The organism is Frankia nepalensis, from assembly GCF_016786325.1.
GTDB lineage: Bacteria > Actinomycetota > Actinomycetes > Frankiales > Frankiaceae > Pseudofrankia > Pseudofrankia nepalensis.
This window is the reverse complement of sequence record NZ_JADWYU010000199.1, coordinates 1-57,671: the sequence shown is the minus strand read 5'-3', so window position 1 is coordinate 57,671 and position 57,671 is coordinate 1. Positions and strand designations below refer to the sequence as shown.

Here is a 57,671-nt window from a genome sequence, read left to right as displayed (position 1 = left end):
TGACGTCGCCGGCGGTGAGGCGCAGCGACGACGTCGCCTCGGCGGTGACGATCACCCCGTCCGTCGCGGTGACGACCACCCGCAGGCCGGCGCCGGTGAACATCGCGTCGGCCGCGCTCGCGAAGTCAGGGTCCTGGAGGTAGCGAGTGACCACCTGGTGGTAGTCGTCGTGCCGGGCGGGGGTCTCCCGGGGGCGCGCGGCCCACGCGAGCAGCCGGCCGAGGTCGAGGGCGTCGCCTGCGAGGGTCATCCAGCCAGCTCCGGTTCGAGGTCGCCGGGTTCGTGGGACGCGTCGTCCCGCTGCCAGGGCACGTCGCGCGCCGCGGGCCGGGTCGGCGCGGCGGCGTCGATGTCCGCCGTCACCGTCGCCGGGACGAGCAGCAGGTCGGCCGAGCGGACCTGGCCCGTGTCGAGCGCGGCGCCCGTGTCGACGCCGACCACGACCCGCTCGCCGCTCGTGCGCCCGGCCAGGCGGGTCGTCCACGCCCGGTGCGCCGCGTGCACGACCGCGGCGGCCAGCGCCGACGGGTCGAGCGGCTCGCCGTCGTCGTCCTGGGCCCCGGCCGCGGTCTCCTCGACCCGGGCGAGCAGCTGGGACAGCCGGATCGGCTCCTCCAGCGCGTCGAGCATCGCCGCGACGGTGTCCTCGTAGGGCTCCCACCAGGCCCGCTCGGTGGAGTCGGCGAACTCGGGCTCCTCCACCTCCTCGCCCTGCCCGGGCTGGCGTGGCGGCGCGCAGAGCTCGTCGACGAGCGTCGCCAGCGACGGCCACCAGCGCGCCGCGATCCCGCCCACGGCCGCCAGCAGCCGGGGCGCTACGGCCGCCGCCTGCCCGGTGGGGCGCAGCAGGTACGGATCCAGCAGGTCCGAGCCGATGTTGGCCAGGTGCGCGGCGCCCACCGGGCGGCCGAACCGGTCGTCGAGGGCGTCGCGGAGCCGGCCGCGGGCCCCGATCAGATGCCCGTGCAGCTCGTTGTGCCGATGTCGGCACTCGCGGAGGATCTCCACGAGCTGGTTGGCGGAGGCGAGCCGGACGGAGTCGGTCAGGTCCCCGCGCCGATCGGCGACCGCGTCGAGCAGTTCCGTCTCCGCGGCGAGGCGTTCCGCCACATGGGTCAGCGCCGTGTCGAGGACCGCGGGGACGTCGTCGACCCAGTCATGGGTGTCGGGGTCGATCAGCGTGTCCGCGACGATCCGGCGGACCTTCTCCTGCAGCTGGATGGACCGGTAACGGGCATGGCGCGCGATCGCGACGGCGGACTCGATCGCGCCCCGCGCGATGAGGGCGCGCAACTGTGCCTCATTGGCGACCTGCGCCGCCTCGATCTCCAGGTCGAGCGCGTCGATGAAGATGTTGATGGCCTGTTCCGACGCGCGCAGGTGCTCCCCGCCATCCGGGCTCGCGTGCGCATAGAGCAGCCGGAATCGCTGCGCGAGCCATTTCGGGCCTTCGTCACTGTGCACGAGATAGGGGACGGTCTCGACGTCGGTCGTCACGAGGGAGACGACCACCCGTTCCGCGACCGCCCGCCACTGCGTGGGCGCGGCGTCGGGCACCTGGCGGGCGGCCTGCCCGCCGGCATAGTCCACGGTCTCGTCCCAGGTACGACCGGCCGAGATTCCCATCGCGAGCGCGACCTGGTCGATGACGGCAAGCGCGATGTTGAACAGGTCGTAGCGATGCCAGAAGTCCCCGTCCAGGCTCGACTTGGTCCGTTCGATGTCGGTAAGCACCTGTATCGGCGCCAGGGCGCGCCGCCGCCGGGCAATCGATACGTCATCCGTCGGGATCGCGATGCCCCAGTCGGCGGGCTCACCGGAAGGCGCCCACCCCTCCGCCATCACGTTCCCTTCGCGGCCCGAACAGGTCTGACACAAACATCCAGCTATTTCGCCGTCGTCATCCAGGGAGAACTCCCGGGCTTCCGACCGTGTCCACACAGGGAAGGTCCATCACCGCACGCCGCCCCCGTGACGCCGGATCGGCCCGCCCCCGCTGACAGACAGTATCCGACAGGTCCGGCAACGCCGGCACGGCCGAGGCGTCTCGGCGAGCGGCGGCGCGACCCGCCGCGCTCCGGCGCGCGGGCCGGGGCGCTCCCCCAGTGGTCACCGTGGGTGATGTCGCTACTTCGTTGGCGTCAGGCCGGCCGGGTCGGCCGGGTCGGCCGGGCGGTCGACGCGGGACCGTAACGGAGCAGTCATCTCGATGAAAATAGATCCCATCAATATTTTGCCCGTGGGAGCGGGAGCGCGAGAGCCGAGCAGCCAGGGTCTGGCGGTGATCGATGTCAGCGATATTGAAAGAGGTAATGCCGCTGCGTTGGCGGACGTGGCCGCGCGGGTCGACGCCGCGTGCACGGCGACCGGGTTCTTCGTCGCTGTCGGTCACGGCGTCGACCGGTCGCTGACCGCCGCCGCGCTCGCCGCCGCGAACGATCTCTTCAGGTCCGACGGCGTCACCAAGGACGGTCTGCGCCTTCAGTGTCCGCCCGGTGTGCAGCGCGGCTACTACGGCCTGGGCGCCGAGGCCCAGGCACTCGCCGCCGCGCCCCCGACAAACCCTGCCAGCGGCTCCGGGCCAGCCGATCCGGCCACGGCCGCCGGGCGGGCCGCGCCAGCGGATCCGGCGGCGGATCGGCCCGACCTCTCCGAGACGTTCGCGATCGGGCCGGAGCCGCCCGTCGACGCGGGGCCGTTCACGGCCGGCAACGTCTGGCCGCCCCACCTCCCCGGCTTCCAGCGGACCTGGATCGCCTACCGGCGGGCCATGGAGGCCTTCGCGCACCGGCTGCTCCAGGTCGCCGCGCTGGCCCTGCGTGACGACCCGCGCGCCTTCGACGCCCTGGTGACCCGCCCGATCGGTACCACCCGGGCGAACCACTACCCGGCGCTCGCCGCGCCCCCCGAGGCCGGTCAGCGGCGCGGTGGCGCGCACACCGACTACGGGACGCTGACCGTCCTCGCCGTCGACGGCCACCCCGGGCTGGAGGTCCGGGTCGGCGAGGCCTGGGTCCCGGTCACCTGCCCGCCCGACGGCCTGGTCGTCAACGTGGGCGACCTGCTGGCCGTGCTGAGCGGCGCGCGGTGGCGGTCGGCCTGGCACCGGGTCGCGGTGCCGCCCGGCCGGCCGCCCTACCCGGCCCGGACCAGCATCGCCCACTTCCAGTTCCCGAACCACGACGCCGTGATCGACGGTGTCGATCCGGCCGGCCGACCGGTCTCGATCACCGCCGGCGCCTATCTGACGACGAAACTCGCCCAGCTCGGCCGGGTCGCGCCACGCGCCACGACCGTGCGCCACCGCAACGAGGTGACTGCATGACCGCCGCCCCGAGCACGGCCGCCACCAGCGCGGCCGCCCCGGCTGGGACCGCCGCGGCCGGCGGCACGGCCCCGGCCGTGTCGGCCACCGCCGGGACGTTCACCGCCGGGAAACCCGCCGTACCCGCGCCCCGCTCCCCTACCGGCCCCGGTATCGGGTTCGCCGCCGTCTCCAAGACCTTCGACGCCGGCCGCCGAGGTGCCCTGCGGGCACTCGACCAGGTCAGCTTCGAGGTCGGCGGCGGCGAGTTCGTCTCCCTGCTCGGCCCGTCCGGATGCGGGAAGTCGACGGCGCTGCGGATGGTCGCGGGCCTCGAGGCGCCCACCGGCGGCGAGGTCCGGGTGCTCGGCCGCCCACCGGCCGAGGTGGTGTCCGAGCACCGGCTGGGGATCGCCTTCCAGGACCACGCGCTGCTGCCCTGGCTGGATGTGCGCGGCAACATCGCGCTGCCGTTCCGGGCCGTCGGCCGGCGGGTCGACCGGGACCTCGTCGACGAGCTGATCGAGCTGGTCGGCCTGACGGCCTCGGCCGGGCTGCGCCCGCGCGAGCTGTCCGGCGGGATGCGCCAGCGGGTGTCGATCGCGCGTTCGCTGGTCCTGCGGCCCGACGTCCTGTTGCTGGACGAGCCCTTCGGCGCGCTGGACGCCGTCACCCGCCGCCGGCTCAACCTCGAGCTGCAGCGGATCTGGGCACAGCGACGGATCACCACCCTGATGGTCACGCACGCGGTCGACGAGGCCGTGCTGCTGTCCGACCGGGTCGTGGTGATGAGCGCCCGGCCGGCCCGGGTCGTCGACGTCGTCACCGTGCCCTTCGACCGCCCCCGTGGCCTGGAGCTGCTGACCGACCCTGCCTTCCACGAGCTGGAGGACAGGCTGACCCGCGCCCTGCTCACCACGGCGCCGGGCGCCGCGGCCACCGAGGCCGCCGAGGCCGACGGCCCCGCCGCCACCCGTGCCGGCGCCACCGACGCAGACCTGGAGGAGTCATCGTGACCGACACACGGCCGCGGACCGAGCAGCCACCGTGGGAGCGGTTCGCCGCGACCCTCGAGCCGTGGCTGGTCGAGGTGCCCGCGGGCGGCGCCGTCGCCGGGGAGCCGCTCGGCGAGGAGATCGCCCGGATCTTCGACGAGCTCGGGTTCGTCCTCGTCCGCGGCGCGCTGCGCCCGGCCGAGGTCGACGAACTGGACGACGAGCTGGTCCGGCTGCACCGCGCGCTGATGCGGGGCGAGCTCGACCCGCGCCACGGCGCCGCCGAGCTCGAGCCACCCGGCGAGGTGCTGGTCGACGGCCTGCCGTTCCGCAACTACGTCGTCTACGTCAACCAGGCCTCGGCGCTGGTCGACCGGGTGATCCACGGCTCGCTGATCAGCTCGCTCGCGCCCCGGCTGCTCGGCGGCGAGTCCTTCTTCTACGACTACGACCGGCACGGCGTGATGTACCTCGACGCCCGCGGGGCGTCGCTCTACAAGGGCCTCGTCTGGCACCCGGACTACGAGTCCACGCCGAACCTGCCGATCTGGCCGGCGGTCGCGTTCACCATCAACCTGGACGACACCTCGCCGGAGAACGGCTTCCTGCGGATGCTGGCGGGCAGCCACCGGACCCCGCCCGCCGAGCGCCCGGAGCGGTACCGCAAGGTGCCGGGCGAGGTCGCGGTCTACTGCCAGCGCGGCGACCTGCTGTTCCACCACAGCCATCTGTGGCACGCGGCGAGCCGGCCCAGCAACGACGAGGCGATCCGCCGGCACCTGCGCGGCAAGTGGTGCTCCGGCGCGCCCATCGCCGCCGGTGCCTGGGACGGCCGGTTCGACAACTCGGCGACGCGGGCCAGCGGGCGCTGACATGGCCGTCCTCAACGTCGAGCGGTACGGGGACCCGGACGGGCCGCCGCTGCTGGCGATCCACGGGATCACCGGCCACGCCCGCCGCTGGGAGCGGCTCGCTGGCGAGGGCTGGCCGGCCAGGCGAACCCTCGCCGTCGACCTGCGCGGGCACGGCTTCTCGCCGTGGGAGCCGCCCTGGTCGCTGGACCAGCTCGTCGACGACGTCCTCGACACCCTCGACGCGCTCGGTGCCCCGACCGTCGACCTGGTCGGCCACTCCTACGGCGGCGCGGTCGGGCTTCGGCTGCTCGCCCGCGCGCCCGACCGGCTGCGCCGCCTCGTGCTGCTCGACCCCGGGCTCGCCCGGCCGTCGGCGCTGATGGCCGCCGAGGCCGAGGCGCTGCTGGGCAACGACGGCTGGGCGGACCTCGAGGCCGCGATCGTCGCCCGCAGCGCCGGCTGGCTGAAGTCCTCGCCGGACAGTTCCGCGCTCGCCGGGGCCCTGCGGGTCGGCGCCTCGGCGCCGGGCGACGGCGTGCACCCCGCGATCCGGACGGAGATCGACCACCACCTGTTCGAGGGAGCCGACGGCCGGTACCGGTTCCGGTTCAGCCGGCCGGCGGTCATCGCCGGGTTCGGCGAGCTGTGCCGGCCGGTGCCCGAGATCCCGGTGGCCCGCCCGACGCTGGTCGTCGTCGCCGGGCAGGCCGGCGTCGTCACCCCCGGCGTCCTCGCCCAGCTGCGCCGGCAGCTCGGCGACCAGCTCCTCGTCACGACCCTCGACTGCGGCCACATGGTCGCCTGGGAGCGTTTCGAGGACACCGTGTGCCTGGTCGAGACGTTCCTGACCCGCCCCGGTCCCGTCGGTCCGGCCGGCAGCCCCCGGCCGGCCGCCAGCCCCGATCCGGACCGGCCGTGACCCGGCGCGCCGACGCGCCGGCGTTCGCGCGGCACCGGGCGCCAGCGCCCGCGCCGGCGGCCCGGGCGGGAACGGCGACCTCACCAACGTCAGTGCCAAGGAGCCACCCGTGTTCGACCTTCTGATCGTCGGCGGCACGCTCGTCGACGGCACCGGCTCACCCCGCCGCCTGGCCGACGTCGCGATCACCGACCGGCGGGTGGCGGCCATCGGCGACCTGCGCGGCCAGCCGGCCCACCGGACCATCGACGCGTCCGGCCGGGTCGTCGCGCCCGGGTTCATCGACCTGCACACGCACTACGACGCCCAGGCGTTCTGGGACCCGACGCTCAGCCCGTCGCCGCTGCACGGGGTGACCACGGTCGTCGGCGGCAACTGCGGGTTCACGATCGCCCCGCTGTCGGACGACCCGGCCGACGGCGCCTACCTGACGCGGATGCTCGCCAGGGTCGAGGGCATCCCGCTGGAGACCCTTCAGCTGGGGGTGCCGTTCGACTGGCGCTCGACGTCCGAGTATCTCGACCGGCTCGACGGGACGCTGTCCGTCAACGCGGGGTTCATGGTCGGCCACTCGGCGCTGCGCCGGGTCGTCATGGGTGCCGAGGCGCTGGAGCGCGCCGCGACCGCCGCGGAGATCACCGCGATGTGCGAGCTGCTGGCCGACGGCCTGCGGGCCGGCGCGCTCGGCTTCTCGTCGTCCTGGTCGCGGACCCACAACGACGCCGAGGGCGGCCGGGTCCCCTCCCGGGTGGCGACCCGGGACGAGGTGCTCGCCCTGTGCGCGGTGTGCCGGGACTTCCCCGGCACGTCGCTGGAGTTCATCCCGCACGTCACCGCGTCGTTCGACGAGGAGATCCTCGACCTGATGGCCGCCATGTCGGTGGCCGCGCAGCGCCCGCTGAACTGGAACGTGCTGCCGGTCACCGCGGGCACCGCCGGCGACGCCGCCGCGAAGCTGGCCGCCGGCAGCCACGCCGCGCGGCGCGGCGGCCGGGTCGTCGCGCTGACCGCGCCGATGACGACCGCGCTGCGCCTCAGCTTCCACAGCGGCTTCATGCTCGACGCGATCCCCGGCTGGGCGGACGTGCTCTGGCTCCCGCACGACGAGAAGCTGCGCGCCCTGGCCGACCCGTCGGTGCGGGCGGCGCTGCTCGCCGGCGCGGCCAGCGCCGACAACCCGCTGCCGCACATCACCGACTGGGACCGCAAGGAGATCCTGGAGGTCTTCGACCCGGCGCTGCGCCGCGTCGTCGGGCGCAGCGCGGCCGAGCTCGCCGCCGAGGCGGGCACGACGGCGTTCGACGCGCTGCTCGACGTCGTCGTCGCCGACGACCTGCGGACCACGTTCGGTTCCGTCGTGGAGGAGAGCGAGTCCGACTGGACGGCGCGGGCGCGGGTCTGGCGCGATCCGCGCGCGGTCGTCGGCGCCTCCGACGCCGGCGCCCACCTCGACCTGTTCGCGTCCTTCCAGTACACGACGGTGCTGCTGGCGCAGGGCGTCCGCGAGCACGGCGTGATCTCGCTCGAGGAGGGCGTGGCGATGCTGACCTCCGTGCCGGCCGACCTGTACGGGCTGGTCGGGCGCGGCCGGCTCACGGCCGGGGCCTGGGCCGACATCGTCATCCTGGATCCGGCGACGGTGGGCGCCGGACCGGTCCACACCCGGTTCGACCTGCCCGGCGGGGCGGGCCGGCTGTACGCCGAGGCGACCGGCATCGACCGCGTGCTGGTGGGCGGCGTCGACATCGTCGTCGACGGGGAGTTCACCGCCGCGCGCGCCGGTCACCTCCTGCGGGGCGGCCGCGACACCCGGACGGTGGCGCTTGTCTGAGCACGTCCTGTCCGAGCCGGTTCTGTCCGAGCGCGCGTCGTCCGAGCGCGCGTCGTCCGGCCACCTGGGGGCCGCCGTCGGCGCGATCCGGCGGGGACCGTCCCGGCTCGCGCGCGCCGGCGGGTCGTCCCTGCTGCCCGTGCTCGGCGCGATCGCCTTCGTCGCGTTGTGGGAGTGGACCGGGCGGGCCGGCGTGTTCGGGAAGACCTGGCTTCCGTTGACCACCATCCTGGACGAGTTCAGCCGGCCCGGCCGCGCCGAGCTGATCGGCCGGGCGGCCCGCGCGACGTTCTCCCGGGCCGCGCTCGGCTTCGGCGCCGGCTTCGCGCTGGCGGTCGCGGCGGCGTCGCTGGGCTCGATCCTCCCGCGGGCGCGCAGCGCGATCGGCGGCGCCGCGATCGCGCTGAACTCGATCCCGTGGATCGCGCTCGCGCCGCTTCTCATGATCGTCGTGCCGCGGGACCGGACGCCGGTCGTCATCGCGGGGCTCGCCGTGTTCTTCCCGGTGTTCGTCACGGTCAGCGCGGGGCTGGCCGGCGCCACCCGGGGGCAGGAGGACCTGCTCGGCGCGCTCGGCGCGCCCCGGCGGCGGCACTGGCTGCTGGTCCGGCTGCCGACCGCGACGCCCTCGCTCGTGCTCGCGGTGAAGCTCGCCCTGCCATCGGCGATCATCGGCGCGGTGTTCGGCGAGTGGTTCGGGGCGAGCCGGGGGCTCGGGCTGCTGCTGCTCACCTCGATGCAGAACTACCGGCCGGCGCTGCTGTGGTCGGTCTGCCTGCTCATCGCCGCGGTGACGATGGTCGGGTTCGGCCTGCTCAGCCTGATCGAGCTGGGCGTCGAACGCCGGTTCGCGCTGCGCGCCACCGACACCGTCGCGCTGCCGCCGCGCTCCGGCGCCGGCTGGCGGGGGATCGTCGGCTGGCTCGCGTTCGCCGTCGTCGCGGTGGCCGGCTGGGCGGCCTACGTCCGGGTGAGCGGGGTGAGCCCGCTGCTCGTCCCGGCGCCGGGCAGGGTCTGGAACGAGCTGGCCGACGCCCCGGGCCTGTTCCTGCGCAGCGCGCTCTACACGCTGCGCCTGGGCCTCGGCGGCTGGCTGATCGGGCTCGCGGTCGGCGCGCTGCTCGCGGTCGCGACCTGGTGGTCGGGCCTGCTGCGCGGCCTGCTGACCCCGATGGTGATCGTCGCGCGGACCGCGCCGACGCTGGCGCTGCTGCCGGCGGTCGCGGCGGTGATCGGCTACAACGACTGGAGCATCGTCGCCATCTGCGTGCTGATCACCTTCTTCCCCGCCTTCGCCTACACCCTCAAGGGCCTGCGGATGTCGGCGGACGGCGCGCTCGACCTGCTCGCCACCGTCGGCGCGCCGCGGGCCCGCCGGTTCTTGTTCGTCGTGCTGCCGGCCTCGCTGCGCGACATGGTCGTCGCCATGCGGCTCACCGCCGGGGTCTGCGTGATCGCGGCGGTCGTCGGCGAGTACCTGATCGGTCAGCGCGGGCTCGGCCGGCTGTTCGCGGACGCGATGGGGCGCCAGAACATCGGCCGGGCGTGGGCGGTCGCGCTGTCGATCGTGCTGCTGTCGATGGTGGCCTTCGCCGCCGCCGACCGGATCGGCCGGGCGGTGTCGGCCCGGATGTCCTGACCCGCGCGCCCCCGCTGTCCTGACCCCCGCGCCTCTGCGCACGCCCTCGCGCCCGCTGTCCCACCCACCACCACGCTCCCGGCTTCTCGATCCCCGCGCCGCCCTCCCCACCCCGCGTCGCCCGCCACCTCCTCCTTCCTTCATTCCCGCCGCCCATTCCCCGCCGCCGCGCGCGTCACCGCGCCGGCGTCCCGGGCGCGCGCCGACGCCCGCCGCCGCGCCTCTCCCCAGATATTGATCTGATCAATCTTGCCTGCGAAGGAGTCAGACCATGACCAAGCCAGGGGCGGTCTCGTCCGCCCAGCTGTCCCGCCGCTCGCTGCTGCGCCGGTCCGCCCTGTTCGGCGGCGCCGCGCTGCTCGGACCGGCGGTGTTGAGCGCGTGCGGCGACGACGACGCGGGGGCGACCGCGGCCGCCGCGTCGGGTACCAAGGTCAGCACCGTGTTCTCCTGGGTCAAGAACGTCGAGTGGGCCGGCTTCTGGGTCGGCGACGACCAGGGCTACTACACCGACGAGGGCATCGCGCCGGACTGGATCGGCGGCGGCCCCAACGCGCCGGAGAACGTCCAGGTCCTGGAGGCGGGCAAGGCCGGGATCGGCCTCGCCTCCGACACCTTGAAGATCATCGACGCGGCGGCGCAGGGCGCGGACTTCGTGATGTTCGCGGCGACCCTGCAGGAGTCCCCGGTCGGCTTCGCCTGGCTGGACCCGAACATCAAGAGCATTCACGACCTGGTCGGGAAGACGCTCGGCGGGGACAGCTCCTCGCCCTCGATGATCGACGCCTGTTTCAAGGTGAACGGCATCGCGAACGACTACAACTTCATCCAGATCGGCGCCGACCCGGCGCCGCTGGCCAACGGCCAGGTCGACGCCATCCTCTGCTACACCACGAACCAGGTCAGCGTGCTGGAGGCGCAGGGCCTCACGGTGTTCTCCGCGACGCTCACCGAGTTCGGCGTGCCGCTCTACGCCGACGCGCTCATCGCCAAGCGCAGCTTCCTCGACGCCAACCACGAAGCCGTGGTCCGGTTCCTGCGGGCGACGATCAAGGGACACGAGAAGAACATCCAGGACCCGGAGCTGGGCGCCCGCCTGGCCACCGAGAAGTACGGCGTCGACCTCGCGCTGGACTACGACGGCCAGCTCACCGAGAACCGCAAGCAGATCGAGCTGTGGGTCAGCGACGTGACCCGGAAGAAGGGCGTCCTCTGGATGGACAAGGACTACATCGCCGGTCCGGTGTACGAGGGCATCCGGGCCGCCGGCCGCACCGAGCTGCCCGACGTGAACAAGCTGGTCGACCTTTCGTTCCTGACGGAGGCGTACGACGGGAAGACGACGCTGCTTTCCGCGTGACGACAGCGAGGTCACCGTGGGCCGCGGGCGCTCGTGCCCGGGCCGCCCGGTAACGGATCATGGCGGGTATGTTCGCCGGAGTCGATCCGCCCGGGGCACCGTCGAAGAGGGGTGAGGTGTGGGCGAGTCCAGCAGCGAGCTGAGCGCCCAGGTCGGCGTCGCGATCCGGCGCCGGCGCAAGGCGCTGGAACGGACGATGCAGGACGTGGCGCAGGAGGCGGGTCTCTCGCAGCCGTTCCTGTCCCAGATCGAACGAGGCCTCGCCCTGCCGAGCATGCGGTCGCTCGACCGGATCGCGCACGCGCTCGGCACCAGCGCGGTGTCGCTGCTGTCCAGCGGGCAGACGGGTGGCCACGCCGACGTGGTCCGGGTCACCGAGCGGGTCGGCCTGGTGCAGGACGAGCTCGACCCCGGCTCGAACGCCTCGGCCCTCACCCCCGCGAACCGGCAGCTGCGGGCGATCGAGTTCACCGGCGGCTGGCGGGAGTTCCAGCCGTACTCCGTCCATCACAACGACGAGTTCGTCCTCATCCTGGCCGGTGAGTACGTCGCCGACGTCGACGGGACGCACTACGAGCTCGGCCCCGGCGACGCCGTGTCCTACGCGGGCGGGATACCGCACCGCTACCGGATCGTCGGCGCCGGCCCGCACCGGTTCCTCGCCGCCATCGTCGGCGACGAGTTCGACGTCGTCGCGCGCGGCGACCAGCTGGCGAGCCTGAGCACGCCCGCCTCGCGCGCGATCAACAGATCCTGCGGCGACCTGTCGAACTAGGCAAGGACCGTCGGGCTAGTGCCGGCCCCGCCAAGGTTCGCCCTATGTCGACGTCGGACATGATCGCCGTTTCTGCCCTCTGGGGGTCGTGAACAGGGCCTCATCACAACCCCGTCGGGGCACAATCGGCGATCATGCGGAGCGGGCGGACGTCGGCGGTCACGGCACTGGGGGACCGCCGGGCCAGACAGGGCCCGTCGGGCCCGCGCCGGGCCGCGCGGCCGAGCCTGGCGAGCCGCCGCGTGCCACGGCCCGGCGGACCGCGCGCCGCTGGCGGCGCGGCGCGGGCTCCGGGCGGCCGGAACCTGGCAGCCCCACCGTGCCCGGAAGTCGCGCACGCCGCGACGCGCCGGCGCGGCCAACCATCGTGAGCGGCCAACCATCGTGAACCGAGGTGGCACCATGCACATCCACACCCGTCTCTACACGGACGGCGACTGGCTCGACCCGCTGGGCGACGGCACGATCGACGTCATCTCGCCGTACACCGAGGAGATCGTCGGGCGGGTCCCGGACGGAACACCGGCCGACATCGAGCGAGCGGTCGCGGCCGCCCGCGCCGCGTTCGACACCGGCCCGTGGCCGCGGCTGCCCGTCGCCGACCGCGCGGACCTGCTCGACCGGGCCGCCGACCTGCTGGAGCGGCGCGCCGCCGAGGTGGGCGCGCTCATCATCGCCGAGATGGGCTCGCCGGCCTCGTTCGTCGCGGCCGGCCAGGTGCCCGCGCCGATCGCGTTCCTGCGGGCGGCGGCCGCGCTGGCCAGGGAGTTCCCGTTCGAGGAGTACCTGGGAGGCGACGGCGGACAGACCCTGGTGCTGCAGGAGCCGGTCGGCGTCGTCGCGTGCGTCGTCCCGTCGAACTTCCCGCTTCTGCTCGCCGCGGCGCAGCTCGCGCCGGCGATCGTCGCCGGCTGCTGCGTCGTCCTCAAGCCGGCGCCGGAAAGCCCGCTCGACACCTATGTGCTCGCCGAGATCCTGCGCGAGGTGGGACTGCCTCCCGGCGTCGTCAACATCGTGCCGGGCGGCAGCGTCGCCGGCGCCCACCTGGTACGGCACCCGGACGTCGACAAGGTCGCCTACACCGGCAGTGCCGCCGTCGGCCGGCAGGTCGCCTCCTGGTGCGGCGAGCGGCTGGCCCGGGTGAGCCTGGAGCTGGGCGGCAAGTCGGCCGCGATCATCCTCGACGACGCGCCGCTCGAGCGCACCGTCGCCGATCTGCTGCCGATGGCGTTCCTGAATTCCGGCCAGGCGTGCGTCGCCCAGACCAGGATCCTCGTCTCGCGCCGCCGCCATGACGAGTTCGTGGACGCGTTCGCCGAGGCGATGACGGCGATGACGATCGGGGACCCGGCGGACCTCGGCACCCAGATCGGACCCCTGCTCGCCCGGCGCCAGCGGGACCGGGTCGAGGGCTATCTCGACCTCGGCCGGGACGCGGGCGCGAAGATCGTGGTCGGGGGCGGCCGGCCCGCGTCCCAGCCGCGCGGCTGGTTCGTCGAGCCGACGCTGTTCGTCGACGTCGACAACAGCATGCGGATCGCGCGGGAGGAGATCTTCGGGCCGGTGGTCTGCGTGCTCGACTACGACGATCCCGACGAGGCCGTCGCCATCGCCAACGACTCCGAGTACGGGCTGTCCGGCTCGGTGTGGACGGCGGACGTGGCCGCGGGCGTCGACATCGCCCGCCGGGTGCGGACCGGGATGGTCAGCGTCAACGGCGCGAGCCAGGCGTCCGACGCGCCGTTCGGCGGCTTCAAGAACTCGGGCATCGGCCGCGAGTGCGGCACGGCGGGCCTGCGCCTCTACCTGGAGACCAAGGCCGTCGGCATCCCGGGGTCGGGCTGAACCCGGCCGCGCCCGCCTGACCGGCGCCCGCGGTATCCGGCGAGCCGGCATTCCCCTGCCGGCTCGCCGGTCATTTCCCGGCCGGGGCCGCCGGCGCGACGTGACCGCCTTTCGACCGCGCGGTCTCCGCACACTCCGGTGTCCTAGATGTTTCGGCCCAGCCGCGCACGTTCATAGAACGACTTCTGATCGATATTCGATCTGAAACACGGTCCATGTCAGAATCGTGGCGTGGGAGACATCGACCGGCCGCGCCGGACCGATCGGGAGAGTTCCGCGCCGACCGCGCGGAAAGGACTCGCCGCACCCACACTGTCACTGCGTGGAATAACCAGGGAGTCGAGTTCCGCGTTCCGCTCCATCGTCACGGCGGTCGACGACGCCTGCCGCGACGCGGGATTCTTCTGTGTCGTCGACCACACGGTTCCGGCGGCGTCGACAGCCGCCGCCATCACCGCCTCGGCGCGGTTCTTCGAGCTGCCACAGGAGGTCAAGGAGCGCAGCCGGGCGCGCGCCCACCCGACCCTTCGCCGCGGCTACGTCCGGCTCGGCGGCGAGAGTCAGGCCGCCGCGACGGCCGTCACGCCCAGGTCAACGCCGGGCGCCGCCGGAACGACGCACGCCGCCAGCGGACCGGCAGCGACCGCCGCCAGGGCGGCGTCGACCGGGCCGGGCGCGGGCCGCGGCCCGGCCGCGGCGGGCGGCGCCCGCGTTCCGGATCTCTCCGAGACCTACTGCCTGGCCCCGCACGGCGGACCCGCGAACACGGACAGATGGTCGGCCGCCGACGTGTGGCCGGATCAGGACCTGTGGTGGTTCCGGGCGGCGCTCGAGCCGTTCCGGGCCGCCGTCGACCAGCTGGGCCGGCAGCTGCTGCGGGTGTGCGGAGCCGCCCTGCGCGACGATCCGACCGCGTTCGACGAGATCTTCCGGAGACCGCTCGGCGGGCTGCGGGTAAATCACTACCCATCGTTCGAAGGACCGGTGAAACCGGGCGTCTGGCGAGCAGGTCCGCATACGGACTATGGATTTCTGACACTGGTCGCGGTCGACGGCCAGCCCGGTCTGGAGATCTTCCGGAACGGCGCCTGGCTACCGGTCGACGTGCCAGCCGGCGGATTCGTCGTCAACGTGGGCGACCTGCTCGCGGCCACCAGTGGCGACCGGTGGAACAGCACCTGGCACCGCGTGGTCGCGCCGGCCGGTCCCGGCCGGCAGCCGGCGCGGACCAGCCTCAGCTACTTCCAGTTCCCCGACCACCGCGCTCCGGTCGTGGGCCAGTGCGCGTCGGCTCGCGCGGGCACCCCGGGATGGACGGCGGGCGACTACCTCGCGGCGAAGATCGGGCTGCTGTTCGGCGGCGGAGAGGCCCAGACCGACCAGGCAACGGGCGGCTGACGGAGACGGCCGCCGGCGACGAGGTCCCCCAGCTGGGCCCACCCCGTGCTCGGCACCGTCCACACGCTCGTGGCCAGCGACGAGACGTGCCCCGCCAGGAACGACACGTCCGTGCCAGACCGACGACCCGCGCCCCGCTGAGGGAGAGACCCCCGATCCCAGCGTCGGCGTCAGGTCACAGTCGTGGTCAGCCGATCGGCGGGCCGAGTGCCCGGGAGGCCGTGATCGGTTTGGCGTACTCCTCGCCAAACGAACCAAACAACGACGACGGGAGCAGACCACGCACCCCCACCGACCGCATCGCGCCACGGTCCACCCGAGACAGGAACCGGGGACCATCGCGCCCCGGGCTCAGGTCCGATCCCCGCCCGGCTCCGGGACGCTTTCGGGCCTCCAGGAGACCGAACAGGGAGCGCGATGCCTCTCAACGCATTGGAGCGTGACAGCCGGGTAAGGCCGGCAAATGATCAAAGTCTGGTACGACGTGGAGGTCGCCGATCTCCGCGAGGACAGGCTGGCCGCTGACAGCCAGCGTGCCTGACCATCGCCTCGGTTCTGGTCCGGCACGCTGCCATCCAAGACGACAGCGGGATGTGTCACGCTGTCGTCGTGCAAGCGGGGGACATGGTGCGGGGCATAGCGCGTGGCATAGCGCGGTACACCTGGCCGGCGATTACCGCCGTCAATTCTGGTGACGGCTCGTTGACATGCTGACCGAACAGGAGGTCGCGGAGCTCGCCGAAACGTTCAGCCGTCCGGAAGAGATTCGAGCCCTTCTTGACCAGATCGGGCTGACTCCCGGCCAAGCCCCCGGCGGTCTGGGAGCCCTGAGCGCTCTCATGTACTGGGGCGAGGTGAACAGGGAGCTCGGCAAGGGTCTGCTGCCGAACGGTGCCGACGCCATCCGGCAGGCCGTAAGACGTCGGTATCCACATAACACTGTCTTCGGAGACGGCGGCGCCGGCGCCAGCCGACATCTGACGGTGCCGACCAGCCAGGCCGAGGACGCCGAAGAGGCGGATCGGCCCAGCTCGCCCTACCAGGCCGATCCGAACCCGACCTCGCCGAAGCAGATGAAGCACTGGAGCTGGGAGCATCCGCGCGGTCGCTGGCTGGCGGGGGCCGTGGTGGTCCTGGTGAGCGTCATCGTTCTCGTGACGGTGTTCAACACGAGGGAGGGGCCTGACCCCGGCCCGCGGACGGGCGGGCCGTCCACCGGAGCGCCGTCACCCAGCGGGCCGCCGGTGGGGGGGCCGCCGACCAGCACAACCGGCGGCGAGGGCGGCACAGCGGCGTCGGGAGTCCAGGACTCGATCACCTCGCCCGCGGACGGCGCGGCCGTGGGGCCTTGGATCCAGGCGTCCGGCACCTCGCGAGGCCTCCAGACCGGTCATGGGCTGATGCTGATGATGCTGGTCGTCGACCTGGGTACGTACTACCCCTGGCACCCGCTCGTCGTGGAGCCGGACGGGAGCTGGAAGGGCGTCATCTATGTCGGCGGGGGTGCGAACGACGGGACGTCCCGTGAGCTGAGCCTCGTCGCGCTGACCCCGGCCGGGCTCGCCGCCATCGACGACTACTACCGGCGGCAGGGGGCGTCCGACGCGGTCGTGGGGATCGCGAGCAACCAGATGTCGGCGGACATGCGCGTCGTCGATTCGGTGCGGATAACCCGCGGGCCCGACGCCACGTCCCCGCGGCTGCGACCGGTGAGCGGGCCGACCGGGGACAGGGACCTCGACCACTTCTGCCAGTGGCTGGGCGACCAGAAAGCCTATCCGGCCCAGGGGTACCAGGTCGCCTGGGACACCTGGCGCTGCGAACGCAACGGCGACCCCGCCGTCAACGACGGCGACCCCGCGATCAACATGGTGCAGGCGTGCCAGTGGGCCCACCCGGACCTGCCCATCGCCGACGCGAGGCCGGACGACGAGAACGACGCCCAGAGCTGGAAGTGCTACGCCCTGGAGTGACCCGCCGGGCCTGGAGTGACGCGCCGGGCCGGGACGGGCCTGGGCTGGCCGGCCACCGGCCGCGCCGGCGGGCGTGGCCGGTGGCGGCGACGCCCGGGCGGGTCCGGCCCCGCGCGTGCCCAACGCGCTATCCGTAGCAGCGCCAGCCGTAGGCGCGTCCGCTCGGTGAGGCGGCTCGGACGCTGCCGGCGTAGGCCCAGCCACAGGCGGCGCCGAAGTTGATCGGCTGGTTGTTCGCCTCGTCGGTCCAGCATCTCCAGTTGCCCTCGGCCGGGCCGTCCAGCCCCTGGGTCGGGACCGCGTCGGCGAATCCGAGTGACTGGCAGTAGGCCGAGAGGCTGCGGTCGCCGCTGAACCCGCCGAGGTCGGTGAGCTCCGGCTCCTCGGAAGGCGTCGCCGTCGGCTCGGGCACCGGGGACGGGCCGGTGGTCGGGCTGGGCTCCTGTGTCGAGGTCGGTGCCGTGCTCGGCGCCGTCGTCGGGCTGGCCGACGGCGACGGCGTGGAGACAGGTGAGGGCGGCCCCGCGGGCGGCGACGGCGGCTGGTTCGAGGGCGGTGGGACGGTCCCTGGCTCGGCGCCGGTCGGCGCGGCGGAGGACGGCGCGCCGGAGGGCGGCGCGCCGGAGGGCGGCGGAGGGCCGGTGGCCTCCCCCGTCGTGTCCCCGTTCCCCGGACCCGGCTGGCCCGCCGGCTGCGCCGTCTCGGGCGGGGCCGTGGTGGGGTTCAGCGTCGGCGCGGCCGGGGGTGGCTGGCCGGCGGCCGACGGCGCCGCGCTGATCGGGCTCGACGGGGGAAGACCCGGTAGCGGCGACGCGGATGGGGCGAGCGAGCCCTCCGGCGCCGGGGCCGGGGCCGTCCGCCGAGGCGGCGTCGACGGCGGCGGCGCGGGGGTGGGTGCCACGGCCGAGGCCGCGGGGGTGGAGGTCGGCCCGGTCGATCCGGCCGGGCCGGTGGGCGGGGGCGCGGACGCGGTCAGCGCCGGCGGCGGGGACGCCGACGCGGAGGGGAAGGCCGAGGGCGCCGGCGTCGTCTGCGCGACCGCCACGGGCAGTGCCCGTGGCACGTCGGTCCGGGTCATCGTCGTCGAGTCCGTCCGGGTCACGGCGGCCACCAGTGCCGCGGTCACCACGAGCGGGCAGATCGTGGCCAGCGCGGCGGCCCGCGCCACCCCAGGCCGGCCGCTCACCTCGACCGGCCCCGGCTCCGGCCCCGGTCGCGCGCTGGCGGCGCCGCCGGTGGCGGGGCCTGGTCGCGCGCGCCGGGAATGCTGCGCAGCACGTCGTTCACGACGTCCTCGCTGGTCACCCCGCTTCTGAGCAGCACCGGCGCGAGCTGGAGCCGATGCGCGAGCACCGCGACCGCGACCTTCGTGAGGTCACAGGGCTCGACGACCCTGCGGACATCGGCGGGCGCGACGATCGGCTCCGGGCCGGGGGCCGTCCCGGCCTTCGGGGGCTCGTCGACGCGGCAGGCGGCGGCGACCCGGGCGGCGCGCATCAGGGCCACGGCCGCCCGCGGGCTGGCCCCGCACCGCAGCCAGGGCCCGGGCATCGAGGCGGTGATCCGCTCGCCCCGCCAGCCGTCCGGCAGCTCCGTGCCCTCCGCGAGCTTGCGGGTCTTGTCGACGATCTCGAGCGCGCGGCGGTAGACAAGGTCCGAGGCCGTAACGCCAGCCCGGGCCCAGTCGATCATCTCCAGGACGCGCGGGCCGTCCAGCACGGGCGACAGGTCGTCCGGCCCGGCTCCGGCGGCGTCGTCGCGCAGGATCCGCAGCTCGTCGGCCTCGGCCGGATACCCCATCGACAGCCGCATGAGGAACCGGTCCAGCTGCGCGTCCGGCAGGGGGTAGGTTCCCGCGGCGTCCAGCGGGTTCTGGGTGGCGACGACGAAGAACGGCCCGGACCGTTTCTCGTCCGGCAGGGGGTGGGTCTGGCCGTCGAAGCTGACCTGGCGTTCCTCCATCGCCTCGAGCAGCGCGGCCTGGGTGCGCGGCGAGGCCCGGTTGATCTCGTCGGCGAGGACGACGTTGGTGAACAGCGGCCCCTTGTGGAAGGGGAACCGGTCGGCTGCCGCCGTGGCCGACTGGTCGTACACGGTCATTCCGGTGACGTCCGTCGGCTGCAGGTCGGGAGTGAACTGGATGCGTTTCATGTCGGCGCGCAACGACGCGGCGATGGACCGCGCGAGCAGCGTCTTGCCGACCCCCGGCCGGTCCTCGACCAGCAGGTGCCCGCCGGCGAACAGGCAGATCAGCGCGAGGTCGACGGCGGCGTCCTTCCCGCGGACGACCCGCCTGACGTTCTCGGCGACCAGCGCGACGTCCGCCGCGAACCCCTCGACGTCCATGGTGTGTCCCCCGTCAGTGCTGTGTTGGGTCTCTGGCCGCGCTCGGCGTGGCCGCCTGGCGCGCGGCGGTCGCGAAGTGGCTCCGGTACTGCTCCGCGCGCAGCGCCTGCGCCGCGGTGACATCGGTCAGCCCGGCGTAGAGGATCTGGCCCGCGGCGACGCGCAGCGCGTGCAGCTCGCCGGCGGCCGGCGGGAGGACAGACTCGGCTCGCCGCACGGCGTCGGCGGCGGTCGACGGCGCGTCGACGGCGGACGGCTCGACGGCCGCCAGCGCGTCGAGTGACCCGTACCAGCCGGCCAGCACCCGATCCGCGGGGCTGGGGGCGACGGCCGCCCGTTCCCGTTCCCGCGCGGCCTGGCGTGCCTGCGCCCGCCGCCGCAGAACGCGCCACATCACGATCAGGAACATGGCGAGCAGGACGAGCAGGAACAACGGCACGAGGACGGACAGCACATCACGGGACACCGACAGCGCCGCGCCGACCGCCGGATCCTCGACCCGGACCGGGGGCGTCGCCGTCGGCAGCCGGCCGGGCGCGGGCCCACCGCCGCCGGTCAGCGGCGGCTCCTCGGGGAGGCGGCCTCCGGCCGCTTCGTTGGTCGTTATCTCGGACCGCTCCGACGTGCCGACGAAGAACGGTAGCCATCCCGTCCCGGAGACGTAGATCTCGGCCCACAGCCGGGCGTCCCGGCCCGTGACCGTGTCTCGCCCGCCGGCGCGCGCCCCCTCGTCCTCGTCCCGGTCCCCGGTCGGCGTGAACCCGACGGCGATCCTCGCCGGCAGCCCCGCGGCGCGGGCGGCCAGCACGAACGCGGCCACGGCCTGTCCCTGACTCGCGGTGGCGCCGTCCAGCGCGACGGCGGTCAGCGCGGCGCAGCCATAACGGCCACCGGCAGCCGCCGTGGCCGGCGTGGGCACCGCCACGGCTGGCGTCGCCGCCGCCGGTGCCGCGGTGGCCGGCGCCGGTGCGGCGGGGGCGTCGGGCACCGGGCTCAGCAGGGCGGCGATCCGGTCGCTGAGCCCCAGCGCCCACTCCCTGACGGAGTCGGCGTCGCCCCGGCCGGCGAACGTCGCCCCGGCGGCGCTCACCAGGGACGCCGCGGCCCGCGCGCAACCCGGGGGGATGTACCCCGTGTCCGCGCGCTTCGGGTCACCCCCGGCGGGATGCACCGGGGCCGCGGTGGTTCCCAGCGGCCGGGCGACCTTCGCCGTCACGGTGTAGCCGCCGCCGGGGCCGGGCTCGGCGTCGTCGCGGACGAGCAGGCCCACGTCCGGGTCCATCCAGACTTCCAGGCCGCGGATCTCGGTCGCCTGGTCGAGGGTGGGCAGGAACACGCCGCCGAGGTCGATCAGGTCGACCGCCACCCGCACGGTCGTGTCCCGCCGCGGCGCGAGGCCGGGCGGGTCGACGTGGCGCCCCATCCTGCGGAACGACCCGGCCGGTGCCCATCGGACACCGTCGAAGCTGTCGAGCGTCGCCAGCCGCCACCACCGGCCGCCGGACGGGTCAGCGGTGAACAGCCGGCTGTCGGGGGCGGCGCGCCACTGGTCGTAGGCGCCGAGCACGTCGAAGTTCAGGTCGAGCGGCCGCGGCCGGACGCGGTCCCGGATGTCGTGGGCGTCGCCGAGCGGATCGCGGGCGGCGCCGCCGGCCGTCAGCGCCACGGCGGTCACAGCGGCGACCACCACCAGCGGAAGCGCCCTGCCGACGACGAAGGACGGGAGCCGTGACAGGCCACGGGCCGCTCGCCGCGCGGATGTCCCGGCTGCCGTGGCATCGCCCGCGGCGCTCGACGCGCGCACCCCGTGCCAGCCGCTGTCGGCCCCGGCCGCCCCGGCCGGTCGCGCGCCGGGCTCGCGCCGCGCGACCGCGAGCAGGGCCACGGCCCCCACCACGGCCGCGCCCGACAGAAGGTGCCGGTCGTCGCCGGGTGTCGACAGCGCGAGCGCGAGCACCCACGCCGACAGGGACGGGAGGGCCGGCAGCGGGCCGCGGCCGGTGCGCAGCGCCAGCTCGGCCCCGGTCCAGGCGGCGAGCCAGGCCAGCAGCGCCGGCAGGATCAGCACATAGGTGTGGTCGGGGGCCGGTGGCAGGTACTCCAGCAGGCGGGTCCCCCCGTCGGTCACCCCACTGGGAACAGCCGAGAGCTCGTCGACGACACCGCCGCCGACGCCGGCCCGGCCGATCAGCAGGCCGAGGCCCGTCAGCGCGAAGCCCAGCAGTGACACCAGCGCGGCCGGGCCGACCCCCCAGCGCAGGCGGTGGCAGACGGCGGCCAGCGCCGCGGGGGCCGCGGAACAGACGCCGACGGCCACGATGAGTCCTTGGCCGTCGACCGCCGGCCAGAAGGAGACGACGACGCAGACCCCGACCGACGCGGCGACGACGGCCTGGCAGAACGCCTGCGTCCCCGTCGGCCAGCGTCCCGGCGCGCCGTCGCCCCGCCGCCGCGCGGCGCCGGTATCCCCGCCCGGCGGCGTCCGCGTTGTCTTCACCGGCGCGGCCGCTCTTCGCGCGCGAGCTCGGGCCAGATCAGTTCCAGGCTCTCGGCGTCGGCTATCTCGACTGTCTCGGCGAACCGGCCGCCGGCCGGGACGCTCGGCCCGCCGGCTGCGCGCCGCGTCCAGGGCCGGCGCCGTCCCCCGGGGCCGCCGGTCCGGCGGGCCCGGCCGGGGCCTGTCACCTGGAGCGTGAGCGCGCGCGCGAACTGGCCGGCGTGGGGGCGGTCGTCCGGGAGGGAGCCCGCCCCGTGCGGGCCGGTGACGACGATCAGCGCGCTGCCCCGGGCGTCCGGAGGCACGGCCGCCCCCGGTCGCGGCGCCCGCCGAGCGGCGAGCCGCACCTCGCTGAGCACGTCGCGCGCCGTCCACGGCGTCTCGGGCGTCCCCGGCGCGGGCCACAGCAACTCGCCGTCCGCGTACAGCCGCACCGGGCAGCCGCCGGCCAGGTGCCCGACCACCACCGAGGCGGCGACGTCGACCGCCCGCTCGAACCGGTCCGCGACGGCCTCGCGGGCACCCCGGGTGCCCGCCCACCAACGCCGACTCGACGCCCCGTAGGCGGACGGCGACGTGTCGAGCCCGACGACGCAGGCCGAGACCGCCGGGTCGACGAAGGTCTTGACCATCAGCTTCGTGGTCCGCGCGAGCGACGGCCAGTGAATGCGCCGCGCGTCGTCGCCGGGACGGTACTCGCGCAGCCGGTCGACCGTCACGACGCCGTCCGGCAGCTCGCGCGCGACGGACCCGTCCAGGTGCCGGGCGTCGGGCGGGCCCAGCGGCGCGAGCGCCACCTCGCGTGGCCATACCCGCAGCGCCGTCGGCTCTCCGAGCGTTCTCCTGGTGCGCAGGAGCCCGAGTGGGTCCGCTCGCGACACCTCGACCGGCCCCAGGCGGTGGTAGCCCCGGCGCGGCGCCCGCAGGCTGATGGACCGGGCGGTCAGGTCGCCGCGCGCGAGCCGGGGGGTCGCGATCTCGAGCCGCCTCGTACCCGGGAGTGCCGCGACGACGACCCGGCAGGGGGCCGAGCCGCCGCGCGCGGCGTGCGCGCGCAGCTCCAGTGTCGTCGCCTCGCCTCGGCGGACCACGGCCGGTACGACCGCGAGCGTCACGTCCACGGTGACAGGCCGGGCCACGACGAAGGCGGCGGCGATGATGGCGGCGGCCGCGCCGCCCGCCGCCACCGCGACGAGGGACGGATAACCGAGCAGCGTCCCGACGACCGCCGCCGCCATGACGCAGAAAAGCATGGACGCGCCGGAAGGCGAACAGGCGAGCCGTCTCGCGCGCACTCTTCCCCCGAAAAATCGCCGTCACATGACCGACTTTTCGACTTTTTACCACGCGCCGGCGGCCCACAAGCGGAACAGGTCCCCAACGCGCGGAGAGCACCGCCGTTTTCCGGCCCGGGCGCGCCCAAAACGGCGCGATGCCGCCTTTTCCGGAAATTCCTCTCCGTTTCGCGTCCCGGGTACGCGCCGGCCTCGGCGTCGTGGCGGAGTCGCCGGGCCCGCGCGCCCAGGGGCAGCCGGCCTTCAGGCGGTGACGTGGCCGGGCTGGTAGCGCAGGGCGACCGCCCCCGACTGGAACTCCTGGCGCCCCACGAGCTTCAGCTCGAGCCGCTCGCTCAGGCCGGCGAACAACGTCGGCCCGTGACCCGCCACGACGGGCTGCACGACGAACTCGTACTCATCGATCAATCCCAGGTCCGCCAAGGCCAGCGGGAGGGTCACGCCTCCCACGAACAGGCCCCTGCCGGGCTCCTGCTTGAGCTCCTGAACGGCTTTCCCCAGGTCGCCCCGTACGAGCTCCGCGTTCCAGTCGACCTGGTCGAGCGTGCCCGACACGACGTACTTCCTTGCCCTGTCGATCGTCTCGGCGAAGGGGATCGTCCAGTCAGCCATCCAGTCCGGCCATGTTCCCGTCGCCGGCTTCCGCCACGCCTCCTCCATCATCTCGTAGGTCACCCGGCCGAAGAGGAGGGCATCGGCTCGTTCCAGACCGGCGGCGTGATGGCGATGCAACTCCTCGTCCGGAATGCCCACCCGGTGGTCGCAGCAGCCGTCGAGGGTGATGTTGATCGAGTATCGGAGCGGTCTCACAGGTTGCTCTCCTTGCCGCGGTCGCGGACATCTGGCGGACCATAATCAGACCCACGCCGCCGCCCTTTCTCATCGGTCCCCCCTGTTCGGACCCGCTCAGGGCGCGAGGACCGCGCACCCGTCACGCCGGAGGACCGGCCGCCCTGTCCCGCGAGTGCCGGTCGAGGGCGCCACTGTCGAGGGTGGCGCTGACGAGGCTGTCGCGTCCCCGGGCTTCATGGGCGGTCGCCGCCCTCTGGAGGGCTCGCACGGATTCCCGGGCCTCCTCGTCGTCCGGGCCGGACAGCAGGCCGATCTGGATCCGGTCGACCAGGTCTCCATAGCGGCGGAGGACTTCGGGCGCGAAGTCCTCGGTCTTACCGACGATCGTGAAGGTGCGCAGCACGTCGTCGTCGATCAGGTCGCCCATCGCGTGCCACTGTCCCTGTTTCGACAGCCGGGTGAGCTCGGCTCCCAGGTCTGCCCAGCCGTGGTGTTCCAGGACGGGGCGGTAGGCGGGAGTGGAGGCGTAGAAGGCAAGGGTGTGCCGGACGCTCTTGATGTTCGCCTCGACCTCGGCGTCGTTTCGCCCGAGCGCGCTGAAGATCGGGACGCTGACCTCGATCTCGGACCGGGAGCGCCCGGCCCGCTCGAGGCCGCGGGCGAGGTTGACGAGCGTCACGTCGCGTAGGTAGTCAGGCGTGGTGAAGCCATGGGCGAGATAGCCGTCGGCGACCTCGCCGGCGACGGTGGTCATGACAGGGCCGACGCCGGCAAGAAAGATCTTCGGGGCGCCGTGCGGGCTTGGCCCGTGGTTGAACATCGGGGTCATCAGCGTGTGCTGGTAGAAGTCACCCTCGAAGGTCAGGGGCGAGTCGTTCTGCCAGGAATCCCAGATCGCGCGCAGCGCGGCGACGTACTCGCGCATCCGCGGGGCCGGGCTCGACCAGGGCATCGAGAACCGGCGGGTGATGTGGGCCCGGATCTGGCTGCCGAGGCCGAGCACGAACCGGCCCTCGGACTGGCGGTGCAGGTCCGCGGCCGTCACCGCCACGGTCATCGGGCTGCGCGCGAAGGCGACCGCGATGCCCGTGCCCAACGTGATCCGTTTTGTCGCCGCGGCGGCGTGGGTGAGCGGCAGGAAGGGGTCGTGCGCGACCTCGGCGTGCAGCATGCCGTCGAAGCCGGCTGCTTCGGCCCGGCGGGCGACGTCGACGGCATTCGTCAGATCGCACTGCACGATCGCGTCAATCTTCATACTGATTCCTCTTTCCAACGACACGACCGGAGGGACCGCCTGAATTTTTCGGATCGCCGCCGGGCTCGGCGGGCTCGCCCGCCAGATGACGGCGAAGCACGGCGAAAGCTGCCGCGACGTCCGTGGCGGAGGGGTAGTCCGCGCCCGCGGCCAACCATTTCTCCGTACCCACCCGCGCGGCGCACAGCGCACTCCCGGCCAGGACACGCGCCTGGAAGAGATCGACGTCCGAGCCGGCGAACCGGGGCGCGATCGCCTCGGCGATGGCGGTCTCCCAGTCCAACTGCGTTGCGCTGGAGTGCGCCCGCACCGCGGGCACCTCGGCCCGCAGGCGGGCATCAAGGATCAGGACGTCGCGGTGTCTGCGCCAGCCCTCCTGGATCGCGAGCAGGGCGTTACACAACGCGGTGAACGGCCCCTCCTCCGCCGGGCGGGCCTCTATGGCGGCCAGGATCGCCGTGAGGTGGCCCTGGCGCACGCCGGCGACGAAACAGCTCTCCTTCGAGTCGAAGTAGCGGAAGAACGTCGACCGGCTGATCTCGGCCTGGTCGCAGATGTCCTCGACCCGAACCGCCGCCAGGCCGCGTTCCGTGACGAGACGCAGCGCGACATGGGCGACGTGATCGAAGGTGCGTTCCTTCTTCCGCTCACGAAGCGAACGCTTCGGCCTGTCCACCGCTCCAGGCCCTGGTACGTCGGCTGCCATGCCGGCTCTCCCCTCGCCCCGGGGTCAGGAGTCGCTGTAGCGCGGGGTACGCCGCTGTAGGAACGCGCTGATCTGTTCTTTCTGGTCCTGGCTGTAGGAGGTCAGGACCTGAGTGCGGTTCTCCAGGTCGATACCGGCCTGTAGGCTGCCGACCTCCAGCTGGCTCCAGCTGACCTCCTTGGTCATCCACACCCCCATGGGACTGTTGGCGCAGATCAGCGCGGCCGTCTCCAGCGCCGCGTCCACCACCGCGCCGTCGTCGACGACCCGGCTGACCAGGCCGATGCTCAGCGCCTCGTCCGCCTCGACGAACCGGCCGGTGAGCATCAGCTCATGCGAGCGCCCGGCCCCGATCAACCGGGGAAGCAGCCAGCTCACCCCGATGTCACAGCCCGACAGGCCGACCCGGACGAACGCGGCGTTGAACCTCGCCGACCGCGCGGCGACCCGTACGTCGCTGGCGAGCGCCAGCGCGAAACCTCCACCGGAGGCCGCGCCGTTCACCGCCGCGATCACAGGCTGACGAAGGTTGCGCAGCTTGGGAACCAGGGACGCGATGGCCTGCTGGACCCGCATCGCCGCCTGCGGGCTGGAGCCCGCCCGGCCGGGCCTCGGCGGATCGTGCAGGTCGAGGCCCGCGCAGAAGCCACGGCCGGCCCCGGTCAGCACGACCACCCGGCAGTCGTCGTCCATCGACACCTCGTCGAGCACCGCATGCAGATCCCGAACAAGGTCGCCCGACATCGCGTTGAGGCGTTCCGGCCGGCTGAGCGTCACCAGCCGCACCCCCGGGGCCGGGACCTCAGTCCGTACGGTCCGCTCCGGCTCCGGAGTGCTCCGCAGGTACAGCTCGCTGTTGGCCAGCACCGCCGCCTCCACAATGTTGCACCGATGTACCAACTGACACGTTGTTCCATCTGGCAACATGTGTCAATATCTGGTGCTCGCGGAGGGCGGTAGCGGCGTGCCACCCCCAGAACAGGCGCGTCGCGGCGGGATTCGGGGCCTCGTTGCCGGTGGCGCCGGCCGCAGCCGCGCCCGCGAACCAGCGGGACCGGCCATGGCTCCGGTTCGCGATGGCTCTTCGCCGCGTCCTCTCCCGGCGCGATTTCACGGCCGCCGTCTGGGCAGGGTGCCCGGAGGAAGGGCGCGGACACGTGGGGCGAAGGGAGATTCCGCGATGCAGATCGGTTACAAGCTCATGACCGAGGCGTTCGGACCCAAAGAGATCATCCGGCAGGCCGTGGCCGCCGAGGCGGCGGGCTTCGACTTCGTCGAGCTCAGCGACCACTTCCACCCCTGGCTCGACGACCAGGGGCATTCCGCGTTCACCTGGTCGATGCTGGGCGCGATCGCGCAGAGCACCGACCGCATCGAGCTCGCGACCGGCGTGACCTGCCCGACGATCCGCTACCACCCGGCCGTGATCGCCCAGGCCGCCGCCACCGTCGCGCTGCTCTCCGACGGCCGCTTCACGCTCGGTCTCGGCTCCGGGGAGCGGCTCAACGAGCACGTGGTGGGCCGCGAGTATCCGCCGGTGACGCAGCGGCACGCGATGCTGCGCGAGGCCATCGAGATCATCCGGCTGCTGTGGAGCGGCGGCTACCAGTCCTACGACGGACGCTATCTCCGCCTCGAGGACGCCCGGATCTTCGACCTGCCGCGGACCCCGCCCCAGATCGCGGTCGCCGCGAGCGGAGAACCGTCCGCCCGGCTGGCCGCCGAGTGCGGCGACGCGCTGTTCGCCACCGAGCCCAAGCCGGCGATCGTCGAGCACTACGCCGCCGCCGGCGGGACCGGGCCCTGCTACGCCGAGGTTCCCCTGGCGTACGCCCCCGACGAGGCGACCGCGGCGCGCGCCGTGGTCAACACCACCCGGTGGGCGCTGACCGGCTGGAAGGTGATGAGCGAGCTGCCGAACCCGGTGAACTTCGCCGCGGCGACGACGACCGTGACCGAGCGGGACGTGGCCGAGCAGTTCGCCTGCGGCCCGGACCCGGCCCGCCACCTCGCGGTCGCCGACCGGTTCGTCGACGCGGGATTCGACCGGCTGGCGCTGCTCAACGCCGGCCCCGACCCGGACGAGTTCCTGGACTTCTTCCGCGCCGAACTCGCGGAGCCACTGCGGTCCCGCGCCGCCGCCGCGCCCGTCGGCGCCGGACGCTGACCGGCTGACGATCGCGCCGCGGCGCCAGCGGAGATGACGGGCACGCCAGAAGCGGTATCTCACGAAGAGGTTGAGACGGCGACCGCGCGACCTGCCCTGCCATGCGAGCGGTTCTGGCTGGCCGGCCTCCGGCCAGGTCGTCCACGGGCCGCCTGGCCGTACTCTCGCGAACAGCGGCTCGGCCGGGTCGTCGTCGCCACGTCGATGAGCGGCCCGTACGGCAACTTCGGCCAGGCCAACTACGCCACCGCCAAACTCGGCCTCGCCGGCCTGGTCAACACCCTGGCCATCGAGGGCACCCACGCCGGGATCCTTGCCAACGCCGGGGCCCGATCGCCGCCAGCGCGCAAGGACGCTGGTGAATACGAGCCTGCCCCGCCAAACTGGCATTTCCTCTCGGAGGTCAGATGCCAGTCGGGTAGAACTTAAGGTCGTCAGCGGCGATCGACACCGTCTGGCCGAGAGTTTTGGTCGACGGATCGTCAAGCATCTCAAGCTGCATGACGGCACTGCCGACCTGGAGAATCGTGACGCCGTCCTCATAGACCGCAAGGATCCGCCCTCGGATCATCGTTGGTCCGACAGGACCTCCGAACGCCGTGTCCCCGTCAAAGACGACCTCGGACCAGCGTCGAGGACGCATCAGTTCAAGTTCGACATCGAGAACATCGCCGGCGCGGATCGGAGCCGCGCCTTGCCACCTTCCATGGATCCTCCCAGCCTCAGTCGTGATGTTCAGGTCCGGGTGCGCGTCGTCGGCGTCGTTCAGTGCTACTGCACGCATCACTACGACCCCTTCGGAGACGAAATTCCAACTATGATATTGTCTACATTCCAGACGTTGGCTGCCGAGTCAAAACTCCCTGCCTCCTCGCGGAAATGGGGCCTCGCCGGCGAGTTCCCCATCTCGTGGTTGCAAAACCATACTTCGCAGGCCGTCAGCCAAGACGACCCGATCTGCATTTGGCAGCTCAGTTTGCGAGCGGAGAGACCAAGCCTCGATTCATCACTTGATCACGCCTACCGCCGACGCGGAGTCCGGCTGTCGCCGGACGCAACAGTGAAGGCGCTACTCATTGCGTTATCCGTTTTTCGCGAGCCACGCCACGTCCCCGATGTTGGGATCGCGACCAAGGTCTCGCCATGCGGCCATCACCTTTTCAGCGGCTCCTGTCGCCAGCCACGGCAGAAAGGTACCCGTCTCCTCGTCAAGGTCCCCAAGAGCCACGTCCGCCGCCACCAGATCCCCCAAGATCGAAGCTGCAATCTTCTGCACCTGGTCGTCACCCGCATTTGGCAACGCCCGTCGAATGTGCCACGGAACCTTCCAAATTCCGACGTAGTCATCTTCGAGTTCCCGGCGAATCAGCATCACCACCGATACGGCCACCGTCGTCTCGTCGCTGGCCATGGGTTGTACTTCAACTTCCTGATGTTGAGCTCGGGAATATTTGCGTCAATGGTAGCGGCAGTGTCTGGACTGCGCGACATGACCGTTCGGAGTCGAACGAACCCGCCACCGGGTAGATCTAGTGACGGGTCGCCTCTCGTCAGTAGACGCCAGCGCCCGGGCCTCACCACCGGCCGGGTGGCTGGACGATGCCCGGGCCGCCCGTGTGCGGCGTCGGGATGTAGCCGCGGTAGGGCTCGGGTAGCGCCGCCACGCAGGCCGCGGAGCACGCGTTCACCAGGAGCGGGAGCACGTCGGTACCGACGTCGCCGGAGATCCATACCTGCCGCAGCTCCCGGTCCACCGGCCCGTCACAGACGGAGCAGCTCCGCACCGCGTCCGTGCCCCACACGCCGGGGGCGAGCGCGTTGAAATCCGCGTTCTCAGCGGTCGTCACCGGCCGTAGCTCGGGAAAGGGCGGTCGGAACTTGAAGTTGCCGTAGAGGGCCCGTGTGCTCACCGTGCTGTGGGTGAGCCGCGCGCACCTGGTGAGCTCGTACGGATACCAGTGCAACCGGTGCGAGGTGTAGGGCTCGAAGACCTCGAGGCTGGTCATGGCTCCGATCTCGGGTGGGATGCGTACCAGGTTGGTGCCGTAGAGGACCAGATGCTCGACGGAGGTCAGTTTCGCGATCGTGGGCGGCAGCGTGATGACCTGGCGCCGTTCGGCGCCGCTCAGCTCCACGAATGGCTTGAACACCGTCCGCCGGTCCGCGGCCGCCTCCTCAACCAACGCGAGCAGCCGCAGCCAGCCCGCCGCCTCGGTGTCCTGCTCCTCACCGTGAAACGTGACGGTCGCCGGCCGCGTCTTCATCGAGTAGCCAACACATCGGCACTGGTCCCGGTCCGGGACATCCGACCTGGGCCCGACCGCGTCCGCGAACCGGTTCGAAAACACCCGTGGCTGGACCTCGTCTATCCCCATCGGGGAAGAGTACTGGCGACCAGCTGAGGGACCCCACCAGCCCGCTGGCCCGAAGCGGCGTCCGCCACGAGTACGAACATGCCGCCCGAGCTGCCCGGACGTGCTTTTCGGCAGGCACGACGCTACAGTCGTCATGCCCGTCGACAGCACCTTCGGCAGTTCGAGCACGGGGGAAGGGTTCCGCGTCGTCTCGCTTAGGAGGCAACGGTCGATGGAAGATGGCGTTCGCGCGACATGGACCAGGATTGTCGGATGGCTGGAGGCCGAGGCTCCGCTTTGTCACGCCGCCGTCAGAGGACCGGAGTCTCCAGCTGTGGTCACGGACGCCTTGGCGAATCTGGGTGTCTCGTTCCCCGAGTATGTTTCGGAGTGGTGGTCGCTGCACGACGGCGTCCCTCGCACCCATGGCGTTGAGATCTTCCCTGGGGCATTCTGGCCGCTGGGAATCCGCGAAATGATCGAATCCCGGCAGGGACGCGTGGTCCACGTCGAGGATCCATCGCGACTTGAAATCCAGGCGCGTAGCGAGAGTCTTCCGGCAGGGGACCATGCCTGGTATTTCCCTCGGTCATTCATCCCACTGGCCCAAGATCCCACAGGCTGTGTGCTTTCACTCGACCTTCGCGCCGGGGAGAAGCACGGGTGTCTGAAGGTCTGGGACCGCGATGAAGGCGCGCTGCTGCCTCCGATAGCGCCAGGGCTCGCCCAGTACCTCCAAGAAATCCTTGACCTCCTTGAAGGACGAACCGCGGGTCAGTGGGTCCCGGTATTCGGCGATGGCTGGCTTACCTGGACCTTCGATCCCACGCGACGGCCATAGTTTCGCCGTGGCAGGCGATGTATAGGAATGAAGAAGTTCCAACCAGCTCAGCGGGCTGGAGCAGTGAAAAAACGCGGCCCGCCACGGCCCGCTTTCGCATCCGGTGACACAGCACCTTGTGAGGTCGTGCCGGCCAACCTACGTCGAGCGCTACAACACCGCCCGACCCCACCGCGGCCCCGACCTCGACACCTGCCCGGCGACGCCGGCCGATCCGAGCGGCCCAACCAGCCACGAGCTGTGCCTTCGACCGGTGCGGCATCTCCCCCACAGGTCGGCGTCGGGTCAGGGCCAGTTTCGCTGGATGGCGGTGACCGCGGTGACAGCGCGGGTGATGACCTCGGTCCCGCCGAGGCGCGCGAGGTCGGCGGCGGCCTCGTAGAGGGCGTCGAGCACACGGTCACGCCCCTCGCCGGCCGCGGCCTTCAGGGCCGGACGCCAGAACGGCGCCCAGCGCGGGCCCGCGACGCGGGAGGCCGACGTCGCGAACGCGATGGCCCGCCCTGGTCAGGCCAGGCCGCTCAACGAACCTTGCCGACGGCGGCGCCGGCAGGGCCTCAACCCAGATCCGGTCGCCCGCGCCTACCGGGCGGCGGTGACGGCCCGTCACGCCCGCCGCCGGGAACGGCGCCGGTCCGCGCGGGGCCGCTGTGCCGGCTACGGCCGCGGCGACGCCGGTCAGCAGGCGGGCACGGGCGGCCGTCTCGTCCAGTCCGGCGAGCTCGATCGGGACGGTGTGCGCCAGCAGGCCGGTGACCTCGGTGTCGTCGACCATGGCCGTGAGAAGCCGCCGGCCCCGGCCGGCCAGATCGGCGGAGAACACCGTGCGCCAGATCGCCCCCGTGAGCAGTTCCTCGCCGTACGACGCGGACAGCACCACGAGCGTCCGGTCCGCTTCGCGGACCGCGCGGTCGGCCACCTGGACCTGGTTCGTACCCGGCACGACTTCCCACGCGTCGATCAGGACCTGGTAGCCGGCGTCGAGCAGCACGCTACCGATCCAGGAGCCCCATTCCCGGTCGGCGTGGGTATGCGAAACATAGAAGTCCGCCCGGCCGCCAGCCGCGCCCCCGCCACCTCAGATCACGCAGTCGCGGCGGAGTCGTCCACAACGTGCAATTGTGCGAGGCCAGTGACACCGATCCGGTAAAATACCGAAAGGCCGGCTCCCGCCGACGATACCCACATCACCCGTCGGACCAGTCGTGCTGGCCAAGCCCGCTCGGACTTGGACCCCACCGTCATCGCCCCGCAAGGTCAGGTTGAACGACGCTCCGCGCCGCGGAGCCAGATCCCTACCTTGAAGATCCCGCACGGCGCTGAGCCCAAGCGCCCGGTCCGCCACGGGTGTGCGACTTTCGCGTCGTCACTCGACGACGTGGTTGGCACCGCTCAGCGCTTGCCGACGGCCGTGGGGCGGACGACGAAGATGACTCGGTGGGCGGCGTCCGTCGGGTCGCCGGGGCCGAACGGGCCGTCATAGCGCTTGTTCAGCTCGACGAAGAAGGCTCCCGTGGGGTCCGGGTCGATGCGTTCGACGACGCCGCGCACCTCGACGTACCGGTACGGGTTCTCCGGGTCGACGATCGAGATCGCGACGGCCGGGTTCGCCTTGATGTTCCGGTACTTGCGGCGGAAGTTCGTGTGCGTGAACCGGATGAACTCGCCGTCCCACGCGAACCACATCGGGTTGACCTGCGGGGTGCCATCCTCACGGACCGTCGCCAGGTTCACGATCACAGGCCGCTCCAGCAAGTCGCGCACCTCGTCGGGGACGATCTCGGTCGCGGCTGTCATCCGGCCTCCTGTCGGTCATCTCGCCGCTGGCCAACGCCAGGTCCACGCGCCATATTCCACGACGGATCCGCGGGGGCGGCGGAGGTGAGACCGGCCGCCGAGGCGCATGTCCGCCGTCACGCGTGGCACCGCCTCGAGAAAAGTCGCCACGATCGACTCGATGATCTGGCCAGAGTCTCGCCGACCCCGCGCGGTCCGCGCTTTCGCTGAGGCCCACCGCTGGCCAGAGATCTGGGAAGTCGCAGGTGGGCTGAGCGAAAGGGCCCGCCACCTGATCAGCGGTGGCAGCGAAGCCGCACCACGCCACGGCCAGTCAACGGTCACCAGCCGACGATCGTGTCCCGGTCGAACTACGAGTCCGCTCAGACCCGCGTGGTCCACCGCTCGCCCTCGTCGGCGTGCCCTGGCCGCGAGACACCACCTAGTCAACTGTTTGGTGGATCGATCTTTCCCGTCTTGCCTCCGCGAGGCACAACGAAGATCCGAGAAGTCGGCGCGCGTCGCCTCCACGTCAGGACCGCTGGGGTGCGGAGCAGGCCGATCGTCACGCCGGACCCGGTCGGACCGTCACCCCAGACCCATGAGATCAGCGCGGCAACAGCATCGCCAGGAGCAGTTCAGCCAATAGGAACCCCTCCTCCCGTCAATCCCTCGGCGCCGCCACCGGCGGTCCCGAGCATCAGTAGACACCTGACCAGGTCAACTATATTGACCCACCGTGGCCGGGATCACGCGGCCGGGATCACGCGGCCACGGCCGTCCGGCCCCGCGGCCACGGCACGGGTCGGTCGTGGCGGCCGAACCGATGGCGACGTCGATGGAGATCCGCGGGCCGACGCGGGCGGTCGAGCCATGGCGGTGGGACCCGTCCGAGCAGCAGACAGGTAGGCAGGGAGCAGAGAATGGCCGAGGCGTCCGGGCGCGACAGCACGCCGCGTGCCTGGCCCGCACGAATCCCCGAGTACCGGATCGGACCGGCGGCCCGGCCCGACTTCGTACCAGGCGCCCGGTCCATCAGCTCTGGTCCGCCGCCGGGCCGGAGCAGGGCATGAGCACCGTGGCGCCAGCGCCCTCGGCGGCAGCCTGCCTTCAGCCGAGGCGCCGGTCTTCACCGCGCGTCGAGGACGCCCGTTCCGACTGCCACCGAACAGCCCTCAGCGGCAGGCGGATCGACCACGGTCGTTCGCGTCTCGCCGGCTGACTTTCTCTCAGTCGCGGCCCGCGAGGAGGATCCGCAATGTCAGGCAGCCCCATGTTGGAGGGAAAGGTCGCCATCGTCACGGGGGCGGGTGGCGGGATTGGCAGGGCCTACGCGAAGGGACTCGCCGAGGCCGGCGCCGCGGTGGTCCTGGCCGACATCAACATCGATGGCGCCCAGGCCGCCGCGAAGGAGTTGACCGACGCGGGGCATCAGGTGCTCGCGGTGCGTACGGACGTCTCCGACGAGGAGAGCGCGAACGCGATGGCCGCCACGGCGGCGGAGCAGTTCGGGTCGGTGGACATCCTGGTGAACAATGCGGCGCTGATGGCCGAGATCGTTGGCCAGGGAACGCTTACCACCATGTCGATCGACATGTGGAACCGCACGATGGCCGTGAACCTCACCGGACCGTTGCTGTGCGTCCGCGCGGTCGTGCCCTACATGCGGGAAAGGGGCTATGGAAAGGTGGTCAACCAGTCCTCGGGCGGCGCTTTCATGGGAGCCAACGCCTACGGCATCAGCAAGCTCGGCATCGTGAGCATGACGCTGTCGCTGGCCCGTGAACTGGCGTCGTTCGGCATCCGGGTAAACGCCATCGCGCCGGGCTACGTGAACACCGAGGCCGGAGCGGTCGCCGCGCCGCCGGCGCTTCGAGCGATGATCGAGAAGTCGATCCCGTTCCCGTTCGGTGACCCGGAGGACCTGGTCCCCGGCCTGCTCTACCTGGTCGGCCCCGGCAGCGACTGGGTGACCGGCCACACCCTCAACATCGACGGCGGCTGGATCCCGCGCACCTGACGCAACCATCGCCCGCGCCCCGACGGCCACCGACGCGACCGTCGGCGACCTGGCGTCGGGCGAGCGACGGCAGACCAACAGATGCCAAGAAACGAGGAGATCGTGGCGAACAATCAGCTCCCGCGCTGGATCCTGCACGTGGAGTCAGGCCCTGTGAGCCGCGACCCGGCAATTGTGGCCGAGTTCAACCGCTGGTACAACGAGGTGCACGTCCCTGAGATGGTCGCCTTCGATGGCTACCTCTCGGGTCGCCGGCTCGAGCCGGTCGACGATGACGGACCGTACATCGCGCAGTACGTGATCGAGGGAGACCCGGAAGAAATCCTCGGCCGAGTGAAGGCCGCCTCCGCCGCCGGCGAGTTAAAAATGTCCGAGACCCTGCGGATGAACCCGACCCCGACGATGCGACTCATGCGAGTCTCCTTCGAATACGTCAAGCCAGGGGCGGACAGCTGAGCGGCCCCGGAACCGTTTCGGACCGTCACCTCGCCGTGTCGCGCGACACGGTCACATCGGAGCCGCAGGGGACCGTCATGAACCTTGACGACCTGACGACCCGGTTCCTCGTCAAGAGGACGGCGCCGCACGGCCCGTGATGCCGCCCAGCAGGGCCACCCGTAGGCACCACGGAGGCGAAAAGTTCGCGAAGACGCATGGCGAGAGGAGATGAGGCACCTGTGAGGGGATGGCAACTCGTCGAGTTCGGCAAACCACCGCGGCTGGTCGAGAAGGAGGATCCCGAGCCCGGCCCGGGCGAGGTCGTCCTCGACGTCAAGGGATCAGGGCTGTGCCACTCCGACATCATGGAGATCGAAAGCCACGGCGCCGACTGGCTGCTCGGGACGATCATGGGCCATGAGCTGGCTGGCTTCGTGTCCGCCGTGGGTCCCGACGTCACCGAGTGGAAGATCGGTGACCGGGTGGCCGTCTGCCCATCGAACACGATGCGCTGCCCGGGCTTCCACTACGACGGCGGCTTCGCCACGAAGCACCTGTCGCCGGCGGACGACCTGGTCGCGGTCCCGGACACGGTCAGCTGGGCCCTCGGCGCGATGATGACCGATGCCGGCATGACGTCGTACCACGCGCTCGTGCGCCGCGGCGGGGCGACCGCCGGTATGAAAGTCGGCTTGATCGGCCTCGGTGGCCTCGGCCAGATCGCCGCCCGGGTCGCCGTCGTCCTGGGTGCCGACGTGCACGTCGCCGAGCCGAAGAAGGACGTCTGGCCGCTCGCCGAACGCCTCGGCGTCACGCAGGTCGTCGCCGACGTTGCCGAGTGGGAGAACCAGAACTTCGACCTCATCGTCGACTACGCCGGATTCGGCACGACGACGGCCGGCGCTCTGCGCGCCGTCGGCTTCGACGGAACCGTGGTCCAGGTCGGCCTCGGCGTCAGCGAGGCGATGATCCCGCTCGCCGACATGGTCGGCCGCAAGTCCAGACTGCTCGCCTCCCGCGGCGGCACCAAGGATGACATCGCCGAGCTCTACCAGTTCGTCGCCGCCGGCCGTCTCGACCCCGCCGTCACCGAGATCACGTTCGACGACATCCCCCGCGGCCTCGCCGACCTGGCCGCCAACAAGGTCACCGGCCGCCTCGTCGCCCTCCTCTGAGCACACGCCGACTGTGCTGGCTGTCGTGCGGCTGCACCACCGAGGCATCATTCGATCATGCCTCGGCCACCAGCGCGCACCATGGCATCCGCCCGTGCACCAGCGCCCGCGGTCGCGTTGCGGTCGGGTGCCACGTCGCGTCACCTGGTCGATCGATGGCGGCCGGTGTTGTCGGTGGCGGGGCGGGGAGGTCGTGGTGGTCATGTGAGCGCCGGAGGAGTGAGCTGATGGCCAGCACAGTCACGGCGTCGATCGACGTAGCCGTGCCGGTGCGTACCGCCTACGACCAGTGGACCCAGTTCGGGTCCTTGCCGCGTTTCATGAAGGGGGTGGAGTCCGTCGAGCAGCTCGACGACACCCACCTGCGCTGGCGCATCACGGCGGGCGTTCAGCGTCGTGAGTTCGACGCGGTCATCACCGAGCAGCTGCCGGACGAAAGAGTCGCCTGGAGGAGCACCGAGGGTCCTACCCACGCCGGAGCAGTGACGTTTCACCGGCTCGATGCCGACGAGACCCGGGTAACGATCCAGCTGGACTGGCAGCCCGCAGGCGTCGCCGAGAAGGTCGGTTCGGCCATCGGCGCCGACGAGTGGCGGGTCAAGGCCGATCTGAAGCGGTTCAAGGCATTCATCGAGAACCGCTGAACGGGACTGTCACGCCGCGAAGAGTCACCCTCTGGTGCGGTCGATCTTTCTGGCGTCGACTTGGCGACCGCCGCGGGTCCGACGAGTCCGCGCAGCTCCGGGGCCCGTTGCGTCGCGGCGAGCCAGGGCGGGCGGTGCCGCGGCCGGCCTAGTGCCAGATGGCGTGGGCGAGCCCGGCGAGCGCCGCCTCGAGCCTGCGTGAACGTACCTTCCAGCAGGCACCACGGGCGTTGTCGGCCGGTAGGCGCTGATCGTCGTCCGAGCCGCACTGACGACCGACACTCCCCGCGCCGAGGACCACCAGCCTGGCATCGAGAACATCAAGCGGTGGCCGCTACGAAATCATGATCGAGACGGCGTCCGCCGGGACCTCGGGTACCGAGACGGTGGCGGCGAGGCGACGCTCACACAGACCGACTATCGTAACCCATTGTTATCATGAGTCACTGTTCGTGTCGTCCGGACGGCTTGTCGTCCGCGTCCGTGCCGACCTCGCTCCCGAGGAGGGCAGGTCATGGGGGAACCAAGGCGGGCCAGGTGGCCCGTGGCACCCGACCGGCCCGCACCCGGCCGCGCGGTCGGCCGCGTGGAGGCATCCGGCGGCGATGTCTCCACGGAGGCCTCCGCCGAACAGGCGCGGACGCCTACCTCCAACAAGCTGATCTCGTCGTTGTCACAGGCGCTGGTGAGGTCACGCCGGCTGCTCGCGGCCACCAGCGCCCTGGGCACGGTGCTGACGGTCGACGACGTGGCCGACGTGGCCTTCCGGACGGCCGCCGCGGACGCGGCCGTCACCTTCGCGGGATTTGTCCTCTTCAACGACGACGGGTCGCCCAGCCGCGTCCTGGCCTGGCCCACGCTGAACCAGCCGGTATTCACCGACATATGGGTACGCGCCCGCAATCCCGGCCCGGCGGCGGCCGGCGAGATCCTACGGACCGGGCGGCCGCGCTTCGACCCGACCAGAACCACCTACCTCACCGACTATCCAGACCGCCGCGAGGTCTTCGCCGCGATCGGCATCGACGCGACGGCGACGTTGCCACTGATCGTGTCCGGTCGCATCATCGGCGTCCTGTCACTCGGCTGGTCCACGCCGCGGCCCTTCGACGAGGGGGAACGCGCCTACCTGCGCACCCTGGCCAGCGTCTACGCCCAGGCGGTCGAACGGGCCACGCTGCACGAACGGCAACGCTCCATCGTGGAAACCCTGCAACGCGCGATCCTGCCGCGCACTCTGCCCGACCTGCCCGGGATGGACATCGTCGCCCGGTATCTGCCAGCCGGCCCCGACGCGGACATCGGCGGCGACTGGTATGACGCCGCCGTGCGCCACGACGGCACCCTCACCCTGGTCATCGGCGACGTCGGCGGCCACGGCCTGCCCGCCGTCTCCGCCATGGCCGAGTTGCGGCACGCCGCCCGCGCCTACGCCCTCGAGGGGCGCAGCCCGGCCGCCATCACCACGCAGCTTTCCGCCAACCTCCTCACCGCGCAGGACGACACCCTCGCCACCGCGATCGTCGCCACACTCGCCTCGAGCACCCGGCGACTTACCTGGTCATGCGCCGGCCACCCACCGCCGCTGCTGCTCACCGAGACCGACGCCCGCTACCTCGACGACGTGCACGGCCCGATGCTCGGCGTCGAACCCGGGCACAGATACGGCCAGAGAACCATCACCCTGCCGCCCGCCAGCCGCCTCCTGTTCTACAGCGACGGGCTCGTGGAACGCCGCGACGTCTCGCTCACCGACCGGCTCGAAACCCTCGCCGCGGCCGCGGCCACGGGCCTGACAGCCAGCACCGGCGGCCTCGACGAGCTCTGCGACCGGCTTGTCACCGACGTGGCCGGCTCCGCGGCGCGCGAGGACGACCTCTGCCTGCTCGCCATTCGCAGCCCCTGAACCTGCCATCTCCTTGCCCGGGAAAGCCGAGCCGGCCCGGCTGTTTCAGCCGCCGACCTGGGCGAGGCCGGCCACAGCCTGGATTGCCACCGCGCGGCCCCGGTCAACCTGCGATCGATCCAGTCCGATCTGGTGGCTCGGGATGGCTGGCCCGGCGGCGCCCCGCCCGCATGATGCGAACATGTCCGCCACTGCGTCCGAAGCTCCGGCCTCGCGCACGGTGCGTCCGGACGACCCGCCGGCCGGCCGAGCGGTGCTGCCCGTCCTGCTGTCCGGCGTCGGCATGGTGGTGCTCGACGTCTTCATCGTCAACGCCGCGATTCCCGCGATCGAGCGCGAGTTCCACGCCCAGCCGAGCGGCCTCGAATGGCTCGTCACCGGGTACAGCCTCGCGTTCGCGGCCGCGATGATCACCTTTGGCCGGCTCGGCGACTGCGTCGGGCGGCGCCGGGTGTTCGCGTGGGGCCTCGCGCTGTTCACCGCGGCGTCGGTCCTGTGCGGCGTGGCGGCCGACATGACGACGCTGATCGCCGCCCGGGTCGGGCAGGGGCTGGCCGCGGCGGCGCTGGTCCCGCAGGTGACGGCGATCATCAACCTGGCCTACGAGGGCGCCGCGCGCGCCCGCGCCTACACCGCCTATGCCCTGACGCTCGGCGGCGGCGCGGTCGCCGGGCAGATCGTCGGCGGCGGCCTGATAGCCGCCGACCCGGCCGGTCTCGGCTGGCGGACCTGCTTTCTGGTCAACGTGCCGATCGGGCTCGCCGCGCTCGCCCTCACCCGGCGCCGGGTGCCGGCCGGACGGGTCCGGGGCGCGCCGCCTCGCCTGGACCTCGCCGGCGCCGCGGTGGTGACCGTCGCGCTCGTCGCCGTCGTGCTGCCGCTCGTCGAGGGCCCGCACGACGGCTGGCCGCCGTGGACGTGGGGATGCCTGGCCGGCGCGGCCGGGCTGTTCGCGGTCCTCGCGTGGACGCAGCGGCGGGCCGCGGCCCGCGGCGGGAACCCGATCCTGCCGCCCGCGCTGTTCGCCGAGCGCGCCTTCGTCGCCGGGCTGGTCAACGTCGTGACGTTCTACGCGAGCGTCGCGTCGTGGTTCTTCGTCCTGGCGCTGTACCTGCAGGACGGCCGGCACCTGAGCCCGCTTCGCGCCGGCCTCGTCTTCAGCGCCCTCGGCGGGGGTTTCCTCGTGACCTCCCTGGCCGCGAGCCGGCTGTCGGCCCGCCTCGGGCGCCAGGGGCTGGCGCTCGGTGCCGGGCTGCGCGTGCTGGGCCTGATGATGTTGTGGGTGGTCGTCCGCGAGCACGGGACCAGCGGCGACCTGCGCTGGGTCGCGGTGGCGCTGGTCCTCGACGGCGCCGGTCAGGGCCTCGTGACCGGCCCGCTGATCTCCTCGGTCCTGCTCGGGGTGCGACCGGAGATCGCCGGCGCCGGGTCCGGCGTGCTCGCGGCCGCGCAACAGGTCGGGAACTCCGTCGGCGCGGCGGTGCTGGGCGCCGTGTTCTTCGCGGTTCGCCAGGGGGGCGGGTCGGTGGCGGACGCCTTCGAGGCCAGCCTGCTCGTCCTCGCGGCGATCAGCCTGCTCGTCGCCGGCCTGGCCCAGCTGCTCCCCCGTGACTCCGGCTCGCGGCGAAGTACGCGGCAGGCCGCCGGATGAGCTCCGTGACGGAGCACGCGGGGTTCCGTGGCAGAAGCCAACTTCTCTCCATGTCCATTTCACCCGCGGTTGTGCCGCCCTGCCTACAGTTGGGCCGGGAGGTGTCATGGAGACCAAGCTCGAACTCCGACATCTGGTCTACTTCCTGGCACTGGCGGAGGAGCAACATTTCGGACGCGCCGCCGCCAAGTTGTTCATCGGACAGCCCTCGCTGAGTCAGCAGCTGCAGCGCCTCGAACGCCAGCTCGGCGTGGCGCTGTTCACCCGGACCTCGCACGAGGTACGGCTGACCCAGGCCGGGCAGGCATTCCGGGTCGAGGCCGAGCAGGTGCTGGAACACGCCCAGCGGGCCGTGGAGACAGCGCGCGAGGCCGCGGCCGGCCGGCTCGGAACGATCAATATCGGTTTCAACTTCGCCGCCGGGCAGCAGGTTCTCCGGCCGACCCTGCGGCGTCTGCGGGCCGACTGCCCAGAGCTGTCGACGACCCTGTGGGAGGGCCTGAGCGGTCAGCACCTGTCGTCCTTGTCGGAAGGCAAGATCGACGTGGCGCTCGTCTTCTCCGGCGTTCCCCCCAGGCCGTTACTGTCCCAGCGGGTGTCGACCGCCGCGCTCGCCGCGATGGTCGCCCGCCACCACCCCTGGGCCGGACGCGACCAGGTCTCCTTCCGCGAACTGGTCGACCAGCCGATCGTGCTCCTGCGCCGGGAACGAAGCCCAGCCATGCATGACGCCGTCTTCGCGGCGGCCGAACGCTGCGAGGTTCCGCTGACGGTCGTGGCCGAGGTGGAGGACAGCGGCGCCACCGCGGTGATGGTGGAGACGCTGCAGGCCGTCGCGTTCATCTCGGACGCCCGGCCCCGGCGGCCGACCGAGGACCTGGTCTCGGTGCGCGTCGTCGACCCGGTCCCCCAGGTCGGCGTGTGGGCCGTGTGGCGCCCGGACCCGCGGCCGGCCGTCGGCGCGTTCCTCAACAGCCTGGCGGCGGCCGCCCCCTTCCCGTCGCCACCGCGTGACCGGGCGGTGCGCATACCCGCCCAGCCCACCGGAGACGGGCCGACCGAGCATGACCACCAACAGTAACGCCCACGGACGACCGGGCGTATCCGGCGACACACGAAATCCGACATACAATCGATCCATCGCCAGATCGTGATTGAAGGCTAGTTTCCACACTGGGACCATTTCCCCGGAGTCAGCCGGTCGACATCGACCGGCGCCGCGCCCGGAGAAATGGGATCACGCATGCGGTTAACCGTTCTTGGCTGCCGTCAGGGAATGCCCGCGGATGGCCAGGCCAGCTCCAGCTACCTCGTCTCGACCACGTCGGCCCGTATTTTGCTGGACTGCGGCCCAGGGGCGGCCACGGCACTCAGCTCCGTCGCGCACCCGAGCGACCTCGACGCGATAATAATCAGTCATCTGCACGCGGACCACTGCTACGACCTGCTGACCGTCGGCAAGACCCTGCTCTCCGGCCGCCTCCGCGACCCAGCAAACCTGCCCACCCTGCCAGACGCGGCCCGCGTCGAGTGGCCACCGGTTCCCCTCTACGTCCCGAAGGGGGGCCGGGCCAGGCTCGACATTCTCGCCTCGGCCTTTCCGGTCCCGTCGTTCCCGATGCTGGACCGGTCGTTCGACGTCGCCTTCGACGTCCGTGAGTACGAGCCCGGCGACACGTTCACCGTCGGTGACTGCGAGATCAGCATGCACGCGCTCAACCATTCGCTGCCCAACTGCGGGACGCGCATCGAGAGCCCGGAAGGATCACTCGCCTTCACCGGCGACACCGCCTACACACCCGACCTCGTGCCGCTGGCCCAGGGCGTCGACCTGTTCCTGTCCGAGGCGACCCTCGAACTGCCCGAGGTGACCTCGCACGGCCACCTGTGCGCGGCCGAGGCCGGCCGGGCGGCCGCCGACGCGGGCGCGCGGCAGCTCGTGCTGACCCACTTCATCACCGCCGACGAGACCTGGCTGAAGGCGCGCAAGGCCGACGCCGAACGCTCCTTCCACGGTCCCGTGCACCTGGCCGCTCCCGGCCGAACCTACGAAATCTCGTCCCCAGGGAGGGACTACCGATGAACCCGGTACGCATGGCAACGCGCCTGCGGCGCTCGCCCAGAGCCGGTATCGCCCTGATCGCCGCGACGACGCTGGCCGCGCTGACGGCCTGCGGTGGAGCGGACTCCCCCGCCGCCGACGCCGGCACGGATTCCAGCTCGGACCAGCCGATCACGATCAGTTTCCTCTCGTACAACTACGGGACGCCGGACATCGGCGGCCAGGGGACGCAGGCCCTGATCGACGCGTTCGAGAAGGCGCACCCGAACATCACCATCAAGCCCCAGGGCGTGGCGGTGGCCGACGTGCTGACGCGGCTGCAGACGGACACCGCGGCCGGCTCCCCGCCGGACGTCGCCCAGATCGGCTGGAGCAAGATGGCGGCCGCCTACGAGCTGCTGCCCATCGTGCCCGTGCAGGACATCCCGCCGGCGGCCGACTGGGACGCCGCCATGGAAGGGTTCTCCGAGAACCTGCTGTCCGCCGTCGCGGTGGACGGGAAGGTGAAGGCGGTCCCCTACACCATCTCGATCCCGGTGATCTTCTACAACGCGGACCTGTTCCGCCAGGCCGGCCTCGACCCGGCCAAGCCGCCGACGACCATCGCCGAGGTCAAGGCCGCAGCGCTCGCCGTCACGGACAAGACCGACGCCGAGGGCGTCTACCTCGCCGTCGCCGACCCGGGCAAGTCCGACTACATGACGCAGTCCGTGATCGCCAGCAACGGCGGACGCGAGGTCGGCGCCGACGGCATGCCGGCCTTCGACCAGCCCGCGGCCGTCAGCGCCCTGGCCACCGTGGCGGACCTGACCTCGTCCGGCGCCCAGCCCGCGATCGCGGCGACGAACGCCGTCGCCGCCTTCTCCGCCGGCAAGCTGTCCATGCTGATCGGCAGCACCGCGATCGCGGCCAGCCTGCAGAAGGCCGCCGACGGCAAGTTCGAGCTGGCCACCACCGGCTTCCCGAGCTTCGGGGACAAGCCGGCGGCCCCGACCTACTCCGGCGCCGGGCTCGCCGTCCTGGCCAAGGACCCGGCGCGCCAGCAGGCGGCCTGGGAGTTCATCAAGTTCCTGACCTCGGCCGAGGGATTCACGATCATCACGTCGCAGATCGGCTACCTGCCCCTGCGACCGGCGCTCGCGACGGACCCCAAGTACCTCGCGCCGTACTTCGCGTCCAACGACCTGCTCTCGCCGGCTCTGGCGCAGCTTGACGACGTCAGCCCCTACCAGTCGTTCACCGGCAAGAACGCGAGCAAGGCCGTCGTCACCCTCCAGGACGAGGCGATCGAGCCGATCGTCCTGCGGGGGGCCGACCCGGCGGCGACCCTGTCGGCGGTCGCCGGCGACATCCGCGGCTTCCTCGCCCAGAAGTAGCCGAATGACCCAGCTGTCGCAGGTCGCGGGGGGGCGTGGCGTCAGCCACGCTCCCCCGTCCGGCCGTCTGCGTGACCGCGCCCGTCCCTGGCTCTACCTGGCCCCGGTGATCGTCGCGCTGCTCGTCTGGGTGTACGGGCCGCTCGTCTTCACCGGCGTCCTGAGCTTCATGGACTGGAACCTGACCGCGCCGCACCCGTCCTGGGTGGGTACGGACAACTACACCCTGCTGACGGACGATCCGCGGTTCGGCGAAGCCGTCCGCAACACCCTCGTCTACGCGGCGGCGATGCTGCCGTTCGCCACGCTGGTGCCGATGGCGCTGGCCGTCGCCCTGTGGAAGCGGCCCGGCCGGGTCAGCAACGTCTACCGCACCTTGCTGTTCCTGCCGGTCGTGCTGGCGCCGGTGGCGACGGCCGTCGTCTGGCAGTTCCTGCTCGACCCGTTGTCCGGGCTCGTCAACGTGGCGCTGGGCTGGTTCGGCCTCGACCCGCGCAACTGGCTGGGCGACCCGTCCAGCGCGCTCTACGTCATCGTCCTGATAACCGCGCTGAAGGTCGTCGCCCTGAACACGCTGCTGTTCGGCGCGGCCCTGGCCACCCTGGACCGCGGCCTGCTCGAGGCGGCCGCGCTGGACGGCGCGACCGAGTGGGACATCACCCGGCATCTCGTGCTGCCGCACCTGCGCCGCGCCCTCGTCCTGCTCGGCCTGCTCTCCCTCGTCGTGACCTGGCCGTGGATCTTCTCCAACGTCGCCGTGCTGACCCAGGGCGGCCCCGACGGCTCGACCGACAACGTCTACTACCGGATGTTCCTCTACGCGTTCGCCTTCTTCGACGCGGGCACGGCCTCGGCCGCCGCGGTCGTCATCACCGCCGGGCTCGCTGTGGTGCTGGGACTCGGGCTGCTCCTGACCGGACGGAGGCAGCGTGTCGTCACCTAGCCGAACCGACGCGCGACCGGCGCCCGCCCTGGTCGCCCCCACCCTGGTCGCCCCCACGCAGCTCGCCCCCGCGCCGGTGCCGGCCCGGCGCGGGACCGGCCGCCGGATCGCCCGGACGGTCGCGCACCACGCCTTCCTGCTCGCCGCCGTGGCGGTCATGGTCCTGCCGGTGCTGTGGGCGCTCGCGGTGTCGTTCAAGACCCCGGGCGGCGTCTTCGACGAGAACCCGCTGCCCTGGCCGGCGACCCTGGACAACTACCGGGTGGCGACCCAGGACTTCCCGGTCTGGCGCCTGCTGCTCAACACCACCGTGATGGCGGCCGGGGCGACGCTGCTGCAGCTCCTGTTCGCCGTGCCCGGCGCCTACGCACTGGCGCGCTTCCCGCCCCGGGGGCACCGGGCCGTGGAGGCGCTGATCGTGGTCACCCTGCTCGTCCCGCCGCAGTCGCTGATCATCCCGCTGTTCCTGATGGTGACCGAGCTGGGCTGGCGCAACACCTACCCCGGCCTGATCCTGCCGCAGCTGGTCGGCACGGGCCTGGCGGTGATGCTGCTGCGCGACCACATCCGGGCCGTCCCGGCGACGGTGCTGGGCGCGGCCGTCCTCGACGGCGCCCGGCCCGGGGAGGCGCTGCGGATGGTGGTCCTGCCGCTGCTGCGGCCCGCCCTGGGCGCGGTGTCGATCCTGCTGTTCATCACCTCCTGGAACGAGTACCTGTGGCCGAGCCTCATCGCGCCGGGAATGGAGGACACGACAATCCAGCCGGGCCTCGCCTTCTTCCTCACCCAGGAGGGCTCGGCGTACGGCCCCCTGCTCGCCGGCTCGATGCTGGCCACCCTGCCCGTCGTCGCCGCCTATCTCCTCGCCTCCCGCCGCGTCACCGACGCCTTCATGCACAGCGGACTCAGATGACGCACATCGTCGAGACGACCACCTCCGGCCGGGACGACGTCCCCGCCCCGATCCCGCCGCCGGCCCCGAGGCCCGCGGCGCCGTCCCGGCCGGAGGCCGACCCGGCCGGCGCCGCGCCGGGCGGCATCACGCTCGCGGGCGTCGTGAAACGCTACGGCACCCACCTCGCGCTCGACGTGCCGCGCCTGGACATCCCGGCCGGCTCCTTCACCGTCGTGGTCGGCCCGTCGGGCTGCGGGAAGTCGACCGGGCTGCGGGTCGTCGCCGGGCTGGAGCGGCCCGACGAGGGACAGGTGCTGCTCGGCGGCGTCGACGTGACCGGCCTGGAGCCGGGCCAGCGCGGGGTGGCCCTGGTCTTCCAGGACTTCGCGCTGTACCCGCACATGACGGTGGAACGCAACATCGACTTCGGGCTGAGGCTCGCGGCCAGGCACGACCGGCGTTCCGGCCCGAGCCGGGCGGAGATCTCGACCCGGGTGGCCGAGGTCTGCGCGATGCTCGGGCTGAGCGACCTGCGCCGGCGGCTGCCCCGGCAGCTGTCCGGCGGGGAACGCCAGCGGGTGGGGCTGGCCAGGGCGATCGTGCGCCGCCCGGCGGTCCTGCTCCTCGACGAGCCGCTGTCGAGCCTCGACGCCCAGCTGCGCCAGCGGGCCAGGGCCGAGCTGGTCCGGCTGCACCGGGAGCTCGGCAACACCGCGGTCCTGGTCACCCACGACCAGCTCGAGGCGCTGTCGATGGGCACGAACCTGGTCGTCATGAACCACGGCAGGGTGGTCCAGACCGGCCCGCCCGAGGCGGTGTACCGGTACCCGGCGGACACGTTCGTGGCGACCTTCCTGGGCAGCCCGCCGATGAACCTGCATGCCGTCGCGCCGACCGGTGACGGGCGGGTCCTGGCCGGCCAGGGCCTCGCGGCGCGGCTGCCCGGTACGCCCCCGCCCGAGCCGGTCCTGCTGGGCTGGCGACCGGCCGACGGGGTGGTATGCGCACCGCCCGACGCCACCGCGGGCGACGACGCGGACGTCACCGCGGGCGGGAACGGGGACCCCGAGGCCCCCGCCGAACCGGGAGCCCTCCTGCGCGGCGTGGCGGACGTCGTCGAGTTCACCGGCGACGGCACCGTCGTGACCTGCGTCGGCCCCGAGGGCGGCCAGTGGGCGGTGAGCATCCGCGGCGGCGACCACGTGCCCGCGGTCGGGGACGTGCTGTGGGTACGCGTCCCCGCCGCGCGGGTCCATCTCTTCGACGCGGACGGGGGACGCCGGCTGGGCCCCCGGACCGGCGAGCCGGGCGCCGACGACGCGGACCGGGGCATCTCGAAACGCTAGTGCCGCGACCGCCAGCGTCGGCCCGCCACGCGTGATCGCCGTTTCTGCCCCCGCGGTGTCGTGACCAGGCCTCGTCCACGACCTCCCGAGGGCAGAAACGGCGATCATGCTCGATGCCGGGCGGGGGCGAACCTCGGCGCGGCCGGGGCGCCCCGGGCGGGCCGACCGGGCGGCTCGGTCGGGCGAGGAGACCGGGCACTCGGCACACGGACGGCACACCCGCCGGTTTCCCGGAGGGAAATTCTCCGTTGCCGTGCGCCGACACATTCCTTTAATCCGTGCACCACTTTTCCGGGCGACGGCCGCGGCGGCGATGGATCTATTGCATCGATCCCATCGGGCTTGACGGACGTCAGGGACGCGACAGAGACTCGAACCAGATTCTACGGGTGCCAAACCGGCGCTCGCGCCCCAGGCCGCGGCGACATTCGGCCCTGGGCTCCATCTCGCGGCGGCCGGCTATTTCTCGTCCGCCGCGCCCGGAGTCAACCGTTCCGCCGTCACCTCGACCGGCGACCCGCCCGCATCAACGGCATAAACCTTCCCACACACTCGCGCGAAATGTACGACGAGTTCCCGGCGCGGGGACTCCGCCGTCAACCCGGTCTGTTTCGTCGGCTGATCCGCACGAGAGGAACCTCATGACAACGCACGCCACGGTGGCGCCGACCGCCACGCCGGACCCGGCCGGCCCGCTTTCCGTCGAGGAGGCGATCCTCGCCTCGTTCGTGCCGGAGACCCGGCACGATCCGTACCCCGCCTACGAGGTGCTGCGCGAGGCGGGGCCGTTCGTGCCCGGGCCGTTCAGCCTTCAGATCGTCTCGCGGTACGCCGAGGCCGACGCCATCCTGCAGGACTCCGCGTGGAGCCACGCCAACGAGCCCGCGTTCCTGCACCCGGACAGCGACGGCTCGGACCTGCCCGCGTCCTTCCTGTGGATGGAGCCGCCGGACCACACCCGGCTGCGCCGCCTGGTGACCAAGGCGTTCACGGCCCGTGGACTGGAGTCCCTGCGCCCGCGGGTCGAGGAGGTCGCCCGGGAGATCGTGGACGACGCGATCCGGGCGGGCGAGACCGACGTGGTGGAGCACGTCGCCTACCCGCTGCCGCTGACGATGATCGCCGAGCTGATCGGGGTGCCGCCCGAGGACCACGCCTCCGTGCGCGCCATGTCCGCCGGCATCGCCCGCGGCCTGGACCCCGACACCCTGCTGACCCCGAAGGAGCTGCAGGCGCGCGTGGACGGGGCCGCGCACTTCCGCGACTACTTCGAGAAGCTGGTCGCCGAGCGGCGGGCCCGCCCGAAGGACGACCTCGTCACGGCCCTAGCCCAGGTCGAGGCGGAGGGCGACCGGCTGAGCACCGGCGAGATGATCGCCACGCTCACCGTGCTGCTGGTCGCCGGGCACGAGACCACGGTGAACCTGCTGGCCAACGGCGTGCTCTCGCTGGCTCGCAACCCGGACCAGTTCGCGCTGCTGCGCGCGAACCCCGAGCTGGCGCTGCCCGCGGTCGACGAGCTGATGCGCTACGACGGCCCGTCGCACGCGACGACCCGCATGGCCGTCAAGGACATGGAGATCGCCGGCCACAGCTTCAAGGAGGGCGACGGCGTTCTCATCCTGCTCGCCTCGGCGAACCGTGACCCGCGTGCCTTCGACACCCCGGAGCGGCTCGACCTCACCCGCTACGCCCAGTCGGCGTCCGTCCCCCGCCATCTCGGCTTCGGCGTCGGCCTGCACTACTGCATCGGCGCGCCGCTGGTCCGCCTGGAGATGGAGTGCATGCTGCGCGAGCTCGCTCGCCGCGCCCCGGTCATGACGCTGCTGGCCGACCCGCCGCCCTACCGGCCGAACATCGTCGTCCGCGGCATCGCGGAACTGCCGGTCCGCTTCGAGGTCTGACCACCGCGTCGGCACGCCGCCAGCAGCGCCACCAGCAGAAGGAGACACGCGGTGACGAGCACCGAGACCGACGTCCCCGTCGGGGCCAGCGCCGCCCTCGACGGAGACGTCGCCCTCGACGAGAACATCGTGGAGTTCGACGCCTTCGACCTGGAGCACCGGCCCGACCCCTATCCGCGGTACCGGGTGCTGCGGGAGACGGCGCCGTTCTGCCCGGTCCGCCTCGGCGCCGCCCGGGTGACGGTGGCGACCACGTACGAGGGCTGCTCCGCCGTCCTGCAGGGCGCCGAGTGGGGGCGGGGATACACCGAGGGGCTGAACCCGTTCCGCCCGGGCGTCGCCCCAGGCGAGGTGCCCGGCGGCTCGTTCCTGGGGATGGACCCGCCCGAGCACACCCGGCTGCGCGGGCTGGTCAGCAGGGCGTTCACCCCGCGGGCGAGCCTGGCCGAGGCGCCGTTCGTCCGCCTGGTCGTCGACCGGCTGCTCGACCAGGCGGTCGCCGCCGGCGGCCTCGACATCGTGGAGGACCTGGCCAGGCCGCTCTCCCTGGCCGTCATGTGCCGCCTGCTCGGCGTCCCGACCGCCGACGGGCCGTCCCTGGTGAGCTGGATAGGGGGCATCGCCCGCGGCACCGACCCCGACTACCTGCTCACGCCGGCGGACATCGTGGTCCGCACGGCCGCCGCCCGCGACCTCGGCCGGTACCTGTTCGAGCTGGCCGCGACGCGGCGCGCCCTGCCGCGCGACGACCTGCTGAGCCGGCTGGTCACCAGCCAGCGCGACCAGGAGGTCCTGACCGAGCGGGAGGTCATCGAGCTGTGCGGGCTGCTGCTGGCGGCCGGGCTCGACACCACGGCCAACCTGATCGCGAACGGGGTGCTGGCGCTGCTGCGCCACCCCGACCAGCTGGCGCTGCTGCGGGAGCGGCCCGAGATTCTTCCGGCCGCGATCGAGGAGATGATCCGCTTCGACCCGCCGTCCCAGTTCGTCACCAGGGTGGCGCTGGCCGACACGACTGTCTGTGGGCGCCCGTTCCGGCGCGGCGACGGCGTGGTCGTGCTCAGCGCCTCCGGGCATCGCGACCCCACGGCCTTCGCCGACCCGGACCGGTTCGACGTCACCCGGTACGCGGCGTCCCCACCGGCGCGCCGCCACCTCGGCTTCGCGCTCGGGACGCACTACTGCCTGGGCGCGCCGCTCGCCCGGATCCAGGCGGAGGCCGCCATCGGCGCCCTGGCGCGGCGCGGCGGGGACCTGTCGCTGGTGACCGAGGACATCGAGTACCGGCCGAACGCGGCGTTGCGAGGCCCACGGGCCCTGCTGGTGAACACGCCAGGCACCGCCGGCTGACGCCCGGGCCGCGCGGCCGGCGGCGCCCCACACCGCGCCGGCCGCGCCCGTCGCCCCGAGCCCGTCGCGTGCCGGTCCGCATGAGATCCGCGTGCCGGTCCTCACGAGAAAGGAACCCCGCATGCTCGCCAGTCGGGTCGGTACCCTCACCGACGCCCTGGCGGCGGCCGTCGCCGCCGATCCCGAGTGCCCCCTGTCGTTCCCCTCCGTCCGCCGGGACCTCTCGGTCCGCGAGCTGGACGCGGCGGCCCGCGCCGCGGCCGTCGCGCTGGCCGGTCGCGGGGTCGAGGGCGGCGACCGGATCGGGGTGCTCAGCCGCAACGGCCCGGACTTCCTGGTCGCGCTGTTCGCGGCCCTGGGCGCGGGCGCGGCGGCCTGCCCCCTTCCGCTGCCGACCTCGGCCCGCGACCTGTCCGGCTACGCCGCCCGCCTGTCCGGAATCGTCGCGGCCGCCGGCATCCGCCGAATCCTGGTGGACGGCGGCCTCGGCGGGATGGCGAGCCGGCTGGCCGGGGCGCTTCCCGACGTGGAGCTGATCCCGGTCGGGAGCCTCGCGGACGGCGCTGGCCCGTCCGGCCCGGCGCGGCTGCCCGCCGCCGGGCCCGACGATCTCGCGGTCGTCCAGTTCACCTCGGGCAGCACGGCGGCCCCGAAGGGGGTGCGGCTGACCCATCGCAACGTCCTCGCCGGGCTGGCCGCGATCGCCACGGGGCTCGAGATCCGTCCGCGCGAGGACCACGGCGCCCTGTGGCTGCCGATGTTCCACGACATGGGCCTGTTCGGCACCCTCGCGGGCATGTTCGCCGGGATCCCCATGACGGTGTGGTCACCCGGCTCGTTCGTGAAGGACCCGGCCCGCTGGCTGGCCGAGCTCGCGGCCCGCGGCGGGACGATCTCCCCGGCGCCAAGCTTCGGGTACGAGGCCCTGACCGAGGCGGTCCCGCGCGCCGAGGTGGGCCGGTTCGACCTGAGCCGCTGGCGGGTCGCCCTCAACGGGGCCGAGCCGATCCCGATGGCGGGCCTCGAGCAGTTCCTCGAGCACTTCGCCCCCGCCGGCTTCGCGCCGAGCGCGATGCTGCCCGTCTACGGCATGGCCGAGGCGACGCTCGCGGTCACCTTCCCGCCCCTGGGCCGGGCTCCGACGGCGCTGTGGGTGGACCGCGACCGGCTGGCCGCCGGCGCCGTCGCGGTCGAGGTGGCCAGGGACGACCCGCGGGCACGCGGGCTTCCGTCGCTCGGCGGACCGGTCCCCGGGGTGCGGGTCCGGGTCGTCGACGAGCGCGGCGGCCAGGCCGCCGAACGGGCGGTCGGCGAGATCGAGATCGCCGGCGATCCGATCACCGCCGGCTACCTCACCTCCCCCGGCGCCCCGCCCGCGCCGGTGCCCGACGCGGACGGCTGGCTCGGCACCGGCGACCTCGGCTTCCAGCACGCGGGCGAGCTGTACGTGACCGGACGCCGCAAGGAAATGATCATCGTGCGCGGGGCGAACTTCTACCCGGAGGACGCCGAGAGCGTGATCCGGGACTTTCCCGGCCTGCACCGCCGGCGTTGCGTCGCGTTCGCCGACACCGCCGCCGACGGCGCCGAGCGCATCACCATCGTCGGCGAGAGCGCGCTGGCGGACCCGGCCGACCGGGCGCGCCTCGCCGCCGACCTGCTCGCCGCCGTGTCGGGCGCGCTCGGCGTGGCGCGGGTGGCCGTCCACCTCGTCGCTCCCGACGACCTGCCTCGCACGTCGAGCGGGAAGTTCCAGCGACTGGCCGCCCGGGAGCTCGGCCGGGAGGCCCGACTGGACGCCTGACCCCACCCGCCACCCGACCCGATCGACAGGAGACATCGCCCGATGCACAGCCTGGACGTCTTCCACCACTACGAGCGCAAGCACTGGCGGCTGAGCGACGTGCCGTGGGACTCGGTGCGCAAGGACCTCGTCCGGCCCGAGTACGTCACCATGGCCAAGAGCGCCGTCATGGGCGAGGCCAACTCGATCGCCGCCCAGCACGGCTTCCTCAACGAGTTCGACGACTACGACTTCTCGGCGTTCGTGGCGATCTGGGGCTACGAGGAGCTCCAGCACCACTTCGCGTTCCGGACCTGGCTCGACGCGGTCGGCGAGCAGGTCAGGACCACGGCGGTGGAGGCGATGCGCGCGCCGTACGCCCCGGGCACCACGCCGTGCGCCACGCTCGCGACGAACATCATCTCCGAGCTCACGGTGAACCACGTCTACCGCGCGGTCGCGGCCTGGGTCGAGGAGCCGGTGCTGCGCGGCATCATGACCGACGCCAGCCGGGACGAGGCGGGGCACGCACGGGAGTTCCTGCACTTCGCCCGCCGACGGCTGGAGCAGCACCCCGAGGAGCTGCCCTCGGTGCTGGAGACGCTGCACGTCTACACCAGCGAACAGCGGATCAAGCACCCGGTCGGCGTGTTCAAGAGCGAGCTGGTCGCCCTGCGCGACCACGAGACCATCGACACCGCCTTCGAGATGTTCCTGGAGAAGGTCGCCGGCACCGGCGAGCTGGAGAAGCTCCAGGACAACATCCGCCGGGCGTTCTCCGCCCTGACCGGCATGGACGTCAGCTCCAACGCCCGCGTCCGCCGGCGGCTCGCGGAAGCGCTCGCATGACGGTCGAGGACCACCTCGTCAAGCACCACGTCATCGAGAACCCCGCCGCCCAGGACCAAACCGTCGAAGATCACATCGGCCTGCCCTGGTACGTCCTGGAGGACTACCGGTGCTTCGGCTGCTCGCCGCACAACCCGCACGGCATCCAGCTGCGGTTCACCCACCACGGCGACGGCCTGCGCACGGCCTTTTCCCTGGGCCGCGCGCACGAGTCCTACCCGGGGGTGGTCCACGGCGGGCTGCTCGGGGTGATCGCCGACGAGATCATGGGAAACCTGGTCGTCCTGCGGACCGGCCTGATCCCGTTCACCACGGGGATGCGGCTGCGCTACGTCCTGCCCGTGATCGTCGGGGGCGGCTACGACTGCGTCGCGAAGGTCCGCGACGGCGGGGGCCAGCTCGTCCACACCGAGGCCGAGATCCGCGAGGACGGCGGCGCCCTGGTCGCCACGGCCACCGCCAGCTACCAGACCGTCTCGCTCGACGCGGCCCACGCCCGCATGTCGCTCGACACGTCGGAGATCGACCGGCTGCGCCGGGCGCTCGCCGCGAGAACCGCCACTACCGCCACCAGCCCCGGCACCCTTTCGGAGGAACCCCATGTCAGTGTCGACTGACGAGCTCATCAGCGAGATCACCGGGATCGTGGCGGAGGAGCTCGGCCTCTCCCCCGACGCGGTGTCGCCGGACGCCGACCTGCGCGCGGTGGAGGGCGCCGACTCGGTGAAGGTGCTGCGGGTGGTCGCCCGCATCGAGCGCTCCCACGACGTCGAGCTCGAGGACGAGGAGGTCTTCGGCGCCTCGACGATCCGCGAGGTCGCCGAGGTCCTGAAGCAGGCCCTCACCGAGACGGCGGCGGTGTGAGCGCCGTCGTCGACAGCGCGGCGCCCGAGACCGCGCAGACCAACCAGCACTACGACCTCGACCCGCGGATCTTCGGGCTGTTCCTCGACCCGAGGCGCAAGTACTCGTCGGGCTACTACCGCGAGCCCGGCCTGACCCTGGCCCAGGCCCAGACCGCGAAGCTGCACTTCGTGGCCGACCGGCTGGGCCTGCGCGCGGGTGACCGCCTGCTCGACGTCGGCTGCGGCTGGGGCGCGCTCATCCTCTTCATGGCCCAGGAGTACTCCGCGCGGGTCGTCGGGATCAGCCCCGCCGGCAACCAGCACGCCTACATCGCCGGCCGGGCCGCCGAGCTGGGCGTGGCCGACCGGGTCAGCACCGTCCAGGGCCACTTCGAGCACGCCGCGCTCCCCGACGGCCCGTTCGACGCGGTGACGATGCTGGGCTCGATCGTCCACATGCCCGACCTCGGGCACGTGATGCGCCGGGCCCGGTCCCTGCTGCGCCGGGGCGGCCGGTACTACGTCTCCGAGAGCTGCTTTCGCAACGCGGCGGCCCGCGACGAGTTCGACCGCCGGAGCGGAACCGAGTTCGTCCGCCAGTCGATCTTCGGCTGGGGCGACATGCGCCCGCTGTCCGACCTCGTGCGCGCGGCCGAGGACGCCGGGTTCTCCGTCATCAGCGTGGACGACCTGACCGACGACTACCGGCAGACGATCGACGACTGGATCGTCAACGTCGACGCCAACGCCGAAAGCATCGACCGGATCGCGCCGGGGATGGCCGCGACCCTGCGCCGGTACCTCGAGGTCGCCAACGCCGGCTGGGGCTACACGACCAAGCACTACGCGCTCGTCTGCCAGCGGTCCCGGTGAGGCCGCCGACCCGAACGCCCCTCCGGGAGGCTCAGCGATGAGAACGGACAGCACCCAACGGGCGGCGGCGGAACCGGTGGGCCAGGCCGCCGGGCCGCTGCTGCCGCCCGGCGACGTCGCGGACGCCGTCGGGACGTTCCTGCGCTCGTCGCCGGCCGGGCGGCGCTGGGACGTCGAGACGGCCTTCGACTGGGCGGCCGCCGACGCCGACCGGCTCACCGAGGGCCAGCGCTCGGCGGTCGCCTTCATCACCTACATCGAGGACCACCTGCCCGGGTACTTCGGGCTCTACAGCCGACGGTTCCCGCTCGACGAGTCGGTGGACCTCGACACCTTCGTCCACAACCGCGAGCTGTACCACTTCACGGTGCGCTGGGCCGAGGAGGAGGACACCCACGCCAGGGCCCTGTTCTCCTACCAGGTCGCGGCCGGCCTGTCCGAGTCCGCCCGACTGCGGGCCGAGCTGGGCCGGGAGGGGCGCAAGCCGTTCACGCTGCCCCACGAGCACGCGGTCTCGCTGTTCGCCTACGCGCTCGTCCAGGAGAAGGCGACCCAGATCTACTACCAGCAGCTGCGGGCCGTCGTCGACGAGCCGGTGCTCGTGGAGGTGCTGGGCCGGCTGAGCCGGGACGAGGCCCGGCACTTCACGTTCTTCGCCGACCTGGTCGAACGCAGCCTGCGCCGCCACGGCGACCGCGTGGTCGAACCGATCCGCGACGTCGTCGCGGGCTTCCGGATGCCGCTGGCCGACACGATGCGCGGCTACTGGCGCTGGGCGCTGAAGATCGCCGACGCCGCCCACTACGACCACACCGACGCCTACGAGCACCTCATCCGGGTGGTGAACCGCGCGGTGGACGCCCGCACCGACCGGGTCGACGAGCTGACCAGGTTCGTCGCCGCGTGCCGCACGCCCGCGGCCAGCCAGGCGTCGTAGGCGAGGGGCAAAGATGAACGTTCTGGAGGGCGCCCTCGCGGGCAAGGTGGCGGTGATCACCGGCGCCACCAGCGGGATCGGGGCCGCGACGGCGGCGATGTTCGTCGCGGCCGGCGCCTCGGTGATCATCGGCGGGCGGCGCAAGGACGTCGGCGAGGCGTTCGCCGCCGAGCTCGGCCCGCGGGCCCGGTTCGTCCCGGCGGACGTCCGCGTCGAGAGCGAGGTCGAGGCGTTGATCGCCACGGCCACCGACGAGTTCGGCCGCCTCGACGCGCTGGTCAACAACGCCGGCCTGGGCGTGAGCAGGCCGCTGCCGCTGCCCGAGGCCGACCTGGCGGCGTTCCTCGACACGCTGGCCGTCCACGCCGGGGGGATGCTGCTCGGCATCAAGTACGCGGCCCGGGCCATGATCCCGCGGGGGGCCGGCAGCATCATCAACATGTCCAGCATCGGCGGGCACCGGGCCGGCTGGTCGGACGTCAGCTACTCGACGGCCAAGGCCGGGGTGCTCCAGCTGACCCGCTCGGCGGCGGTCGAGCTGGGCACGCGCGGGATCCGGGTCAACAGCATCTCGCCCGGGCCGATCCCGACCGGGATCTTCGCCAAGAACGCCGGCGTGGACGCCGAACGGGCCGACCGGACCGCTCCCGCCCTGGAACCGCTGTTCCTCCAGGCTCTGGAAAACCACCAGTCGATCAGGCGGGTGGGCCGGGTCGAGGACGTGGCCGCCGCGGCGCTCTGGCTCGCCTCGGACGCCTCCTCTTTCGTCACCGGCCAGGACATCGGGGTCGACGGCGGGATCGCGGCCGGCCGTCCGGTCTCGGTCGCGGCGGAAGAGCGGCGCCTGCTGGCGGAGGCGTTCGCGTCCCTGCCCGGCTGAGTCCCTACCCAGCTGACTCCACGCCCAGCTGGGTCCTGGCCCACCTGAGTCCCCGCCCGCCTGACCGAACCCGCGCCGGTCCGCCGGCGTGCTGGCGTGCCGGGCGTGGGCCTCGACGACCACGATCCGACCCACCGCCGCCAGGAAGGGGTGCCCTCGTGCGCCAGGACAGCATCGCCGAGCAGAACGGCGCCGGCCAGGCCAGCGCCCGCCCGACGACCCAGGTGGACCAGACGACCGGGGTGGACCAGCGGATCGCCGACCTGCGGGCGCTGTTGGAGCAGGGCCTGGCCGACGGCATCGGCGTCGGCAGCTCGCTCGGCATCCTGCTCGAGCACCTGGAGGTCGGCCGGTCCGTCTGGACCATGCGGCCCTCGCCGGCCGCCGCCAATGCCATGTTCATCGTGCACGGCGGGGTGATCGCGACCCTGATGGACACCGCGATGGGCAGCGCCGTATTCACGACGCTCCCGGGCGACACGTTCTACACGACCCTGGAACTCAAGGTCAATTTCGTCCGCCCGGTGGGTCTCACCGCGGACAGGCTGACCTGCGAGGCGAGGACCGTCCACGTCGGCCGCCGCACGGCGACCGCCGAGAGCACCGTGACCTCGGCGGACGGCAAGCTCGTCGCCCACGGCACCTGCACCTGCCTGCTGACCCCGGCCTGAACCGCCCCGCGACCGCCGAACCGTACTTCACAGCCGGTCCCGCCCAACGGCTCCGCCGGGGTTGGCCCTGCCTCGAAGCCGGGCATGATCGCCGTTTCTGCCCTCTGGGGGTTGTGAACAGGCCGGCGGTTTCCAGGGGTGCTCGCAACACCTGGTGGTCTATGTGGCTGCTAGTAGATCACGGAGGCGTTCGGCGGGGGT

The 57,671-nt window shown here is 72.5% G+C and carries 49 protein-coding genes and 2 pseudogenes (1 of these 51 running past the window's edge); 36 read left to right on the top strand and 15 right to left on the bottom strand.

The genetic code is table 11. The features are described 5' to 3' along the window. On the bottom strand, positions 1–250 hold the start of the coding sequence (locus I6A81_RS30795) for a hypothetical protein (protein WP_203000955.1). The gene continues 551 nt to the left of window position 1, outside the view; only the first 250 of its 801 coding nucleotides appear in the window; its start codon is at positions 248–250; its stop codon lies off the left edge, out of view. Then, positions 247–1,734, bottom strand: coding sequence for a hypothetical protein (locus tag I6A81_RS30790; RefSeq protein WP_203000957.1), 1,488 nt, complete (start codon positions 1,732–1,734; stop codon positions 247–249). The genes I6A81_RS30795 and I6A81_RS30790 overlap by 4 nt, the downstream gene beginning before the upstream one ends. Before the next feature lie 475 nt (positions 1,735–2,209). Here I6A81_RS30790 and I6A81_RS30785 point away from each other — a divergent pair, with 475 nt between their 5' ends. The 11 genes from I6A81_RS30785 (at position 2,210) to I6A81_RS30735 (ending at position 16,893) form a co-directional block, all read left to right on the top strand. Then, positions 2,210–3,325, top strand: coding sequence for an isopenicillin N synthase family dioxygenase (locus I6A81_RS30785; RefSeq protein WP_285222699.1), 1,116 nt, complete (start codon positions 2,210–2,212; stop codon positions 3,323–3,325). After that, positions 3,322–4,320, top strand: a complete 999-nt coding sequence (locus I6A81_RS30780) for an ABC transporter ATP-binding protein (RefSeq protein ID WP_203000961.1) — start codon at positions 3,322–3,324, stop codon at positions 4,318–4,320. The genes I6A81_RS30785 and I6A81_RS30780 overlap by 4 nt, the downstream gene beginning before the upstream one ends. Then, on the top strand, positions 4,317–5,171 hold the full coding sequence (locus tag I6A81_RS30775; protein ID WP_203000963.1) for a phytanoyl-CoA dioxygenase family protein: 855 nt from the start codon (positions 4,317–4,319) through the stop codon (positions 5,169–5,171). The genes I6A81_RS30780 and I6A81_RS30775 overlap by 4 nt, the downstream gene beginning before the upstream one ends. Before the next feature lies 1 nt (position 5,172). Continuing rightward, the gene (locus I6A81_RS30770) at positions 5,173–6,072 is read left to right on the top strand and encodes an alpha/beta hydrolase (RefSeq protein WP_203000965.1); all 900 of its coding nucleotides are present in this window, start codon (positions 5,173–5,175) and stop codon (positions 6,070–6,072) included. Positions 6,073–6,181: 109 nt separating this feature from the next. Next, positions 6,182–7,903 (top strand): N-acyl-D-amino-acid deacylase family protein, encoded by a 1,722-nt coding sequence (locus I6A81_RS30765; RefSeq protein WP_203000967.1) that lies wholly within the window; start codon positions 6,182–6,184, stop codon positions 7,901–7,903. After that, positions 7,896–9,542 (top strand): ABC transporter permease, encoded by a 1,647-nt coding sequence (locus I6A81_RS30760; protein WP_203000969.1) that lies wholly within the window; start codon positions 7,896–7,898, stop codon positions 9,540–9,542. The genes I6A81_RS30765 and I6A81_RS30760 overlap by 8 nt, the downstream gene beginning before the upstream one ends. 271 nt (positions 9,543–9,813) lie before the next feature. Further along, positions 9,814–10,902: an ABC transporter substrate-binding protein gene (locus tag I6A81_RS30755; protein ID WP_203000971.1), complete on the top strand. Its 1,089-nt coding sequence runs from the start codon at positions 9,814–9,816 to the stop codon at positions 10,900–10,902. 118 nt (positions 10,903–11,020) lie between these two features. Continuing rightward, entirely contained in the window at positions 11,021–11,677 is a 657-nt protein-coding gene (locus I6A81_RS30750; protein ID WP_203000973.1) for a helix-turn-helix domain-containing protein, read from the top strand. Positions 11,678–12,079: 402 nt separating this feature from the next. Continuing rightward, a complete protein-coding gene (locus I6A81_RS30745; protein WP_203000975.1) occupies positions 12,080–13,522 on the top strand; it encodes an aldehyde dehydrogenase in 1,443 nt (480 codons plus the stop codon). 231 nt (positions 13,523–13,753) lie between these two features. Next, a complete protein-coding gene (locus I6A81_RS30740; protein WP_203000977.1) occupies positions 13,754–14,920 on the top strand; it encodes a 2-oxoglutarate and iron-dependent oxygenase domain-containing protein in 1,167 nt (388 codons plus the stop codon). A 707-nt stretch (positions 14,921–15,627) separates the two neighbouring features. Continuing rightward, positions 15,628–16,893 (top strand): effector-associated domain EAD1-containing protein, encoded by a 1,266-nt coding sequence (locus tag I6A81_RS30735; RefSeq protein ID WP_203000979.1) that lies wholly within the window; start codon positions 15,628–15,630, stop codon positions 16,891–16,893. Positions 16,894–17,020: 127 nt separating this feature from the next. Here I6A81_RS30735 and I6A81_RS30730 read toward each other — a convergent pair whose 3' ends face one another. From I6A81_RS30730 to I6A81_RS30695, 8 genes are all read right to left on the bottom strand, one after another. Next, positions 17,021–17,305 carry a hypothetical protein gene (locus I6A81_RS30730; RefSeq protein ID WP_203000981.1) on the bottom strand — a complete coding sequence of 95 codons (285 nt, stop codon included), beginning with the start codon at positions 17,303–17,305 and terminating at the stop codon, positions 17,021–17,023. A 770-nt stretch (positions 17,306–18,075) separates the two neighbouring features. Next, entirely contained in the window at positions 18,076–19,239 is a 1,164-nt protein-coding gene (locus I6A81_RS30725) for an AAA family ATPase (protein ID WP_203000982.1), read from the bottom strand. A gap of 13 nt (positions 19,240–19,252) precedes the next feature. After that, a complete protein-coding gene (locus I6A81_RS30720; RefSeq protein WP_203000984.1) occupies positions 19,253–21,736 on the bottom strand; it encodes a transglutaminaseTgpA domain-containing protein in 2,484 nt (827 codons plus the stop codon). Next, a complete protein-coding gene (locus tag I6A81_RS30715) occupies positions 21,733–22,989 on the bottom strand; it encodes a DUF58 domain-containing protein (RefSeq protein ID WP_203000986.1) in 1,257 nt (418 codons plus the stop codon). Before I6A81_RS30715 ends, I6A81_RS30720 begins: the two co-directional genes overlap by 4 nt. Positions 22,990–23,274: 285 nt before the next feature. Next, a complete protein-coding gene (locus I6A81_RS30710; protein ID WP_203000988.1) occupies positions 23,275–23,841 on the bottom strand; it encodes a dihydrofolate reductase family protein in 567 nt (188 codons plus the stop codon). A 121-nt stretch (positions 23,842–23,962) separates the two neighbouring features. Continuing rightward, entirely contained in the window at positions 23,963–25,078 is a 1,116-nt protein-coding gene (locus I6A81_RS30705; RefSeq protein WP_203000990.1) for a TIGR03617 family F420-dependent LLM class oxidoreductase, read from the bottom strand. After that, the gene (locus I6A81_RS30700) at positions 25,068–25,784 is read right to left on the bottom strand and encodes a TetR family transcriptional regulator (RefSeq protein WP_238428482.1); all 717 of its coding nucleotides are present in this window, start codon (positions 25,782–25,784) and stop codon (positions 25,068–25,070) included. The genes I6A81_RS30705 and I6A81_RS30700 overlap by 11 nt, the downstream gene beginning before the upstream one ends. Positions 25,785–25,808: 24 nt before the next feature. Further along, positions 25,809–26,651, bottom strand: a complete 843-nt coding sequence (locus I6A81_RS30695) for an enoyl-CoA hydratase/isomerase family protein (RefSeq protein ID WP_203000992.1) — start codon at positions 26,649–26,651, stop codon at positions 25,809–25,811. Between the two features lie 313 nt (positions 26,652–26,964). Between I6A81_RS30695 and I6A81_RS30690 the strand changes: the two genes are divergently transcribed. Together I6A81_RS30690 and I6A81_RS46355 are read left to right on the top strand one after the other, a co-directional pair. Next, positions 26,965–27,951 (top strand): TIGR03557 family F420-dependent LLM class oxidoreductase, encoded by a 987-nt coding sequence (locus I6A81_RS30690; protein ID WP_203000994.1) that lies wholly within the window; start codon positions 26,965–26,967, stop codon positions 27,949–27,951. Between the two features lie 144 nt (positions 27,952–28,095). Beyond that, positions 28,096–28,275: pseudogene (locus tag I6A81_RS46355) on the top strand (SDR family NAD(P)-dependent oxidoreductase); the annotation flags it as partial. Between the two features lie 79 nt (positions 28,276–28,354). Here the strand turns inward: I6A81_RS46355 and I6A81_RS30680 are convergent. The 3 genes from I6A81_RS30680 to I6A81_RS30670 form a co-directional block, all read right to left on the bottom strand. Next, positions 28,355–28,735 carry a hypothetical protein gene (locus I6A81_RS30680; protein ID WP_203000998.1) on the bottom strand — a complete coding sequence of 127 codons (381 nt, stop codon included), beginning with the start codon at positions 28,733–28,735 and terminating at the stop codon, positions 28,355–28,357. A 297-nt stretch (positions 28,736–29,032) separates the two neighbouring features. Beyond that, positions 29,033–29,362 carry a hypothetical protein gene (locus I6A81_RS30675; RefSeq protein ID WP_203001000.1) on the bottom strand — a complete coding sequence of 110 codons (330 nt, stop codon included), beginning with the start codon at positions 29,360–29,362 and terminating at the stop codon, positions 29,033–29,035. A 163-nt stretch (positions 29,363–29,525) separates the two neighbouring features. Next, positions 29,526–30,326 (bottom strand): hypothetical protein, encoded by an 801-nt coding sequence (locus tag I6A81_RS30670; RefSeq protein ID WP_203001002.1) that lies wholly within the window; start codon positions 30,324–30,326, stop codon positions 29,526–29,528. Positions 30,327–30,459: 133 nt separating this feature from the next. On the opposite strand from I6A81_RS30670, the gene I6A81_RS30665 reads away from it, so the two are divergent. Then, the gene (locus tag I6A81_RS30665) at positions 30,460–31,146 is read left to right on the top strand and encodes an SMI1/KNR4 family protein (protein WP_203001004.1); all 687 of its coding nucleotides are present in this window, start codon (positions 30,460–30,462) and stop codon (positions 31,144–31,146) included. A gap of 400 nt (positions 31,147–31,546) precedes the next feature. Here I6A81_RS30665 and I6A81_RS30660 read toward each other — a convergent pair. Both I6A81_RS30660 and I6A81_RS30655 read right to left on the bottom strand, forming a co-directional pair. Continuing rightward, positions 31,547–32,179: pseudogene (locus I6A81_RS30660) on the bottom strand (toll/interleukin-1 receptor domain-containing protein); the annotation flags it as partial. Between the two features lie 359 nt (positions 32,180–32,538). Beyond that, a complete protein-coding gene (locus I6A81_RS30655; protein ID WP_203001006.1) occupies positions 32,539–32,943 on the bottom strand; it encodes a PPOX class F420-dependent oxidoreductase in 405 nt (134 codons plus the stop codon). Positions 32,944–34,180: 1,237 nt separating this feature from the next. Here I6A81_RS30655 and I6A81_RS30650 point away from each other — a divergent pair. From I6A81_RS30650 to I6A81_RS30545, 22 genes are all read left to right on the top strand, one after another. Beyond that, positions 34,181–34,942, top strand: a complete 762-nt coding sequence (locus I6A81_RS30650) for an SDR family oxidoreductase (RefSeq protein ID WP_238428484.1) — start codon at positions 34,181–34,183, stop codon at positions 34,940–34,942. Between the two features lie 102 nt (positions 34,943–35,044). Next, complete coding sequence (locus tag I6A81_RS30645) at positions 35,045–35,398, top strand: DUF4286 family protein (RefSeq protein ID WP_203001008.1); 354 nt, start codon at positions 35,045–35,047, stop codon at positions 35,396–35,398. A 221-nt stretch (positions 35,399–35,619) separates the two neighbouring features. Then, positions 35,620–36,555: a zinc-binding dehydrogenase gene (locus I6A81_RS30640; RefSeq protein WP_203001010.1), complete on the top strand. Its 936-nt coding sequence runs from the start codon at positions 35,620–35,622 to the stop codon at positions 36,553–36,555. Between the two features lie 227 nt (positions 36,556–36,782). Then, on the top strand, positions 36,783–37,199 hold the full coding sequence (locus I6A81_RS30635; RefSeq protein ID WP_203001012.1) for an SRPBCC family protein: 417 nt from the start codon (positions 36,783–36,785) through the stop codon (positions 37,197–37,199). Between the two features lie 544 nt (positions 37,200–37,743). Continuing rightward, positions 37,744–39,105, top strand: coding sequence for a PP2C family protein-serine/threonine phosphatase (locus tag I6A81_RS30630; RefSeq protein ID WP_307875019.1), 1,362 nt, complete (start codon positions 37,744–37,746; stop codon positions 39,103–39,105). A gap of 181 nt (positions 39,106–39,286) precedes the next feature. Continuing rightward, positions 39,287–40,756: an MFS transporter gene (locus tag I6A81_RS30625; protein ID WP_203001016.1), complete on the top strand. Its 1,470-nt coding sequence runs from the start codon at positions 39,287–39,289 to the stop codon at positions 40,754–40,756. A gap of 106 nt (positions 40,757–40,862) precedes the next feature. Beyond that, positions 40,863–41,837, top strand: coding sequence for a LysR family transcriptional regulator (locus tag I6A81_RS30620; protein WP_203001018.1), 975 nt, complete (start codon positions 40,863–40,865; stop codon positions 41,835–41,837). Positions 41,838–41,999: 162 nt separating this feature from the next. Further along, positions 42,000–42,839 carry an MBL fold metallo-hydrolase gene (locus I6A81_RS30615; protein ID WP_203001020.1) on the top strand — a complete coding sequence of 280 codons (840 nt, stop codon included), beginning with the start codon at positions 42,000–42,002 and terminating at the stop codon, positions 42,837–42,839. After that, the gene (locus I6A81_RS30610) at positions 42,836–44,194 is read left to right on the top strand and encodes an ABC transporter substrate-binding protein (protein ID WP_203001022.1); all 1,359 of its coding nucleotides are present in this window, start codon (positions 42,836–42,838) and stop codon (positions 44,192–44,194) included. The genes I6A81_RS30615 and I6A81_RS30610 overlap by 4 nt, the downstream gene beginning before the upstream one ends. 4 nt (positions 44,195–44,198) lie before the next feature. Beyond that, complete coding sequence (locus I6A81_RS30605; RefSeq protein WP_203001024.1) at positions 44,199–45,137, top strand: carbohydrate ABC transporter permease; 939 nt, start codon at positions 44,199–44,201, stop codon at positions 45,135–45,137. Beyond that, complete coding sequence (locus I6A81_RS30600) at positions 45,124–46,050, top strand: carbohydrate ABC transporter permease (RefSeq protein WP_203001026.1); 927 nt, start codon at positions 45,124–45,126, stop codon at positions 46,048–46,050. Before I6A81_RS30605 ends, I6A81_RS30600 begins: the two co-directional genes overlap by 14 nt. Continuing rightward, positions 46,047–47,378 (top strand): ABC transporter ATP-binding protein, encoded by a 1,332-nt coding sequence (locus tag I6A81_RS30595; RefSeq protein WP_203001028.1) that lies wholly within the window; start codon positions 46,047–46,049, stop codon positions 47,376–47,378. Before I6A81_RS30600 ends, I6A81_RS30595 begins: the two co-directional genes overlap by 4 nt. Positions 47,379–48,019: 641 nt before the next feature. Further along, positions 48,020–49,282, top strand: a complete 1,263-nt coding sequence (locus I6A81_RS30590) for a cytochrome P450 (protein WP_203001030.1) — start codon at positions 48,020–48,022, stop codon at positions 49,280–49,282. Positions 49,283–49,333: 51 nt separating this feature from the next. Beyond that, a complete protein-coding gene (locus tag I6A81_RS30585; protein WP_307875018.1) occupies positions 49,334–50,632 on the top strand; it encodes a cytochrome P450 in 1,299 nt (432 codons plus the stop codon). Between the two features lie 121 nt (positions 50,633–50,753). Next, positions 50,754–52,436, top strand: a complete 1,683-nt coding sequence (locus I6A81_RS30580) for an AMP-binding protein (RefSeq protein ID WP_203001032.1) — start codon at positions 50,754–50,756, stop codon at positions 52,434–52,436. Positions 52,437–52,478: 42 nt separating this feature from the next. Next, complete coding sequence (locus I6A81_RS30575) at positions 52,479–53,264, top strand: ferritin-like domain-containing protein (RefSeq protein WP_203001034.1); 786 nt, start codon at positions 52,479–52,481, stop codon at positions 53,262–53,264. Beyond that, positions 53,261–53,881, top strand: a complete 621-nt coding sequence (locus tag I6A81_RS30570) for a PaaI family thioesterase (RefSeq protein WP_203001036.1) — start codon at positions 53,261–53,263, stop codon at positions 53,879–53,881. The genes I6A81_RS30575 and I6A81_RS30570 overlap by 4 nt, the downstream gene beginning before the upstream one ends. Then, positions 53,865–54,128, top strand: a complete 264-nt coding sequence (locus I6A81_RS30565) for an acyl carrier protein (RefSeq protein WP_203001038.1) — start codon at positions 53,865–53,867, stop codon at positions 54,126–54,128. The genes I6A81_RS30570 and I6A81_RS30565 overlap by 17 nt, the downstream gene beginning before the upstream one ends. Then, positions 54,125–54,982, top strand: coding sequence for an SAM-dependent methyltransferase (locus tag I6A81_RS30560; RefSeq protein WP_203001040.1), 858 nt, complete (start codon positions 54,125–54,127; stop codon positions 54,980–54,982). Before I6A81_RS30565 ends, I6A81_RS30560 begins: the two co-directional genes overlap by 4 nt. 37 nt (positions 54,983–55,019) lie before the next feature. Continuing rightward, positions 55,020–55,919: an acyl-ACP desaturase gene (locus tag I6A81_RS30555; RefSeq protein ID WP_203001042.1), complete on the top strand. Its 900-nt coding sequence runs from the start codon at positions 55,020–55,022 to the stop codon at positions 55,917–55,919. Between the two features lie 13 nt (positions 55,920–55,932). Continuing rightward, positions 55,933–56,799: an SDR family NAD(P)-dependent oxidoreductase gene (locus tag I6A81_RS30550; protein WP_203001044.1), complete on the top strand. Its 867-nt coding sequence runs from the start codon at positions 55,933–55,935 to the stop codon at positions 56,797–56,799. A 158-nt stretch (positions 56,800–56,957) separates the two neighbouring features. Continuing rightward, positions 56,958–57,470 carry a PaaI family thioesterase gene (locus I6A81_RS30545; protein WP_203001046.1) on the top strand — a complete coding sequence of 171 codons (513 nt, stop codon included), beginning with the start codon at positions 56,958–56,960 and terminating at the stop codon, positions 57,468–57,470. The last annotated feature ends 201 nt before the right edge of the window (positions 57,471–57,671 follow it).

Coding starts and splice junctions, on each gene's coding strand:
- I6A81_RS30785 (WP_285222699.1), top strand. CDS start 2,210: ATGAAAATAGATCCCATCAATATTTTGCCCGTGGGAGCGGGAGCGCGA.
- I6A81_RS30610 (WP_203001022.1), top strand. CDS start 42,836: ATGAACCCGGTACGCATGGCAACGCGCCTGCGGCGCTCGCCCAGAGCC.
- I6A81_RS30675 (WP_203001000.1), bottom strand. CDS start 29,362: ATGGCCAGCGACGAGACGACGGTGGCCGTATCGGTGGTGATGCTGATT.
- I6A81_RS30715 (WP_203000986.1), bottom strand. CDS start 22,989: ATGCTTTTCTGCGTCATGGCGGCGGCGGTCGTCGGGACGCTGCTCGGT.
- I6A81_RS30565 (WP_203001038.1), top strand. CDS start 53,865: ATGTCAGTGTCGACTGACGAGCTCATCAGCGAGATCACCGGGATCGTG.
- I6A81_RS30590 (WP_203001030.1), top strand. CDS start 48,020: ATGACAACGCACGCCACGGTGGCGCCGACCGCCACGCCGGACCCGGCC.
- I6A81_RS30575 (WP_203001034.1), top strand. CDS start 52,479: ATGCACAGCCTGGACGTCTTCCACCACTACGAGCGCAAGCACTGGCGG.
- I6A81_RS30555 (WP_203001042.1), top strand. CDS start 55,020: ATGAGAACGGACAGCACCCAACGGGCGGCGGCGGAACCGGTGGGCCAG.
- I6A81_RS30615 (WP_203001020.1), top strand. CDS start 42,000: ATGCGGTTAACCGTTCTTGGCTGCCGTCAGGGAATGCCCGCGGATGGC.
- I6A81_RS30580 (WP_203001032.1), top strand. CDS start 50,754: ATGCTCGCCAGTCGGGTCGGTACCCTCACCGACGCCCTGGCGGCGGCC.
- I6A81_RS30595 (WP_203001028.1), top strand. CDS start 46,047: ATGACGCACATCGTCGAGACGACCACCTCCGGCCGGGACGACGTCCCC.
- I6A81_RS30570 (WP_203001036.1), top strand. CDS start 53,261: ATGACGGTCGAGGACCACCTCGTCAAGCACCACGTCATCGAGAACCCC.
- I6A81_RS30550 (WP_203001044.1), top strand. CDS start 55,933: ATGAACGTTCTGGAGGGCGCCCTCGCGGGCAAGGTGGCGGTGATCACC.
- I6A81_RS30700 (WP_238428482.1), bottom strand. CDS start 25,784: ATGGCAGCCGACGTACCAGGGCCTGGAGCGGTGGACAGGCCGAAGCGT.
- I6A81_RS30770 (WP_203000965.1), top strand. CDS start 5,173: ATGGCCGTCCTCAACGTCGAGCGGTACGGGGACCCGGACGGGCCGCCG.
- I6A81_RS30705 (WP_203000990.1), bottom strand. CDS start 25,078: ATGAAGATTGACGCGATCGTGCAGTGCGATCTGACGAATGCCGTCGAC.
- I6A81_RS30680 (WP_203000998.1), bottom strand. CDS start 28,735: ATGCGTGCAGTAGCACTGAACGACGCCGACGACGCGCACCCGGACCTG.
- I6A81_RS30780 (WP_203000961.1), top strand. CDS start 3,322: ATGACCGCCGCCCCGAGCACGGCCGCCACCAGCGCGGCCGCCCCGGCT.
- I6A81_RS30650 (WP_238428484.1), top strand. CDS start 34,181: ATGTCAGGCAGCCCCATGTTGGAGGGAAAGGTCGCCATCGTCACGGGG.
- I6A81_RS30665 (WP_203001004.1), top strand. CDS start 30,460: ATGCCCGTCGACAGCACCTTCGGCAGTTCGAGCACGGGGGAAGGGTTC.
- I6A81_RS30670 (WP_203001002.1), bottom strand. CDS start 30,326: ATGGGGATAGACGAGGTCCAGCCACGGGTGTTTTCGAACCGGTTCGCG.
- I6A81_RS30735 (WP_203000979.1), top strand. CDS start 15,628: ATGCTGACCGAACAGGAGGTCGCGGAGCTCGCCGAAACGTTCAGCCGT.
- I6A81_RS30625 (WP_203001016.1), top strand. CDS start 39,287: ATGTCCGCCACTGCGTCCGAAGCTCCGGCCTCGCGCACGGTGCGTCCG.
- I6A81_RS30690 (WP_203000994.1), top strand. CDS start 26,965: ATGCAGATCGGTTACAAGCTCATGACCGAGGCGTTCGGACCCAAAGAG.
- I6A81_RS30755 (WP_203000971.1), top strand. CDS start 9,814: ATGACCAAGCCAGGGGCGGTCTCGTCCGCCCAGCTGTCCCGCCGCTCG.
- I6A81_RS30745 (WP_203000975.1), top strand. CDS start 12,080: ATGCACATCCACACCCGTCTCTACACGGACGGCGACTGGCTCGACCCG.
- I6A81_RS30725 (WP_203000982.1), bottom strand. CDS start 19,239: ATGGACGTCGAGGGGTTCGCGGCGGACGTCGCGCTGGTCGCCGAGAAC.
- I6A81_RS30620 (WP_203001018.1), top strand. CDS start 40,863: ATGGAGACCAAGCTCGAACTCCGACATCTGGTCTACTTCCTGGCACTG.
- I6A81_RS30655 (WP_203001006.1), bottom strand. CDS start 32,943: ATGACAGCCGCGACCGAGATCGTCCCCGACGAGGTGCGCGACTTGCTG.
- I6A81_RS30605 (WP_203001024.1), top strand. CDS start 44,199: ATGACCCAGCTGTCGCAGGTCGCGGGGGGGCGTGGCGTCAGCCACGCT.
- I6A81_RS30635 (WP_203001012.1), top strand. CDS start 36,783: ATGGCCAGCACAGTCACGGCGTCGATCGACGTAGCCGTGCCGGTGCGT.